51 protein-coding genes and 2 tRNA genes (1 of these 53 cut by a window edge) are annotated in these 56848 nt (G+C 69.7%); 23 read left to right on the top strand and 30 right to left on the bottom strand.

What is annotated here, in order from left to right; genetic code table 11:
• A protein-coding gene (locus A3G1_RS0110355) for a DUF4097 family beta strand repeat-containing protein (protein ID WP_018349404.1) crosses the window boundary here: on the top strand, positions 1-599 show its 3' portion. Its footprint begins 232 nt before the window's first position; the window shows 599 of its 831 coding nt (coding positions 233-831); the start codon falls outside the window, past its left edge; its stop codon occupies positions 597-599.
• A 69-nt stretch (positions 600-668) separates the two neighbouring features.
• Here the strand turns inward: A3G1_RS0110355 and A3G1_RS0110350 are convergent, their stop codons facing one another.
• The 3 genes from A3G1_RS0110350 to A3G1_RS38385 all read right to left on the bottom strand — a co-directional run bounded on the left by A3G1_RS0110350 (position 669) and on the right by A3G1_RS38385 (position 2596).
• On the bottom strand, positions 669-983 hold the full coding sequence (locus tag A3G1_RS0110350) for a hypothetical protein (protein WP_018349403.1): 315 nt from the start codon (positions 981-983) through the stop codon (positions 669-671).
• A 102-nt stretch (positions 984-1085) separates the two neighbouring features.
• Complete coding sequence (locus A3G1_RS0110345; RefSeq protein ID WP_026211999.1) at positions 1086-2084, bottom strand: hypothetical protein; 999 nt, start codon at positions 2082-2084, stop codon at positions 1086-1088.
• A complete protein-coding gene (locus A3G1_RS38385) occupies positions 2081-2596 on the bottom strand; it encodes a sigma-70 family RNA polymerase sigma factor (protein ID WP_157641042.1) in 516 nt (171 codons plus the stop codon). The genes A3G1_RS0110345 and A3G1_RS38385 overlap by 4 nt, the downstream gene beginning before the upstream one ends.
• Positions 2597-2932: 336 nt before the next feature.
• Between A3G1_RS38385 and A3G1_RS38380 the strand changes: the two genes are divergently transcribed.
• A complete protein-coding gene (locus tag A3G1_RS38380) occupies positions 2933-3445 on the top strand; it encodes a hypothetical protein (RefSeq protein ID WP_018349401.1) in 513 nt (170 codons plus the stop codon).
• Between the two features lie 71 nt (positions 3446-3516).
• Here the strand turns inward: A3G1_RS38380 and A3G1_RS0110330 are convergent, their stop codons facing one another.
• From A3G1_RS0110330 to A3G1_RS0110320, 3 genes are all read right to left on the bottom strand, one after another.
• Positions 3517-4458 carry a CU044_5270 family protein gene (locus A3G1_RS0110330; protein WP_018349400.1) on the bottom strand — a complete coding sequence of 314 codons (942 nt, stop codon included), beginning with the start codon at positions 4456-4458 and terminating at the stop codon, positions 3517-3519.
• Complete coding sequence (locus A3G1_RS40465) at positions 4455-4994, bottom strand: RNA polymerase sigma factor (protein WP_018349399.1); 540 nt, start codon at positions 4992-4994, stop codon at positions 4455-4457. Before A3G1_RS40465 ends, A3G1_RS0110330 begins: the two co-directional genes overlap by 4 nt.
• Positions 4995-5137: 143 nt before the next feature.
• Positions 5138-6004 carry an ArsR/SmtB family transcription factor gene (locus tag A3G1_RS0110320; RefSeq protein ID WP_018349398.1) on the bottom strand — a complete coding sequence of 289 codons (867 nt, stop codon included), beginning with the start codon at positions 6002-6004 and terminating at the stop codon, positions 5138-5140.
• 85 nt (positions 6005-6089) lie between these two features.
• Between A3G1_RS0110320 and A3G1_RS0110315 the strand changes: the two genes are divergently transcribed.
• Positions 6090-7352, top strand: a complete 1263-nt coding sequence (locus A3G1_RS0110315) for an MFS transporter (RefSeq protein WP_018349397.1) — start codon at positions 6090-6092, stop codon at positions 7350-7352.
• 92 nt (positions 7353-7444) lie between these two features.
• Complete coding sequence (locus A3G1_RS0110310; protein ID WP_018349396.1) at positions 7445-7864, top strand: hypothetical protein; 420 nt, start codon at positions 7445-7447, stop codon at positions 7862-7864.
• A 203-nt stretch (positions 7865-8067) separates the two neighbouring features.
• Here the strand turns inward: A3G1_RS0110310 and A3G1_RS0110305 are convergent, their stop codons facing one another.
• The 3 genes from A3G1_RS0110305 to A3G1_RS34155 all read right to left on the bottom strand — a co-directional run bounded on the left by A3G1_RS0110305 (position 8068) and on the right by A3G1_RS34155 (position 10353).
• Positions 8068-8445 (bottom strand): VOC family protein, encoded by a 378-nt coding sequence (locus A3G1_RS0110305; protein ID WP_018349395.1) that lies wholly within the window; start codon positions 8443-8445, stop codon positions 8068-8070.
• Positions 8446-8694: 249 nt separating this feature from the next.
• Positions 8695-8931, bottom strand: coding sequence for a hypothetical protein (locus tag A3G1_RS0110300; protein ID WP_018349394.1), 237 nt, complete (start codon positions 8929-8931; stop codon positions 8695-8697).
• Positions 8932-9123: 192 nt separating this feature from the next.
• Entirely contained in the window at positions 9124-10353 is a 1230-nt protein-coding gene (locus A3G1_RS34155; protein ID WP_083936848.1) for a serine/threonine-protein kinase, read from the bottom strand.
• Positions 10354-10573: 220 nt separating this feature from the next.
• On the opposite strand from A3G1_RS34155, the gene A3G1_RS0110290 reads away from it, so the two are divergent.
• Entirely contained in the window at positions 10574-11755 is a 1182-nt protein-coding gene (locus A3G1_RS0110290) for a serine hydrolase domain-containing protein (protein ID WP_157641041.1), read from the top strand.
• Positions 11756-11956: 201 nt separating this feature from the next.
• Here A3G1_RS0110290 and A3G1_RS0110285 read toward each other — a convergent pair whose 3' ends face one another.
• Positions 11957-12691, bottom strand: a complete 735-nt coding sequence (locus tag A3G1_RS0110285) for a hypothetical protein (protein WP_018349392.1) — start codon at positions 12689-12691, stop codon at positions 11957-11959.
• A gap of 445 nt (positions 12692-13136) precedes the next feature.
• Here A3G1_RS0110285 and A3G1_RS0110280 point away from each other — a divergent pair, with 445 nt between their 5' ends.
• The 3 genes from A3G1_RS0110280 to A3G1_RS0110270 all read left to right on the top strand — a co-directional run bounded on the left by A3G1_RS0110280 (position 13137) and on the right by A3G1_RS0110270 (position 15639).
• Positions 13137-14561, top strand: coding sequence for a serine hydrolase domain-containing protein (locus tag A3G1_RS0110280; RefSeq protein WP_157641040.1), 1425 nt, complete (start codon positions 13137-13139; stop codon positions 14559-14561).
• Positions 14562-14591: 30 nt separating this feature from the next.
• Complete coding sequence (locus A3G1_RS34150; protein WP_040478063.1) at positions 14592-15311, top strand: MerR family transcriptional regulator; 720 nt, start codon at positions 14592-14594, stop codon at positions 15309-15311.
• Positions 15312-15459: 148 nt separating this feature from the next.
• Positions 15460-15639: a hypothetical protein gene (locus A3G1_RS0110270; RefSeq protein ID WP_018349389.1), complete on the top strand. Its 180-nt coding sequence runs from the start codon at positions 15460-15462 to the stop codon at positions 15637-15639.
• Here the strand turns inward: A3G1_RS0110270 and A3G1_RS40460 are convergent.
• The 6 genes from A3G1_RS40460 to A3G1_RS0110245 all read right to left on the bottom strand — a co-directional run bounded on the left by A3G1_RS40460 (position 15637) and on the right by A3G1_RS0110245 (position 27132).
• Positions 15637-15728: transfer RNA gene (locus A3G1_RS40460), tRNA-Met, on the bottom strand. The genes A3G1_RS0110270 and A3G1_RS40460 overlap by 3 nt on opposite strands.
• A gap of 569 nt (positions 15729-16297) precedes the next feature.
• A complete protein-coding gene (locus A3G1_RS0110265; protein ID WP_026211997.1) occupies positions 16298-17197 on the bottom strand; it encodes a PfkB family carbohydrate kinase in 900 nt (299 codons plus the stop codon).
• On the bottom strand, positions 17169-18281 hold the full coding sequence (locus tag A3G1_RS38375) for a helix-turn-helix domain-containing protein (RefSeq protein ID WP_018349387.1): 1113 nt from the start codon (positions 18279-18281) through the stop codon (positions 17169-17171). The genes A3G1_RS0110265 and A3G1_RS38375 overlap by 29 nt, the downstream gene beginning before the upstream one ends.
• Before the next feature lie 560 nt (positions 18282-18841).
• Positions 18842-19264 carry an SMI1/KNR4 family protein gene (locus tag A3G1_RS0110255; protein WP_018349386.1) on the bottom strand — a complete coding sequence of 141 codons (423 nt, stop codon included), beginning with the start codon at positions 19262-19264 and terminating at the stop codon, positions 18842-18844.
• 17 nt (positions 19265-19281) lie between these two features.
• Positions 19282-25893: a polymorphic toxin-type HINT domain-containing protein gene (locus tag A3G1_RS34140; RefSeq protein WP_018349385.1), complete on the bottom strand. Its 6612-nt coding sequence runs from the start codon at positions 25891-25893 to the stop codon at positions 19282-19284.
• A gap of 498 nt (positions 25894-26391) precedes the next feature.
• Positions 26392-27132 (bottom strand): MucR family transcriptional regulator, encoded by a 741-nt coding sequence (locus A3G1_RS0110245; RefSeq protein ID WP_245563472.1) that lies wholly within the window; start codon positions 27130-27132, stop codon positions 26392-26394.
• A 125-nt stretch (positions 27133-27257) separates the two neighbouring features.
• Here A3G1_RS0110245 and A3G1_RS0110240 point away from each other — a divergent pair, with 125 nt between their 5' ends.
• Complete coding sequence (locus tag A3G1_RS0110240) at positions 27258-28172, top strand: hypothetical protein (RefSeq protein ID WP_157641039.1); 915 nt, start codon at positions 27258-27260, stop codon at positions 28170-28172.
• A gap of 208 nt (positions 28173-28380) precedes the next feature.
• Here the strand turns inward: A3G1_RS0110240 and A3G1_RS0110235 are convergent.
• The 5 genes from A3G1_RS0110235 to A3G1_RS0110215 all read right to left on the bottom strand — a co-directional run bounded on the left by A3G1_RS0110235 (position 28381) and on the right by A3G1_RS0110215 (position 33283).
• A tRNA-Ile gene (locus A3G1_RS0110235) sits at positions 28381-28457 on the bottom strand.
• Between the two features lie 92 nt (positions 28458-28549).
• The gene (locus A3G1_RS38370; protein WP_018349382.1) at positions 28550-29035 is read right to left on the bottom strand and encodes a hypothetical protein; all 486 of its coding nucleotides are present in this window, start codon (positions 29033-29035) and stop codon (positions 28550-28552) included.
• Positions 29036-29101: 66 nt separating this feature from the next.
• On the bottom strand, positions 29102-32227 hold the full coding sequence (locus A3G1_RS34135) for an AfsR/SARP family transcriptional regulator (RefSeq protein ID WP_018349381.1): 3126 nt from the start codon (positions 32225-32227) through the stop codon (positions 29102-29104).
• 299 nt (positions 32228-32526) lie between these two features.
• Entirely contained in the window at positions 32527-33018 is a 492-nt protein-coding gene (locus A3G1_RS0110220) for an SRPBCC family protein (RefSeq protein ID WP_026211995.1), read from the bottom strand.
• A gap of 40 nt (positions 33019-33058) precedes the next feature.
• Positions 33059-33283: a hypothetical protein gene (locus A3G1_RS0110215; protein WP_245563471.1), complete on the bottom strand. Its 225-nt coding sequence runs from the start codon at positions 33281-33283 to the stop codon at positions 33059-33061.
• 134 nt (positions 33284-33417) lie between these two features.
• Between A3G1_RS0110215 and A3G1_RS34130 the strand changes: the two genes are divergently transcribed.
• On the top strand, positions 33418-33978 hold the full coding sequence (locus tag A3G1_RS34130) for a DJ-1/PfpI family protein (protein WP_018349378.1): 561 nt from the start codon (positions 33418-33420) through the stop codon (positions 33976-33978).
• A 20-nt stretch (positions 33979-33998) separates the two neighbouring features.
• On the opposite strand, the gene A3G1_RS0110205 is transcribed toward A3G1_RS34130, so the two are convergent.
• Positions 33999-35177, bottom strand: a complete 1179-nt coding sequence (locus A3G1_RS0110205; RefSeq protein WP_018349377.1) for an alanine--tRNA ligase-related protein — start codon at positions 35175-35177, stop codon at positions 33999-34001.
• 283 nt (positions 35178-35460) lie between these two features.
• Between A3G1_RS0110205 and A3G1_RS0110200 the strand changes: the two genes are divergently transcribed.
• The 3 genes from A3G1_RS0110200 to A3G1_RS0110190 all read left to right on the top strand — a co-directional run bounded on the left by A3G1_RS0110200 (position 35461) and on the right by A3G1_RS0110190 (position 39944).
• Positions 35461-35973 (top strand): GNAT family N-acetyltransferase, encoded by a 513-nt coding sequence (locus tag A3G1_RS0110200; RefSeq protein ID WP_018349376.1) that lies wholly within the window; start codon positions 35461-35463, stop codon positions 35971-35973.
• 63 nt (positions 35974-36036) lie between these two features.
• Positions 36037-38991, top strand: a complete 2955-nt coding sequence (locus A3G1_RS41715) for a M4 family metallopeptidase (RefSeq protein WP_018349375.1) — start codon at positions 36037-36039, stop codon at positions 38989-38991.
• Between the two features lie 170 nt (positions 38992-39161).
• Entirely contained in the window at positions 39162-39944 is a 783-nt protein-coding gene (locus A3G1_RS0110190; RefSeq protein ID WP_018349374.1) for an inositol monophosphatase family protein, read from the top strand.
• Here the strand turns inward: A3G1_RS0110190 and A3G1_RS0110185 are convergent.
• Entirely contained in the window at positions 39931-40575 is a 645-nt protein-coding gene (locus A3G1_RS0110185) for an alpha/beta hydrolase (RefSeq protein WP_018349373.1), read from the bottom strand. The genes A3G1_RS0110190 and A3G1_RS0110185 overlap by 14 nt on opposite strands.
• Before the next feature lie 156 nt (positions 40576-40731).
• On the opposite strand from A3G1_RS0110185, the gene A3G1_RS0110180 reads away from it, so the two are divergent.
• The 5 genes from A3G1_RS0110180 to A3G1_RS0110160 all read left to right on the top strand — a co-directional run bounded on the left by A3G1_RS0110180 (position 40732) and on the right by A3G1_RS0110160 (position 43972).
• Positions 40732-41034 (top strand): hypothetical protein, encoded by a 303-nt coding sequence (locus A3G1_RS0110180; protein ID WP_157641038.1) that lies wholly within the window; start codon positions 40732-40734, stop codon positions 41032-41034.
• A 174-nt stretch (positions 41035-41208) separates the two neighbouring features.
• Complete coding sequence (locus A3G1_RS0110175) at positions 41209-41667, top strand: RICIN domain-containing protein (protein ID WP_018349371.1); 459 nt, start codon at positions 41209-41211, stop codon at positions 41665-41667.
• A gap of 190 nt (positions 41668-41857) precedes the next feature.
• On the top strand, positions 41858-42712 hold the full coding sequence (locus A3G1_RS34120; RefSeq protein ID WP_018349370.1) for a transglycosylase SLT domain-containing protein: 855 nt from the start codon (positions 41858-41860) through the stop codon (positions 42710-42712).
• Positions 42713-42745: 33 nt separating this feature from the next.
• Complete coding sequence (gene cobF / locus A3G1_RS0110165) at positions 42746-43504, top strand: precorrin-6A synthase (deacetylating) (protein ID WP_018349369.1); 759 nt, start codon at positions 42746-42748, stop codon at positions 43502-43504.
• 54 nt (positions 43505-43558) lie between these two features.
• On the top strand, positions 43559-43972 hold the full coding sequence (locus A3G1_RS0110160) for an SgcJ/EcaC family oxidoreductase (protein ID WP_018349368.1): 414 nt from the start codon (positions 43559-43561) through the stop codon (positions 43970-43972).
• 19 nt (positions 43973-43991) lie between these two features.
• Here A3G1_RS0110160 and A3G1_RS0110155 read toward each other — a convergent pair whose 3' ends face one another.
• Positions 43992-44621 (bottom strand): TetR family transcriptional regulator, encoded by a 630-nt coding sequence (locus A3G1_RS0110155; protein WP_026211993.1) that lies wholly within the window; start codon positions 44619-44621, stop codon positions 43992-43994.
• A gap of 63 nt (positions 44622-44684) precedes the next feature.
• Between A3G1_RS0110155 and A3G1_RS0110150 the strand changes: the two genes are divergently transcribed.
• On the top strand, positions 44685-45641 hold the full coding sequence (locus A3G1_RS0110150; RefSeq protein ID WP_018349366.1) for a hypothetical protein: 957 nt from the start codon (positions 44685-44687) through the stop codon (positions 45639-45641).
• Here A3G1_RS0110150 and A3G1_RS0110145 read toward each other — a convergent pair.
• Positions 45638-46318: a TetR/AcrR family transcriptional regulator gene (locus tag A3G1_RS0110145; RefSeq protein ID WP_018349365.1), complete on the bottom strand. Its 681-nt coding sequence runs from the start codon at positions 46316-46318 to the stop codon at positions 45638-45640. The genes A3G1_RS0110150 and A3G1_RS0110145 overlap by 4 nt on opposite strands.
• 67 nt (positions 46319-46385) lie before the next feature.
• Between A3G1_RS0110145 and A3G1_RS0110140 the strand changes: the two genes are divergently transcribed.
• Both A3G1_RS0110140 and A3G1_RS0110135 read left to right on the top strand, forming a co-directional pair.
• Positions 46386-47315, top strand: coding sequence for an NAD-dependent epimerase/dehydratase family protein (locus A3G1_RS0110140; RefSeq protein WP_018349364.1), 930 nt, complete (start codon positions 46386-46388; stop codon positions 47313-47315).
• A 103-nt stretch (positions 47316-47418) separates the two neighbouring features.
• The gene (locus tag A3G1_RS0110135; protein WP_026211992.1) at positions 47419-49371 is read left to right on the top strand and encodes an elongation factor G; all 1953 of its coding nucleotides are present in this window, start codon (positions 47419-47421) and stop codon (positions 49369-49371) included.
• 87 nt (positions 49372-49458) lie between these two features.
• On the opposite strand, the gene A3G1_RS0110130 is transcribed toward A3G1_RS0110135, so the two are convergent.
• The 3 genes from A3G1_RS0110130 to A3G1_RS0110120 form a co-directional block, all read right to left on the bottom strand.
• Positions 49459-50493 (bottom strand): hypothetical protein, encoded by a 1035-nt coding sequence (locus A3G1_RS0110130; RefSeq protein ID WP_018349362.1) that lies wholly within the window; start codon positions 50491-50493, stop codon positions 49459-49461.
• Between the two features lie 90 nt (positions 50494-50583).
• The gene (locus A3G1_RS0110125) at positions 50584-52995 is read right to left on the bottom strand and encodes an FG-GAP repeat domain-containing protein (RefSeq protein WP_018349361.1); all 2412 of its coding nucleotides are present in this window, start codon (positions 52993-52995) and stop codon (positions 50584-50586) included.
• 99 nt (positions 52996-53094) lie between these two features.
• Entirely contained in the window at positions 53095-54135 is a 1041-nt protein-coding gene (locus A3G1_RS0110120; RefSeq protein ID WP_051110498.1) for a hypothetical protein, read from the bottom strand.
• A 128-nt stretch (positions 54136-54263) separates the two neighbouring features.
• Between A3G1_RS0110120 and A3G1_RS34115 the strand changes: the two genes are divergently transcribed.
• Both A3G1_RS34115 and A3G1_RS0110110 read left to right on the top strand, forming a co-directional pair.
• Positions 54264-55406, top strand: coding sequence for a sensor histidine kinase (locus A3G1_RS34115; protein ID WP_085985691.1), 1143 nt, complete (start codon positions 54264-54266; stop codon positions 55404-55406).
• Entirely contained in the window at positions 55403-56032 is a 630-nt protein-coding gene (locus A3G1_RS0110110) for a response regulator (RefSeq protein WP_018349358.1), read from the top strand. Before A3G1_RS34115 ends, A3G1_RS0110110 begins: the two co-directional genes overlap by 4 nt.
• Here the strand turns inward: A3G1_RS0110110 and A3G1_RS0110105 are convergent.
• The gene (locus tag A3G1_RS0110105) at positions 56029-56556 is read right to left on the bottom strand and encodes a GNAT family N-acetyltransferase (protein WP_018349357.1); all 528 of its coding nucleotides are present in this window, start codon (positions 56554-56556) and stop codon (positions 56029-56031) included. The two genes, A3G1_RS0110110 and A3G1_RS0110105, sit on opposite strands and share 4 nt — an antisense overlap.
• Before the next feature lie 9 nt (positions 56557-56565).
• On the bottom strand, positions 56566-56848 hold a 283-nt coding region (locus A3G1_RS34110), incomplete at its 5' end, for an integrase core domain-containing protein (protein WP_018349356.1).

Here is a 56848-nt window from a genome sequence, read left to right as displayed (position 1 = left end):
CGGTCGAGGTCCTCGTGGAGCTGCCGGCCGGCTCGGACGTGCGGGGCGACACGGCCAAGGGTGACTACGCCGTCGAGGGGCCGGTCGGCTCGTGCCAGCTGAAGACCCCGACCGGGCACATCCGGGTCGAACGGGCCGCCAGCGTGCACCTGCGGACCACCGGCGGCACGATGACCGTCGGCGAGGTGGCCGGCCGCGCCGACATCAGCGGGAACGGCACCATCCAGGTCAGCAGGCTCGGCGGCAACGCCGTCGTCAAGAACATCGGCGGCGAGACCCGGATCGGCGAGGCGTACGGTGACCTGCGCGTGAACTCGGCCAACGGCCCGGTCACCGTCGACGTGGCCCGCGCAGCGCTCAAGGTCAGGACCGGCACCGGCGACCTGCGCCTCGGCCAGCTCGGCGCCGGCCCGGCCGACCTGTACACCCCGGCCGGCGAGGTGGAGATCGGCGTACCCCGGGGCTCGGCCCTCGCGCTCGACGCCCGGACCACGGCCGGGCGGGTACGCAACTTCGCGGAGACAGCCGGCACCGGTACCCGGACCGTCAGCGTCCGTGCCCGCACCCACGGCGGCGACATCGTGGTCCGCCCCGCGTGACGTACCCGGGACACGCGGAAGCGCCACGACCCGCCGGGTGCGGGTCGTGGCGCTCGGGTTTCCGGGGGCTTACCGCACGAGCCGGTGCAGGCCCAGCGCCGCGGTGAGGCCAGCGGTGAGGCCGGCCGGGATACCGGTGAAGAGAGCGAGGTCCGGGCTGAGCGTGCCCAGGGCCGCGATGGCTGTGCCGTGCCCGGTGAGGATGCCGATCGTGACCGCGACGGTGAGGATCGTGGCCGCCCGGGTCGTGAGCAGCTTCCCGTCGGCTGCCCTGCTGCTGGGGTTGCGCCGGCGGGTACCCGGCGTCGTTCTGGGCTGGTTCCGTCTTACCGGGTCCTTGGCGGCCGGGCCTGTGGTTCCGGAGTTCTCGTGACGCGCAGCCATGAGCTGCCCTCCTGTTGTGCCGTTTGTGCGGTTGAGCTGTATGTGGTCCGGGCCGTCCCGGCGGCTGCCGGTAGACCAGGGGTGCTGCCGGGTAGGTGCTGCTCAGGTGGTGTCGCGCTGGTGGGCCGCTGGCCCGGCGATCTGGAGAAGTTCCTGGAGGATCGAGTACGCGGCGGGCGGGGACGTCCGGCTGGCCCCGGCCGCCTGGTCCATCAGGGACCTGATCCGCGCCGGGCCGGCCGGCTCCCCGGCCGGTCGCGCCGGAGCCTGCGGAAGTGCCTGGGTGAACCCGATGCACAGGACGGCGATGGCCGCCACCTCGTGTACCTGGCTGGGCCGGATCAGCTCACGGCAGCTCCGGCTGACGTCCGGCGGCTCGACCATCTCGGCCTTGAGCAGCACGAGCTGCACCTCCCCGTCGGCAGCCGCCTGCTGGCTGGCTGCGTCACCGGCCGCAGCCGGCGGGTACTGCGAGCGCAGCGGCAGATAGTGCCGCCGCTCGGCCGTGCTGTACGCGTTGACGATGACCTCGGCGGCTTCCCGGGCTGCGGCGTCCGCGAGTTCGCGTGCGTCCTGGCGGGCCTGGGCGACGATGGCGATGGCTTCCTCCCTGGCCGCGTCGAGCATGGCCCGTGCGGCCCGCGCGGCCCGCTGGTCAGCGCCGGGCACCGTTTCCGGGCCGGGGTCTGGAGCGGGTGCCGGTGGATCGGTGCGCGGATCCGGTTCGGGGCCGGTGGCCGCCTGCTGGCAGCCGTGGCCCGGGTCGCTGCCGGGCACTGTCATCCCGCCACAGGGCTCCGGCGGCGGGAACGGCTGATCCAGGAGCAGTGGTGCCGCCGTACAGCCCAGGAAGGCCGCCTCGTGCAGCCACTGGCGGGCCTCGGCGATGTGCCCGGCCGCCAGCTGGCGTGCCCCGAGCTCGAAGAACGACCGTCGCGCGAGGACGGTCATCGCCGAATCCTCCAGCTCGCTGAGCTGGGCGGGGTCGGCGGCGAGGGCATCGAAGGACCTCAGCAGCTCGCCGAAGGACGAGGCTGTCTCCTCTGGCGTGACGGGCGGGTGTTGCTGGCCCAGGCGCTTGAGTTCCTCGGGAATGCTCACCGTATACCTCCGGTGGTGACCTGGTAGCCGGCCAGCGATGGCGCTTTCCGCAGAGCGGCACGGGCCGCAGCGAGCCTGCTCTTGAGCGTGGGAAGCGGGATGTCCAGGATCCGGGCGACCTCGCCGGGCGGAAGGTCTGCGTAGTACCGCAGGAGAAGCGCCTCACGCAGGTCCGGCGGCAGGGTCAGGAGTGCCGCCTGGAGATCCCACCGCGCGTCGGACCCGTCCTGGCCTCCTGGTACGGGTGCCAGGCCCGCCGGGGCGAGACCCGCAGGGAGGACCCGGTCCTTCACGGGACGCCGGCACCACTCGGCCACCGCGTCGCTGGCCATGATCCGCAGTACCGCGCGGGGGCTGGTCAGCGGCCTGCGCCTGGAGTAGGCGAGGAACTTCATCCACACGCGCTGCGCCAGGTCCCTCGCCGTTTCCTGGTCGCCGGTGGCGAAGGACAGGTATCTCACCGTCCACGGGTGGTTGTCCACATAGAACACTTGCAGCTCACTGTCACTCATGAGCGCTGCACCCCCGGTCACAGGCCCGCCCTCCCCTGCGCGGTCGCGCGGGAGGAATGTGTCACCTGACGCGTCACGATGCGGCGTCCTCCTCATTGGACGGTCGTTCTCCGCTTTCATCACATAAGCCGTGAACGACAACAAGATTGGATGAATATCTCGGGTAAAAGTTCCGTCAAGGGCCGGTTGGGCCTGGTTCGGCGCACCGGGGCGCCGGCCGCGCGGGCCTGGATGAGTCAGAAACGAGCAGGACCCCAGACCCGGGGCACATCATTCGGATATATCTATGCCTACGGATCGCTGGACGCGTCCAGCCCGCTCGTCACGGGAGGTGTCATGGCACGAATCGCCCGCCTGCTCGCCGCCATCACGCTGGCCATCGGAGTACTCACCGCGCCAGCCCCGGCCCTGGCCTCGCCCGGGCCAGGCCCTGGTGCACACGGAACCGGCGCGCAGCCGGCCACCTGGTACGACCCCGCGGCACCTGCCGCACCGCTCGGCCAGCGCGACCCGGCCGGGCAGTTCCCCTCCGCTTCGGGTGGCGGCTGCGCCAACACCTACGGCGCGGGGACCTGCATCAGCTACTGGGGCAGCAAGCGCCAGCTCAACGGCGACCTCTACGTCAACGCGTGGAGCAACATCGGCTACGGCGGCACCGCGTACGTCTACGTCGCCGTCAACTACACCTACTACTACAAGTACTCCAGCCGGACCTACAGCCTCGGCCGCTACCCGACGGTCACGCACTACGCCCCGGGATCCGGCGTGGCGTGGACGGCCGTGGACTTCTACAACTCCGCCGGGACCTACCTCATGACCGCCTACAGCCCCAACCAGTACTACCCGTGATCCGATAGCCACGGCCAGGGCCGGGCGGACGCCGTCAGGGACAGTGACGGCGTCCGCCCGGTACCCGCCGGTCACGGCAGCGACCCGGCCGTGCCGGTGACCGCGACCCTCATGACCGCGTACCGGCGGAGCATGGCGTTCACCCCGTCCGACTCCGAGCGCATCTGCCAGCCGGAGAACGTGAACCGGACCGGATCGAAGACGAGCTCCTGGCGTACGCCGTCTTCCGCCAGCACGATCGCGATGCCCGGCCGGCCCGCCGCGTCGCTGACCCCGTACGCCACCTCCACGCCGGGGATCAGCGCGGCGGCCTTGAACAGCAGTGCCCGCGACTTCGGCGGCAGGTAGTGATCCTTGAGGATCACGCCGACCTGCTCGAACGCGCCCCGTGCCGTGCCGCCGCCGCGGGTGAAGAGCAGCTTCGCCATCGCCTCGGCTGTCGAGGGCAGACCCGTCACATATCCCGGATCCGGATCGCACCCAACGAGCGTGCCGAGCGGGTGCCCCTGCCTGTCCCGTGGCTCCATCTTCCCGTCACGGCAGCCCGGCAGCACCTCGTCGCCGCGCGCGCCCGGGCCGTCCGGCTGGCGGACGAGGCCGTCGCGCGTACCGTCGGCTGACCGCCACGAGTACACCGTGACGACCGCGCCGTCGGCGCTGTTCGCGGAGCTGGTGGCGGTCGGGTACCACGCCCGGGTCTCGGTGAACACGAACTGCCCCGCGCCCGGTACCAGCTCAGGCTCGCTGCCCGCGACGTTCGCCGCGCGGTTGAGGACGTCGGTGACGTCGGGGTTCAGCCCTGGGCGGGCTGGCTGCTGGGCCAGCACGACCGCCACGATGGCCGCCGCGCTCACCGCCAGCCCGCCGAGGCCCGACAGCAGCAGCGGGCGGCGGCGCCTGCGTGCCCGCACCCGGTCCACCGACCGCATCACGCGGTCCCGCAGGTCGTCCGGCACTGGTTCTCTCATCTCCAGCATGTCGCCGGCGAGTGCCCTGATCTCTTCTGGAGTCATGCCTCCTCCTGTCGTCCGAGACGCTTCGCGATCTTCCTGCATGCTCGGTGGACCCGGGTCTTGACCGTGCCGACTGGCACTCGCTGCATGGCCGCTGCCTCCTCATAGGACCGGCCGTCCCAGTGGACGAGCAGTAGTGCTTCCTTCTCGTCGTGGGGCAGGCGCAGGATCGCTTCCCTGAGCGCCGCTCGCTCCACGTACTCGGCCGCTATGTCCGGGCTCGCCGCCTCCGCAGCGAACTGCCACTGGTCCGCGGTCCCCGCTTTGGCGTCCCGCGCCTCTTCCCTGCCCATCCGCCGCAGGACGGTCCGCAGCTTCCAGTACAGCCACGCCTCCACAGAACCCCGCCCGGGGTCGTAGTCCGGATTCACCGCGACCTTTTCGAACACGCGGCTCAAGGCTTCCGCCGCGCCGCGAGGCCCAACCCTGCGGTGCGCGTACCGGAATATCCACTCGTGATGCTTGGCGTACAGCGACCCAACATCGCTCACATCCTCCGGGTCCCCCTCACCCGGAAACACCAGCTCAGCAACCACGCTACGCTGACTCCAAACTTGATCAGGTGACACTTCCGGCCGCGCCCCGGCAGCCGGTACACCTTGTATTGGCCGTTCGCAGCCAGAAAGTTCGCAGCGGGACCAAGATTCTTTAGTGTCGGTGGTGCCCGGAGTCAGTGCAGCTACGGGTGGAGCAGTGCCGCGCCGAGTTCGGTGGTCGCGTGCAGGACCTCGCGGCGGTAGCGGCGGCTGGTGATCAGGCCGGCCTCGCGGAGGACGGTGAGCTGCTGGGAGGCGGCTGGCAGGCTCAGGCCTGCGCGTTCGGCGACCTGGCTGGTGCTGCTCGGGGTGACGGTGAGGGCGAGCACCTCGGCGCGGCTGCGGCCGAGCAGCTTCGCGAGCCCGGGTGCGACGGGGCCGCTGGTCCACAGCAGACCGGAGCCTCTGGCCGGGTAGATGGCGACGGGTGGCGCGGCGGGTTCGGTGCTGAGCAGGACGGCCTGGGGTGCGAACACGCTGGGGAGCAGCGGAAGGCCCCGGCCGGCGAGGTCCAGGTCGCCGATGCCGCAGTCCTGCGCGACGAGCCGGTCGCCGGCCCATCGGACGGTGGGGTGCAGCCGGTCGAAGAGGAGGCTCAGGCCACCCTCGGCGAGCTGCCGGGTCCGGTAGGCGATGTCGGCTTCCAGCACGGCCCGGATCCGGGACCAGTGCGGCGCGATCGCGGCGGCCCACCAGGCCCTGATCCCGGCGGACAGTTCCGCTGGCAGGCCGGCGAGCTCGGCGTCCAGGTCGGCGAGCGGTTCGGACGGCGGCGGGGTGAGGAAGTCCGGCAGGACCATGCCGGGGCCGATCAGCGCCCGTACCGGCGCCACCAGCCGGCGCAGCTCCGGGTCTGCGGCCAGTGCCCGGGCCTCGCGCAGCCAGGGGCCGTGGCTGGGGTGCCTCCCCGGTTCCGCGAGCGCCCCCAGGCTGGCCACGGTCTCCCACCTCGGCGAGATCGCGAACCTGACCCTGGCGACGTCGCCAGCACCGAACCGCACCTCGCTCATCCCTGCTCCCCCGCTGCGCGCCGACGTTTCCACCGTGATGGAAACAGTGGCGCCCCCAGGATGCCAGGTGCTGGTCTTTGCGACCATGAGGAGCCAGACGAGCCTGTACCGCCATCGCGACTTCCGCCAGCTGTGGGCGGCCGACACCGTCAGCCAGGCAGGGACAGCGGTCACGCTGGTCGCGTTGCCGCTGGTCGCGATCAGTGTGCTGCACGCGACACCGGCGCAGGCCGGGCTGCTCGTGGCCTGCGAGTACCTGGCTTTCCTGCTGCTCGGCCTGCCAGCTGGCGCCTGGGCCGACCGGTACCGGCCCCGCCGGATCATGCTCGCCGGGGACCTGGGCCGGGCCGTGCTGCTCGGCTCGGTACCGGCAGCCGCGGCCTTCGGCGTCCTGAGCCTCCCGCAGCTGTACGCGGTGGCCTTCGGCATGTCGGTCTGCACGGTGTTCTTCGACGTCGCGTACGGCGGCTACCTTCCCCGGCTCGTCCCCGCCGAGCAGCTCACCGACGGCAACGTGAAGCTGGAGGTGACCCGGACCATCGCACAGGTCGGCGGGCCGGGCATCGGCGGCCTGCTGATCAGCGCGCTCACCGCGCCCTTCGCCGTGCTGGTCGACGCGCTCAGCTACCTCGGGTCGGCGGCGCTGCTCGCGAGGATCAGGACGCCCGGCCAGCCGGGTACCCGGGAGCCCGGCGGCAGCCTGCGAGCCGAGATCGGAGCGGGTCTGCGGTTCGTCTTCGGGCACCGGCAGCTCCGGGGGATCACGCTGACGGCCGCGCTGTCGAACCTGTTCGGGACGATCGGCTTCTCGCTGCTGCTGGTACTGCTGGCCGGCGAGCTCAGGCTGCCGCCGGTCCTGTGCGGGCTCGTCTTCACCGCCGAGGCGGCCGGCGGGCTGATCGGCGCGCTGCTGACCAGGCGGATCGTGGCCCGGATCGGCGAGCGCCTGGCGCTGTCGGTACCGGTGGCCGTGAGCGCCGTGCTGTGGCTGCTCGCGGTACCGATGTTCCAGGCGGACTGGCGGCTGGCCGTGGCGTTCGTGCTGCACGGGCTGGGCTGGGTGGTGTTCATGACGTTCAGGATCAGCTCGGTGAGTTACCGGCAGCGGCTGTGCCCGCCGGAGCTGCTGGGCCGGATGACGGCGACCGTCCGGTTCGTGGTGTGGGGCGCGATGCCGGCCGGGGCGGTGATCGGCGGGCTGCTCGGCCAGTGGCTCGGCGTCCGCCCGGCGCTGTGGATCGGCGCGGCCGGCGAGCTGTTCGCGGTGCTGCCCGTGTTCCTCGCGCTCACTGCCGGACGGCGCGGCGCAGATGCGGCGCCGGTCCTGCCCCGATCTGACAATAGTTAACTAGACTTGCCGGAAGGGCGGTGTTTCGTCCCGATGCCCAGCGGGTATCCCGACGGTGTCCACAATGCACACCGAACGAAAGGGAGATCGAGATGCCCACCCGGATCGCACGAGCCCTGGTGACTCTGGTCGCCGCCGCGCTGCTCGGCCTGACCGGGACGGCCGCGGCCAGCCCAGCCCCGGCGGCACCGCCGGCACCGGCCAGCCAGGCCACACTGCACCAGACCGGCGGCTTCGCCGGGGTCGACCGGACCATCGTGGTCCTGCCCTGGATCCACCCGGAGGCTCCCGGCGTGCTGAACCGGGCGGCGAGTCCCGGATTCCGGGCCCTCGCCCCGGCCTACCAGCCGCTGAACCCGTGCTGCGACCTGTTCACCTACGAGGTCACGGTGACCTACGCTGACGGCACGGCCAAGACCGTGACCGTGACGGATGGCGCCCAGGACGTGCCACCGCTGCTCACCGACGTGATCGAGTCCATGCTGCGGATCGGTGACCAGACAGGTCAGTGACCACGCCGGGCTGATCCCGCGATCAGCCTGAGGTAACAGGCCGAACAGGCAGGCGGGCCGGCTGGCTCGCCTGCCGCTTCAGCGGATCGCTGGCAGGTCCCGCAGCTGCCGGCGGGAGGCCAGGTTCAGCTTCCGGGAAAAGTCGACCCGGCCAGCGTCATCATCCCTTGTGGATGATCGGGCCGGGTCCGCTCTGGCTCAGGTCAGTCCTGGTGCAGCTGGATCAGGTTGCCGCACGTGTCGTCGAACACGGCCGTCGTGCCACCCGGGTCCTCGACCACGTTCTGCGTGAACCGCACCCCGGCCCGGGTCAGCCGCTCGTACTCAGCAGCCACGTCCTTGGCGCCGAACACGATCGCCGGGTGCCCCTCCTCGTAACAGGCACGCCGGTAGTTCTCCCCGATCGGGTTGTCACTCGGTTCGAGCAGCAGCCCGACACCGTCAGGATCCTCCGGCGAGCACACCACGTAGAGGTTGCCCTCGGGCATCACGAACAGATCCGTGAAGCCGAGCACCTCGGTGTAGAACCGGTACGCCGCAGCCGGGTCGGTGACATGAATCGAGCACATTTTGATCCGCATGCCCAACACCCTAGGACCAAACCGGCATACAGGACGGCGAAACCAGGCAGCGACCTCGGCACGCTGGCCAGAGCCCAGATGCGCGCGCAACCCGGCACGGAGTGCCCGTAGCGGAGTACCGCGACCCCGGTATCCCGCAGGAACGGGGTACCGCGACAGGTCGTGACCTGCGAAGCGGTACCCCGTTGTGTGCGGTCCACTGCCCGGAGGGTCACTCGTCACCCGGCCAGGCGGAACCCGCACGAACTCTCAGATCTGCCGCTGGTCACGCTGGGGCTGCTCGGCGTTGCGCATGTTCGGCGGTTCACCGGGCTGCTGGCGCTCGGTGCCCGGCTTCTTGCGCTGCGGGTCACCGGGCCTGGACGGCTGGGACGGGTTCTGTTCCTGGCGGGACGGCTGGCCGGGCTGCTTCCCGGTACGGCCTGGTTCCTCACGCTGCGGCTGGCCCGGCTGGCGTTCCTGCTGCGGGTCGGTCTGGCGTGCCATGACGTTCCTCCTCGCGATGGCGATACGGCAAAGCCAGCAACTCTCCAGCGAGTGATGATCGCCGGGCCTGACCCTGCCGCAGTTCACGCTACGCAGAACCCGGCAGCCGTTTCCGCCGTTCAGACATACCTACCCGTACCTCACCCGAACGCCACCGGCAGCCTCGCTGGCACACCCTGACCAGCGCTGTCGTCATTTGCCACCGCGCCGGCCGGCGTGACCGCTGCCGCCTTTCCCATCCTTGCCACTGGCCTTTTTTCCTTGTACCGGGCTCTTCCTGCCGACGCCCTCCTGCTGGCCCTCGGGCGGGACAGTCGCCACCGGCGCTGGCTGCGGTGCGCCCTCCGCAGGGACGTCGGGACGGGCTACCTCGGCTCCGGTCGCGGAAATCCTGGCGTCTGTCGTGTCCAGAGCGGCAACACCCATGCCCGCGAGGAATCCGAGCGCCACAGCTGCGGCGGCGGCCGCACACGCCACCCGGAAGGCCGGGAAGCGGAGAACCGCCACTCGTTCGACGCGCGTTGTCGTACACGCGGCCACGGGTGCTGGAGCCTGCCCAGCCAGGGCAGCACGGATGCTGGCGAGTTCAGCGTGTACCTGCCGGGCGTCGCGCGGCCTGTGCTGCGGCTTCTTGGCAAGCAACCGCGTGACGAGCTCGGCGAGCCGTACCGGGATGTCCGGCCGGTACCCGGCGACGGGAAATGGTTCGTCTGCGACGTGCTGGCGCAGGATGTCGTGGTCCTCACCACCGGTGAACGGCGGGGCGCCGGCCAGCATGGCATAGAGGACGCAGCCGAGCGCGTAAAGGTCGGACCTGCCGTTGAGCGGTAAGCCGAACGCCTGCTCAGGAGACATGTACTTCACACTGCCGACCACCTGGCCGAAGGCCGTCAGCCCCGGTCGCCTGGAGTTCGCGGCCATGCTCGCGATGCCGAAGTCGCAGAGCTTGACGGTACCGTCGCCGGTCAGCAGCAGGTTCTGGGGCTTCACGTCACGGTGCACGATCCCGGCTTCGTGCACCACGGCCAGCGCAGCGGCGATCTGACCTGCGAGGTCCACGACGGTGTCCACCGGCATCGGCCCGGCCGCCAGTACCCGGGCAAGACTGGAACCGTCGACGAACTCCAGGACCTGGAAGGCGTCCGGCCCGTCCGTACCAGCGTCGTAGCCGGTGACGATCCCGGGGTGACACAGTGTCCGGAGCATCTGCGCCTCCCGGTCGAACCGGAGGCGACCGGCCGGATCTGGTACGCCCGCCCGGTGCAGGATCTTGACGGCCACCGTCCGGCCACACTCCAGGTCCCTGCCCTGCCAGACCGAGGCTGTGGCCCCTTGTCCGAGCAGCCTGGTGAGCTGGTACCTGCCCCGGAGCACCCGGCCTTGCCCCAGCCTGCCGTGGAGGGAATCTCGCGCAGCGGTCATGCCCCTGGCGATACCCGCTGGAGGCGCCCTCAAACGCGCCGGCCCGGCAGACGCTTGCGGCACCGGGCGGCGGGTGAGGACCGTTTAATGGCCCGGTAGTCCTTTGGGGACTCTGTGGGGTAGCTGAGCGGACCTCAGGCCACTGTCAGCGTCCACGGCGCATCCTCCACACAGGATGGCGGACCGGTGACCGGCCGCCCCGGGGATCGGAGTGACTGAGATGCGAAGGCTGACAATGACCATCCACCGCCCCCTGGCCGCCGCAGTGGCAGCGGTCGCGGTAGCCGGCGGGGTGCTTGCGACCGGGCCTGCGGCGGGCGCGAACCCGGTGCCCGGCTCCGTCACCCAGAAGCTGCTCCAGCGGGACGTGAACGCGATCGTGGACACAGGAGTGATCGGTGCGCAGGCCGCCGTGCTGGACCACGGGCGCACGGTCAAGGCTGGCGCGGGTGTCGCCGATGTCAGGACGCGGCGCCCGGTGCCGCTGGACGGCCGGTTCCGTCCCGGAAGCATCACCAAGACCTTCGTGGCCACCGTGGTCCTGCAACTGGCTGGCGAAGGCCGGCTGTCGCTGGACGACAAGGTCGGACGCTGGCTGCCCGGGGTGGTGACAGGCAACGGCAACGACGGCCAGAAGGTCACCATCCGCCAGCTCCTCCAGCACACCAGCGGCATACCGTCGTTCAGCTTCGAGGACGTACCGGTGTTCACCGTTGAGGACTACTACCTGCACCGCTTCGACACCTACAGGCCGGAGCAGATGGTCGCGCTGGCGATGAAGCACCCTCCGACGTCGGAGCCCGGTGCCGGCTGGGCCTACTCCAACACCAACTACGTACTCGCAGGCATGATCATCCAGCAGGTCACCGGCAACACCTGGGACCGTGAGGTCAGCGCGCGGCTGGTCCAGCCGCTCGGGCTGCGGGGCACCACCGCCCCGGGCAGGAACCCGGCCATCCCAGGCGTGCACGCGCAGGGCTACGACCACCGCCCGGACGGGTCCGTCCTCAACGTGACCCTGATGAACACCACCTGGGGCGGCGCGGCCGGAGCGCTGATCAGCACCACCGACGACCTCAACCGCTTCGCTGCCGCCCTGCAGGACGGCACGCTGCTCCGCCCGGCCCAGCTCGCCGAGATGCGCAATGTGTACCCGGTCAGCGAAGACGCCGGGTACGGGCTCGGCATCGGCCGGATCAAAGCCAGCTGCGGCATCGAGTACTGGACCCATGACGGCGGCGTACACGGCTACACCAGCCAGTTCGCCGTGACCTCCGACGGCACCCGCAGCGTGACGGCCAGCCTGACCACAACCGGCTTCCTGCCGAGCACCTGGAACGCTGGACCGATGTACCAGGCGCTGGACAAGCTGATCGACAACGCCATCTGCACCGGACGCTGACCGTACCCAGCGGGACCCTCGCACGCGCGCCGTCTGCCCCACCGGAGAAGCACCACAGGCCCGCGAAACGGGCACACTCCCCGCGCGGCAAACAACGCGTTTGTGCAGGTCAAGCCCGGTAGGTCGGGTGGGGCTCGACCCCGGGCCGTGCGCGGTTTACGGATCTCGATAAGCAAACGCCCCGCGATCCGGGCGGTACTTCTACCCGGTGGCTGTTTGCAGGAGCGGGGCCAGGCGGGACGCGAGGTCCGGGGAGGCGAGGTGCAGCTCGGTGATCAGTACACCGATCACTACCCTCAGGGCCCGGTGCAGTTCCCCAGGCGCGAGCGACTGACTGACCGATGCCACCAGGGGCGCTGTCACCTCGACCGGGAGCGAGTCGGGCCGGACGGTGAACCCACCCAGGACACCCAGCCTGCGTGCGATCAGCGCGAAGACCTGCCCCCGGGTCTCGCCGAGCCAGTGCAGGGCCTGCCAGGGCTGGCCACGTTCGATGGCGTGCCAGGCACGGAACGTGTGATGCCAGGCCATCCCCGCGATCTCGTCCAGCCCGGGGACCCGGGCCGCCTCAAGCTGGGCGGCTTCCCCGAACACCTGCCGCCAGGCCGGCCCACGCGGCCCGAACGAAGCACGCGGCGCGAACCCCAGATCAACTTCCAGGCCACTGGCCAGCAGGAACATCCGGTACACGGAAGGCCCGGCTGGCATATCCCAGTGGTGTACCGCACCGAACTCGCTGGCCAGCGTCGCCGTCCACCGGCCGATCACCGCTTCGAGGCCTTCTCCGACGCCGAGTACGAGATCGATGTCAGACCAGCGGTCGCCGCCGTTTCCGGCATACGAGCCAGTGAACGCCGCTCCGGCCACCTCCGAGTCGGCCTGGGCCAGCTCGACGAGGCGGGCACGGACAGCGTCACGTTCCTCCACAGTGAACATGAACGCACGCTACGCCTCAAGCAGCCAGGCCAGTACCTCCAAGCCTTTGCTGAGGCTGTGCCCGCGAGTTCAGCGCCCCAGCCCGATCCGGCATCCTGGCCGCTGTGAGCCCGTGAGCCCGCGCCCTTTTCAGCGCATGGTCGAGCTGGGCGTTGTGAACACCAGCGGCCCGGCGTGCGAGAGCCACCCCGGCCGGTCGGTCCTTCCTCGCCGAGGCGAAGCGAACCCTGCGCCTCCTCGACGAGCGGGCGAGCCAGTCGCCTGGGGCTGGGTGTCAGTCGATGGCCTGGTAGAGGGTGGTCCAGAAGTCGTTGATGAGGAGTGCTGAGTCGGGTGTGGACATTCAGGTCTGGGTGAGCATGATGCCGAGGCCTTGAGCACAACGCACCCCAGCCGAAGACGGGACTTGACCTTGCCCCTGGGGCAGGGTTCGACGATGGTCCACATGACAAACAGCGCACTGCACACCGTCGAAGCCCACCTCCGCGAGCAGGCCTCCGCCTACTGCGAGTCCAACCACGTTCCCGGCTTCGCCGCCGGTGTCTACCACGCCGGCGAGCAGGTCGTCGTCGCCCACGGCGTCGCTAACGTCGCCACCGGCGCGCCGATGCGCGAGGACACCGGATTCCTGTTCGGCTCGGTCACCAAGGTCATGACCACCACCCTCGTCCTGCAGCAGGTCGACCGGGGCGTGCTGGACCTCGACGCGCCGGTCGTGCGCTACCTGCCCGAGTTCGCCCTGTCCGTGCCGGGCGCGGCCGGGAAGATCCTGGTCCGGCACCTGATCGCGCACACCAACGGCATCGACGCCGACCTGTACTTCCCCGACGCGGCCGGCCGCGAGGCCCTCAAGACCTACGTCGACGGCCTGCCGAGCGGCTGCGGCACCTTGTTCGAACCCGGCGAGCAGCTCAGCTACTCCAACGGCGGCATGATCATCGCCGGCCGGCTGCTGGAAGTGGTGACCGGCCTGCCGTTCGGCGACCTGCTAGCCCGCGACATCTACGCGCCCGTCGGCATGACCGACTCCAGTACCTCAGCCGAGCAGGCCATCCTGCGCAGCACCGCGATCGGCCACTTCCCCGACCCGGAGACCATGGCGGCCACCCCCACCGGCATGTTCACCCTGCCCGACACCTGGGGGCCGGCCGGCGGCACACCGATCGGTACCATCGGCGATCTGCTCGCCTTCGGACGCACCCACCTCACCGGCGGCGTCTCCCCGGCCGGAACCCGCGTCCTGTCCGCGGCGTCGACCGCCCTGATGCAGCAGGTCTCCTTCGACATGCACAGCCCCAACGTCCCGCCGATCGGCCTGGGCTGGGTGCTCTATCCGTTCGGCGACACCACCGTCCTGGCCATGTCGGGCGCCTCACCGGGCGGCGTTTCCCTGCTGTGCGTCGTACCCGAACACGACTTGGTCTTCACCGCCTTCGGCAACAGCCCCGGCGCGATCCTCCTCCAGGACCAGCTACTGCAGTGGCTCCTGAGCGAGCACCTCGGCGTCCAGATCCCCACCCTCGTCACCGAACTCGAGCAGGACGTCGACCTCACCCCCTACGTGGGCGTCTACCGCTCCAACCAGCTGCGCGTCGACGTCACCATCGTCGACGGCCAGCTCGAGGAGCGCGTCACCTACGAGCCCGCCGACGACACCCAGGAGCAGATCTTCACCGCGTTCTGCGGCGGCACGACCTCCGGCCCGCCGCAGCGCCTCGTGCCGATCCGACCCGGCCTGTTCGCACCCGCCGGCTACCCCCTGGAAGCTTTCGACGGGTACCTGCGGCTGCTGCTCGTCTCCTACCACGACGTCCGCGACGGGCAGGCGCGGTTCCGCAACGGCGGCGGCCGGCTCACCCGACGCGCCTGACTGGCCCGACCAGGTGGAAGGATGGCCGGCATGATCACCATTGGCAAGCTCGCGGACTACGCCGGGGTGACCATCAAGGCCGTCCGCCACTACCACGAGCGCGGCCTGCTCACCGAGCCCGACCGCGACTCCTCCGGCTACCGGCGCTACACCGCCCGACACGCCATCGACCTCGTCAAGATCCGCACCCTGGCCGACGCGGGCGTGCCCCTCGCCCGGGTCAGGGAACTCCTCGACGCCGACCCCGACACGCTCACTGCGGCCATCGCCGACATCGACCACGACCTCAAGGACCGCATCGCGCGGCTGCGGCGAACCCGCCTACAGCTCGCCCAGCTGCGCGGCGGCGACCAACTGTTCGTCTCCCCGGACGTCGCCACCTACCTCGACGCCCTGCGCGACCTCGGCGTCAGCGAACGCCAGATCCGCCTCGAACGCGACGGCTGGATCCTCATGCAGACCGCCTCACCCGCCGACGCCGCGGTATGGATCGCCGAGAAACGCGAACTCATCACCGACCCCGCCTTCCGCGCCCTCTACCTCGAACACGACGCCGCCTACGACTGGCCGCCCGACGACGCCCGCCTCCCCGCCCTGGCGAAACGGACCCGCGACTGGTTCACCAGCCACCACAGCCACACCGAGACCCGCCCCGTCCACAACCCGACCATCGCCCAGCTGGCCGCACAATCCCAACCCGAAGCCACCTCCCCGGCCTGGGACCGCCTCGCCCAACTCATGCGGGACTAGCCGTCAGAGGACCGTGTCAGGACGCTAGCAGGGCGGTGACAGGTCAGCTGCTGATAGTGGATGCAACAGCGAACAACGCGTCCTCATCGACTGAAGGAGCAACAATGTCCGTCACCCTTTCCGACCAGGACAAGGCCACCCTGCGGACGTGGCCGACATCGCCGACACCGTGCTGCCGAACCTGACCGCGGCCATGAGCCTGCTCAACGAGCGGGCCCCGGACGAGGCCACCAACTTCCTCGGCACGGTGCTCACCGCGATCGAAGCCACCACCCACCTAGATTCCAATCAATGGAATCTAGGTCCTGACCTGCACTTACTTCAGTAGCGGGGACAGGATTTGAACCTGTGCCCTCTGGGTTATGAGCCCAGTACCTGGTTTTATCGCTAAAAGCCCTGCCTCTAGCGGCTAACGCCTTCGATCTGGCGACTCGTGACTTCACCCAAGCTACGGGGCAGGAGAGCCCAACAAGTTTCCTAACAGGTGCTAGACCAACCGTGCCATCGAGGACCCACCCGCGATCCAGCACGCGCAAACCATCACGCCGGGCCACGAACCCCGCCAGCATCACAGGCCACGACCGCCAGGTGACGCATCCCGGCCCCAACGCCAGCCGGGATACAACCCGCAGCGGCTTCGGAAAGTCCAGCCAGCCCTCCCGCATTCCGAGCCAGCCGCCGCACATACGCCCCAGAAACGTGGACCAACCAGCCGCCAGCAGCACCATGCTCAGCCCCACCGGACTAACAGCTGCACAACGGAGGAGCACCCTAGGAGCACCACGGCCCGCAAAACGGGCACGCTCCCGCAGGGAGAAACCGTGTTTACGCAGGTCAACGTGGTAGAGGCTGCGAGACCGGCACCTGTCCACCGGGCGGAGCGTCCAGGACGCGGACGCGAAGATCACGAGGACGGATCTGCCGAACGCGATGATTATCGAGACCACGCGGCGGAATGCTGACCTTGTACTGGGGCCGGTCGAATACTAGGCGGCATACTTTTCGCGCCCCGCCACCATCCATGACCGGGTGCCGAACGATTCGCACGATGACGCCGCCACGATCGAAGCAGCTTCCAAGGCTCGCGGAAAGGGATACCCGGCGGCGAAGTAGTAGCTGAACGCGCCGTGGAAGATGTCCCCAGCCCCGAGAGTGTCAGCAGCCCGGATGACAGGCGGCTTGATCACGCCGGTGTCTCCGGAGGCCGAGGACCAGCGGATCGGTGCTTCACCGCTGGTGATCGCCACATGCTGCACTCCGAGGTCGTGCAGGTAGGCGTGCACGTCACCGCCAGCGTCCGGCGGATCGAACCGGTTCGAGCAGATCGCCACGCTCACGTGACCCAGCAGGTCTTTGTGGCTGGCACGCCACCGTCCTCCGTCGAACACGACCGGTACCCCGGCCGCGCGGGCAGTCTCGGCGAGGGCGGCACAGGGCTCGGTCAGGTGACCGTCGACCAGAACGATCCTGGCACCGCCGAGCAATGCTCGCGGGTCTGCCGGGGCGGGTGCGTGGGTCCGGGTGGCGTCCAGCGACACGATGGTCCGGCTCGCGGTTGCCTCCGCCACGATGATCGACGACGCCGGCGGGGCACCCTCAGTGTCTGGCGTCAGGTCCGTGACCGCCACACCGTGCTGCTCCAGATCCTCGCGCACCACCCGGGTCAGCCAATGCCGCCCCATCGACGTCGCCAGGCACGCCTGGCCACCGAGGAACCCGAACGTCACCGCCGCGTTGGTCGCCGGCCCGCCCGCCGCCGTGAACTGGTCCAGAGCGGTAGCCTTCGTGTCCTCGATCGGATATCCGGCCACCAGGTAGCCCAGATCCACGGTAGCCAGCCCGACGAAAGCCCCTGCGTCACGATGCTCTCCTTGGTCGTCCAGCAACGTAAAGATGCTGGAGCTGAGCGCTCTTCTCCGAGTACCGCCGTACCTTGACCACAGCTGCGAAATCAGCAGCCCCTGCCCGCCGGTGCAGCTCACACCAGTTCATAGCCAGATACCACGCCGCACCCGGCGTACCGAGCGGGCCGAGACCAGAGACCAGGAACCACACCCGGTCCGGCATATCCGGGAACGGCCGGGCCCGCACCACGATCCCAAACTGCTCACCCGCGGTCGAGCGATACTCCGAACCATCGGCGAGCCTCAGGAACTCGCTGCCCAGCCCGTCAGGAACGATGGCAAACAGCGGGGAGTCGGCAGTCTCCAGGTACATGTGAGTGCAATCGTTACTGCTCAAGCCGAACGAGATGATGCTCCGCGCCGGATCGCGCACCGCATCCGTGTCCGTCTGCAACGTCCAGGAAACCCGCAGGTGTACCTGGAAAAGATCCACCGCGTAGACCAGCGCCCTCATGTCGTTGACCGCCGCAGCCACCGGCACATCAATCCGGTGCATCCTGGTGAAAGGCGACTGCTCCTTCTCGTACAGCAGCTGCTCGTTCAGGCCCGCGACAGCTGTGCGCACCTCGTCGGTAAGCCGGAACGTCGGGTACACCAAAGCCGCACCGTACCTTGCGATCTCCGGCCCCACGAACTCCTCAAACTCACCCGGATCAGCGCGGACCCCGGGAAGCGCGGCAACGCCGGAGGACGCTCCTAGCTCGACCATCTCCAGCATCTGCCGGTCATCACAGGCCGCCAGATCCGCGGAGTCGATCAGGCGGTCGACCCCGATCCCACATATCCGCGACAGCATCCGCAACGCATGGGCAGTCGGGCGCCGACCGCCCTCCGGCCAGCGTTCATAGTCGCTAACCCGCTGCGGCGTCATCGGAGCACGGCCCGTTGCCTCCAAACGGTTCCACGCGTCGGCGACCTCCTGCAGAGTCATCCCTGTCGCCCACCGCGCCGCCAACCGGCAGCGAACCCTGCCCCGGGCCTCAAACACCCGCGCGATCTCAGCAACAGTATGCCCACCGGCCACCAGGTCACGGCGGAGCGCTTGCCGCTCAGCCTTCGTCCGCATCGGACGATCGTACGGCTTGCAACCTGAATGCACGCAAGTCCGTTCGGCACAGATGCGCTCGAAGAAGCGATTCCGCAAGGACCCAGCATCCGGAGCCAGGGAGGTTTGATGAAGTAAGAGACCCAGATGCCGTGCCGTTGAGGTGCCCCGGCCGCCGGAGGATTCCTTCCCTCGACATGGGAAGCCCGCTACCAGCTCTATACCAATCCCACGATGGCACCGTCATGAGCCGCGCACCGTGGACATGCCCAGACAGTTGACCCTGGGCACTCAAGGCATGCTCTCAGATCGGCCCAAGCATCCGCCGAAGGGCTGAGTTGCACCTCGGCGTGTCCCGCGAGCGAGCACTGCCTGTCACCCTGGCCACAGGCGTGCGAACCTGGAACGGCGGCTGCACTGCTACGCGCCGAGGACTCTGTGGAAGATGCGGATGTGGCTAGCCCGGAGATATTACTGCCCATCTTTACCCGCATTTATGCTAGAAGTGCGACCTGGCCGCGCCTCCCATATTGCGGGAGGCGCGGCCAGTTTCTCGGCTCTAGCGCCCGATTTCGGTTTGGCTATCGCTGGTACCAGTCTGGCGCCTCGGCCGCGAAGTAGCGTGACAGGAAATCCCGCATCCCGCTGGCGATCCACCAGCGGCCATCCGTTTCATGATCCCAGACAAATACATCGGGCCGGACGGGCTGCCGGACGTATGCGAACCGGCTTCCATCCCCGGCTTCACCGAAGAACATCAGCGAGTCAAATGGCATGTAGAGCTCGCCATAGCTGACATCGGACCGAAATTCGCTGTTTTCTTCCGCAATTCTGTCTGCGGGCCACACGATGTCAGTGCCGTACGCGTCCTGGACCGTCCCTACCTCCCCCAGAAGGGCCGAAAGCTCCTCGGGAACCTGCTGACCGAGCCGGTCCGCAATAGCAGCCAACTCAGCTTCGGTGGCCGGCTCACCGAACGACGCGTCCGAGCTCAGGCTCTCCACTAGTTCTCGCCACATAGCTATCGCCTCCTCGGCTTGAAGAAGTTTCCAAGTGAATCATCCACGTGAGTGGCGAAGTCGAGGACTTCCTTGCGTGACGGATTCGGATGTGAGTCATAGAATCCGTTCCACAATTTCCTGATCTCGCTTAGGTGTGCTCGATTGTTGACAGTACCCTTGGGGATGCCGCGCAGATTCTGTAGTGAATGAATCTCGGCTGGGGAGAATAGCCCTGGGTACCTCCTGAGCACTTGCTGCTCGATCGCGTGGTGGACCACTACATTACCGCGAAGGCCGGGATTCGCCTTGAAGAACGTCTCCTTGTAGTTGTGACTCGCGGCTGATCCGACCGTAGCTGGCTCCCGGGTCGGGATTCCTTTACCCATCGTGGGGACATCCTTGCAGGGGATCCCGTTGACATTGTGCACGAGAACCGGCGTCGCGCCAGCGATCACGTAGTAGGTATGGATCACGGCAACGGTCAGGTCGCGCATCTGCTTGCTGCCGATGTAGCTGCGGACATCTCTGACCGCAACGGTTTCTCCGGCCGGGGTTCGCAGCTGCTCGCCTGGAAGGAGAGTAGCTGCGTGTGCCCATTGGCCGGTGGTGGCGTTCCAGAAGGGATGGTTCTGGGTGGTGTAGAGGGTAGCGGTCGTACCGGCTGGAGTGGCGACGGTGAGGTCGGTGAGTTCCTCGTCTTGATTGATATGAAGTTGCGTTACAGGCTGGCTGGTGGTGTCACCAGTCGCTGGGTCAGTAGCGGTGACCTGGTCACCTTCTCTGATGTCCGCGATCGGCTTTGCCGTACCGTCCGCCATAAGAACCGGGGTAGCCGGGTCAAAGCTGTGGCAGCCGCCCCCGTCGTCCGCAACGTCATCGGCTTTGTCTACGCCGTCCTTCTCGAGCTTCTTGACAGTCTTGGTGATTTTGGGGTCGGTGCGAGGTGTTCTGGTCGTAGTTGTCGTAGTAGTTGAGGTCTTGGGGTCGTTGTTGCCGGTACGGCGGGCGGCTTCGCTGTCGAAGCGCTTCTGCTGGGCACGGGACTGGGTGCCTGCCGTCTCAACCTCCGTCGGGGTCCGTGGGCGGATGGTGGGCGGGTTCGGCTTGGGTTTGGCTGACTTGCTGCCCTTGATCGCCCGCCATTGGCGGCTGATGAAGCCCAGAGCGCCGCCTCCACCCCCACCTCCGCCGCCGCCGACAACGCCGGGTTCGCCTCCAGGCTGGCGGAGCAGCTTCAAGCCGGTGGGGTCGGAGCTGGTGACGGGTGCGTTGTTGGCGTAGGCGTAGCCGTGCCAGGACTGGGGGTCGGTGTCGTCGAAGATGGGGTCGGCGGACAGGAATCGGCCTGTTGCGGGGTCGTACTGGCGTGCTCCGATGTGGATGTAGCCGGTGCCGGGGTCGTTGATGCCTCCGACGAATCCGCGCTGGCTGGGCCAGGCTGGGATCGTCCCGCGTACGTTGCCGTAGGGGTCGGTTCGCTTGCGGGTGACGGCGAGGGTGGTGGCGTTGATGGTGGCCTGGCCGGTGCCGTGGTGGTCTTCGGCCATCCAGGTGAGCCCGCCGGTGGTGGTGCGCACGGCGATGGTTACGCCGGAGCTGTAGGTGCGGGTGGCGGTGGGTGTGGCGTCTAGTGCGGTGGCGTGCAGCTCGGTTGCGCCCAGGTACAGGGTGCGGCCTGTCGCGTCGGTGCGCAGGACGCGGGTTCCGTCGGCGTCGTACACGAAGCCCGAGGTTGCCGCCGGGGACGTGATGGATGCGACGTTGCCGAAGTCGTTCCAGGTGAACGTCTTGTCGTTGTGGGTTTTGGTGTTGCCTGCGGCGTCGTAGGTGAACTGGTCGGTCGTGGAGGACGCGCCTGCCCCGATCTTTGTGTCGATCTTCGTCAGTGAATGCGGTTTCGCCGACAGTGCCGCTGGGGTGGTGTAGGTGCGGACGGTGTCGCCGCTGGCATTGTGCCGCGTCTCTGCCTTGCGGCTGCCGGCTTTGTCGAACGTGTAGGACGTCCAGTACGGCTCGGCTCCGCCGATGATGCCCTGGGAAGGCGTGGCCTGGCAGGAGGCTGAGCTTGTGGACCACGCTTCGGTCATCCGCTGGAGGCCGTCGTATTGGAAGCACTGTGTTCCCGTGACCGACGCGTTTTTCGTTTCGGCAATGCCTGTGACGTTGCCTGCGAGATCGTAGGAGTACTTCTCCTTGTACTCCTCCGCAAAGGAACCCGGCACCTGCTCAATAGACAGGATCGTCCTGTCGAGCCGGAGCGTCGCGTCATCCCGCTCAGCGGTGATTTTGACGCGTTTCGTTCCAGCGCCCAGAGTCCGCTGGTACACGCCGCCATCGTGGTGGTACCAGGTATCCGACACGTAGGTGTCCAGGCCGGTCATCGTGAGCGGGTGCCCGGTGTCGGCGTACGTGTGGGTCAGGGTTTCTGCGGGAAGGCCACCGGCGGCGGGCATGGTCTGCGTGGCAAGAGAACCGTCTGTCTTGTAGGTGGCGCTGACGGTGTAGGTGCCGGCGAGCGTTCCCTGGGAGGCCGGGACGGTGATAGATGAGCCGAGTGGCTGGTAGTCGTCGTTGTAGCCCGTGACCGCGGTGGTCCACGTGTCGGCGCCCTCGTAGCGGGAGGACGAGACGGGCATGCCCTTACCGAGGGTGTCGTACGTCCAGGACGCCAGAAGCTTGACGGTCCCGGAAACGTCCTTCTGGACGCCAGTCTTGCGGCCGAGGTTGTCGTAGTTGTAGCCGAGTTTCACACCGCGCGCGTCGGTCGCCGTGGTGAGCTGCCCGGCCGCGTCGTAGGTCATCGACGTGCTGCCGGTGTCCGGGTCGTTCTTCGCGGTGATCCGCCCGAGCATGTCGTACGTGCTAGTCCAGGTGTTGCCGTCTACGTCCTTGATCGTGGTCCGCTGCCCGAGCCGGTCGTAGCCGAACGTGGAGTCCTGGTAAGTGCCGGTCGGCTGGGAACCGAGGTACTCGCGCAGTGTGGTGGTCCGGCCGCGGGCGTCGCTGATCGCCGTGTTCGCGGTGCCGCCGGCTGGCGGGGTGATGGTGATGCGGTCGCCGCCGTAGGTGGTCTGGGTCTGGGAGATCTGGGTGCCCTTGCTGCGCAGCGTGTCGGTGACTGGGCGGCCGAGGGTGTCGTAGGTGATGAGGTGCTGGACGGGGACTTCGGCGTCGGCGGCGTAGTACAGGGTTCCGGACGGGACCCGATCGGCTTTGTAGGCGTTGGTGAGCCATACCCGGCCGGCGTTGTCGTAGTGCTGGTCAGTCAGGGACGTTTTGCCGTCCTGGGTGATGGCCTGGGTCTGGCGGGGCCGCAGCCGCCCGTCGAAGATCTCGTAGGAGTCGATGATGTTGCCGTTCGGGCCCAGCGCGGACGTCTTCACGTGGGGTGTGTTGCTGCATGTGTAGACGTTGTTGCTGAACGAGCACGACGGCAGGTGGTAGGTGTAGGCGACATCGGGTTTCGCGGGGTCTGACCTGTTGGCGCGCCAGGCTTTGGTGAGCCGGCCGAGCGGGTCGTACTGGGTGGTGGTGACTTTGCCGTTGGGGTCGGTGACCGTCAGCGGCATCCCGTGGGCGGGGTCGATGGTGGTGACGGTGCGGTGCCCGGCGGCGTTATCGACGGTGACTGTTGTGGTCGGGTGGCCGTTCTGCGGGCCGTATGCGGTGGTGGTGGTCCGCCCGATCGGGTCGGTGGCTGTCAGTACGCGGCCGTAGTCGTCGAAGGTGGCGGTGTCCATCTGCCACCACTCGATCGTGCCCGCGGGCCGGTGGAGCAGGTTGGTCTGCGTGGCATTGCCCTTCACGGGTGCCGCGCCGACGAAGTTACTGCCGTCGTACTTCCATTGACTGCCACCGAGATAGTCCGCGTCGGCCGGGCTGGCCGCGCAGTTGGTGGTGAGGGTCTGCGACACGTAATCGATCAGGTGCCGGGCGGTGTCGCGGGCGTAGCTGGTGCTGGTGCAGACGTCATCAGCACTGGTGGTCTCATCGCCCAGGTCTTCGGCCTTGGTGATGAGGTTGTAGGAGTCGTAGGTGTTGCGGGTGATCGTCTTGCGCCACCCGCCCGTGGCGGCGATGTAAGTGTCGGTGTAGGTGGCGTTCGTGCGGATCTGGTAGCCGGAGTGCCCGCCCCAGAACGGCTGCCACGACGTGTTCACACCGACCGTGTCGTACACGGCGTGCGTGCGTGCCTGCGGGGTCGCACCGGAGTTGTCGTAGGCGTATTCCTCACGCACGGTGCCCGCGAGGTACTCGTGATCGGTCCACGTGTAGCCCCAGGAGTCTTTCAGGGTGACGCTGCGTGCGCCGTCGGTGGTGCCGACGCGGTCGCCGTTCATGCCCCGGTAGTAGGTCTTCGTGGAGTACTCCACCGCGCCGCCCTGGCCGTGCCAGGTGAGGACGTTGGTGTAGCCCTGCCACCTGTTCCAGGACCGCTTGTTGTAGTCGAGCTGGGTGTGGTTCTCGTCGTGCCGCCACAACGCGGTACTGGACGAGCCAGTGTTGGTGTAGTTGTAGGTCCACCACTCGTCCGGGCTGCCGCCCGTGACGTCAACCTCCTTCACGGAGGCGACAACATACTTGTGGAACCAGCCCCACCCGGTGCCATTGGGGATGTTCTTCGGGTCGAGCGTGTAGTACTGCGGGAAACACCTGCGATCGTTCTGATCCGCTGATGCGGGTTGTACTGTCACGGAGCAGCCGGCACCAGATGCGGCGTTGGGGTCGAACGTGACAACGGTCTGCGAGCCGGTGGACGGGGTGATACGCCACATCCGGTACTTGTTCATCGTCGGCGCGGCCGCGGCGGTGTTGTAGTCCACCCGGTTGGGCAGGACCTGCCCGTCGAAGTAGATGACAGGCGAGTCGAGGCTGTTACTGGTGTAGCCGCCGGTGTGCTCGATCGACCCCAGCCACAACGACGGCGCGGTCAGGTCACCCGGATCCGGGAACCAGTGCTTCAGACGCCACTGATCGGCCTGCCGGTAGGCCCCCGATTCCGGGTGCCAGTACTGGGTCGTCACCGAGGCGAGGCGCACTGAGGTCCAGAACGTCGGCGACTGGTTGTTCGGGCACGCGGTGCCGGACTGGCACCACAGATCCCACGGCGTATCCGGCCAGCCAGCGCTATTCCCGATGCACACCGCGGCGAAACAACGCTCGGCCGGGGCGAACAGCACCCGGTACGGCGCACCACCACCCTCAGAACCCTGCCGGGTGCCGTACTCGATCCGCGACAGGTACCCGCCGCGATCAACCTGGTAGGAGATGGTGTTGTTGTACGCGCCGTACCAGTTGGACTCCCGCTCATAGAACAACGTCATCGAGTTACCGCGCGCATCGACGACGTAGTCCAGGTTCCACCGCCACGCACGCCGGCAATGCGACGCACTGTAGGTGGCGTTGTAGCAGCGGTGCGACGGATCCGTCGCCCACACCGGCGTCATCCACGCGGACTTGGTGACATCTCCGTTGTCGACACCCCACCGGCCACCCAGCCCGAACCAGTACTGCGTCCCGTCGACCGTGGTGATCTTCCAATGCTCACCGTTGCCGCCCTCACCGTTGGCGGCACCGTTGAGGCGCTCGACTTTCGACCCGTCGTCATTGACCGGCTTGAACTGGCCGGTGCCCTGATCGATGATCAGCTGGGTGGACTTCCCGCCCAGGTTCATCGTGACGTGGTCGGAGGCGTAACACAGATCGCCCGGGTTCGGCTTCCCCGTGCACGAGGTGAACTGCCGTTCGATGAACCCCATCGTCAGGTCCCAGCCTTCGCCGGCCCAGCTGGCCTGGCCCTGGGTGGACAGGGTCCGTGAGTCGGTGGACTGCGAGGAGTACGACAAGGCGACCTTCGGATCCAGGCCACCCGCTGATTCCGGTACGCCCATCGGCACCGAATAATTGAAGTCCCCGGACTGGCTGCCCGCCGCCCACTCCCCCGCCATCGACAGCGGCGTGGACGTGAACGACCCCGGCCCCGTCGTCGCCGCATACGCACCCGAAGGTGCGTCCGCGAACGACGAGAACCCCTGGTCCGCGTAGGCGGTCACCGTGCCCGAGACCCGCTTGTCACCCCACGCGTTCGCCGAATCCGGCAGCGGAGTCTGCGTCTGGCACTGCGCAAGCTCCGGGGTGGTCAGCGCACACCCGGGAAGAGCAACCAGCCGCAGCCGCGACGCGTAGTCCGAACCGAGAGCCTGCGCGAAACCCGCGTAGTCCAGGCCAAGACCGACAGAACCCGGCTTCGCCACACCATCGGAACGCTTCACCGTGAACAGCACACCGGGAACACCGGCCTTCTTCGCCACCGCACGGTCAGCGACGATCACCTTCACACTCGACGGCGGCCCCGCAGCCGCCTCCTTCGCCGTACGCGGCTCAGCCGCAGCAAGCGACGATGTGGACTTGCGGGCCCGGACGGAGAACGCAGAGGATCCGGCCTTCGACCACGAGCCAGCCTCCGAACCCTTGGCCTCCGCGGACGGAGCGGCCAGCTGCCCCGCCTGCAGTTCCGGCGAAGACTGCGGGACAACAGCCTCATACGCACCCGGAATCGGCCAGGACTCCGCCGGAGCCTGCCACGCCGGCATCGGCGGGGCCGGCAGCGTCTTCGGGACGACCGGCTGCACCGGTACAGACTTCTCGTTCAGTGACGGCGCACCAGCCCCTGGCTCAGCCAGAGCAGGAACACCCGGTAACAGCGAAAAGGCAACCGCAGCCACGAAAATGGGCACGGCAAAGCCACGGCGTGCAAGCACGCAGACCCTCCCCGGTCTCGACAGCAACAAGCAGGCGATGACCATACGGAGACCCAGCCACTCCCCGCAATCAATACTTTCCGTCACCAAGCAGCCCGCACTCAAGCCGCAGACAGATCACACTCCGCAGTGTCCATAACAGACCAATAGCATTGGAATGCCCTGGATGGCACCGACATGCTCCAGGCTCGCTCGCGAGCAGGCTGGCGGCAGCCGGCCGATTCGCCACGCCGCCACATCCACGCCATGAGCCCAGATGGCAACACGGCTGGCTCGTGCCCTCCCAGGCACCTTGCTTCCACCAGCCAGGCACGAGTGCCACCCTCTGGCCTAGGCAAGACCCGCCGCCATGATGACGCGCGCTGTGCCCTATCCGGGGTCTGGGTTTGTCATTCTCGGGTCACGGCGGATGCGGTTGGCGGTCTGCACAGACACTCCGAGCAGCTGGGCGATCTCGCGATCGGGCCGTCCTGTATGGAATTGGAGCAGTTCGGTGATACCCGTGAAGCCGGCCCGGGCGGCGCGCTCGTCGTAGGTGCGGCGGGTGGACCTGCGGGTCTGCTGTGCCCTGCGAGCTGCTCCCGTCACCTCCCGGTCCCCGGCGTGCCGGGACCTGAGCGTGCCCGCTGTCGACTCCGACACCTCCAGCAGGCCCGCGATATAGCGGTCCGGGTAGGAGTCGTGCGCCGCGAAGAACGCGGCCAGGCCCGTGTAGCCGAGCGCACGCACCTGGGCTTCGTGGCGTGCGGCCGCTTCCTGTGATTGGCGCAAGGCTCGCCCAGCGGCCTGTTCGCGCAGGAGCCTGCGGGTCCCGGCCCTGGCCGCGCTGTCCCGCATGGCCTGGCGCGCTTTCCGCAGTGACCGTGCGCGGGTCGCCTCATCAGGGCGCAGGACCTCGCGCCGTTCCGGGTAATGCTTGCGGCCATGGGCGGCGAAGGTTTCCCGCAGATCCGCTGATACCAGGGCCATGGTCGCCGGCAGCTCATGACGGTAGCGGTACTCCGCCGCCGTCATCTCGTGCACGCGCAGATGCGCGCCCAGTGCCCGCAGCCATCGCTCGCACTCCAGGCACATCAGCTGCCCATCCGCCTCTGGCTGCACACCCAGCACCACAACACCCCCAGCCATCCCGTTGCCGATCCTGCCCCATCCGCGCAAACCCGCCCCCGCAGCGCCGTCAAGGCCGTGGACTGGGCCGTGGGGGGGTGTGTTCCCGGGGATCTGTACCCTTCCCGGTGCCTGCTCCTGAACAAACCCCGCCCCAGTACTCCGCAGCCAACGCGAAAGCTCTCAGCCTCACCTCCGGAGCCGGGCTCTACCTCGTGATCACCCGGCCGGTTCTTCTCCCGGAACCGCCGGACTGGGCTGAAGCAGGCCGGGTAGCTCTCCTGGCAGCAGCAGCGCACACCGTGTTCCTGATCGCTCAGCTCACGGGTGTCCTCACAGCCAGGCTGCGGCTCGCCAGCATCCACATCGGGGCCGGGCGGTTCGCCAGGACCTGGTTCACAGGCGATGCGGCGATCTGCCTTCACCGGTGGCCGGTGAAGGTGACGCTGGACTGGTGGCTTCCGCTGGACGGCCGCCGCCGTCTCCGCAACAAGCTGCCGGCCGCGTTCCCCGCCGCGGTGTTCGCCACGGCCGCAGCCACCCTGGCCGTTGTTCTTGTCACCGGCCCGGAACCAGACACGGCAGCATGGCTGGCACCAGCGTTCGCCATCGCCGTCCTCACCCTGACCGAGCTCCGCACCCGCCAGGACTTCGCCGGCCTGGCCACCTGCGCGGCGAAACTCGCGGCCGACTACCCCGGCCTCACCTCAGAGCTGGATCTTGATTACGACCGCTGCTACGGCACAGCCGCAGCACTGCTCTGCGGAGACGAGCTCCCGCCCGGCCTCGCAGACAAGGCATCGAACGACTACGCCGAGGTCGCTCCCTGGTACTCCAAAGCCCCAGCCTCCGCCCTCTACGCCCTCTCGCACCTGCCACGCTCACCGCCCAGACTCGCCCAAGCTACGGCGCAGGAGAATCCAGCAGGTTTCCTAGCGAGGGTTAGGCTGACCGTGTCATCGAGGGCCCACTCAGCCGGCAGGAGCGACGACCGCCAGCTGACGCATCCCGGCCTCCGGCGCCAGCCGGGAAAGAACCCGTAGCGGCTTCGGAAAGCCCAGCCAGTTCCCCTGCATTCGAGCCAGCCGCCGCATGTGCTCCCCCAGGAACCGCGGACCAACCAGCCGCCAGCAGCACCATGCTCAGCCCACCGGACTAACAGCTACACAACGGAGGAGCACCCTAGGAGCACCACGGCCCGCAAAACGGGCACGCTCCCGCAGGCAGAAACCGTGTTTACGCAGGTCAACGTGGTAGGGCGGGTGGGGCTCGAACCCACGACCCAAGGATTATGAGTCCTCTGCTCTGACCGGCTGAGCTACCGCCCCCAACCTGGCACAGCCTACCGGGCTTGGCCGGCCCGCCGCCGCCCCAGTCCCCGGATGGCGGCTGGGCGGCCGGTTCCGATGTGGAGTGCTGGTCAGGGGCGGGTGGCCAGGGTGAGGGGGCGGGCCTGGCGGGGTGCGAGGGGGCTGTGCTCCGCCGGGTACACCTTGGGGGTGATGGGTGTGCAGATCATCGGTGCGGGAGTCGCGCTGTGGCCGTGAGCGAGGGCCTGCGTCAGCTGCTCGCCGAACCAGGCTGGCCAGCTCGTGTGGCCGGCGGCCACTTCCATGCCGTGACCGCCGGTGATGAGCCGGACGGCGATCGGGATCCGGCCGGAGGGGTCGGCGGGTGGCAGGGCGAAGGATCGGCCTGCGGCCCATTCCTGCCTGCTCAGCGGCAGGTCGCCGATGCCGGTCATCAGGACGAGCCGTCCGGGCTCCGTCACGAAGCCGGTCGACATCGGCCCGCCGCAGCCGCTCACGGCCTCGATCTCTTCCCAGGTGGGGGCCTCACTGACCAGGACGAACTCCAGCTCGTCCAGCCTCGCCCGCCAGGTGCCCGTCAGCAGAGTATCAAACACCTGTTCGACTCTAGGCTACGCCGGCCCCGGATCTTGCTGGCACGGATGCCATGAGCGAAAGGTCGTTTAAGCCCGCTTTCGGGCCTGGTCGAGGAGGTCGAGGATGGCCAAGCTGCGGGTGAGCCCGAGGGTGTACCCGGCAGGCTGGTGAATCTCCGCCGCCGCCCGCGCCGCGCTCTCCGCCTCCGCGAGCCGCCCGGCCGCCAGTTCGGCGCTGGCGAGGGCGGTGAGCCCGATGCCTTCCCTGAGCCGGTAGCCGCGCTGGCGGGCGAGGCAGACCGCGTCGGCGGCCAGCTCGGCGCCGCGTTCGGGGCTGTTCGCCGACTGTGCGGCCGACAGGCCGACCAGTGCGGAGATCTCGGCGTGGGGCAGGCCGGCTTCCCTGGCCAGTTCGAGTGCTTCGGTGTGGAGGGTGATGGCCGCGCCGACGTGTCCCGTCAGGTACTGGGCGCTGGCCTGGTTGTTGAGCGCGTCGGCCTCGTCGTAGCTGCGCTTGGCCGGCCGGGCCGCCGCGAGGGCCTGCCGGGCGTGGTCGAGGGCCGCCGCGAGGTCGCCCGTGTCGCGGTACAGCTCGGACAGCGCGTTGAGCGGGCCGGCGCGCATCGCCTCGCCCAGCGTCCCGTAGCAGGCCAGCCCGTCGGTGAGGTGCCCGAGCGCCTCGGGGTACCTGCCGAGGAACATCGACACGATGCCCAGGTTGGACACGACCGGAGCGCGGCCGGCGTGCGTACCGCCACGGATCTCCAGGGCGCGGAGCAGGTAGCCGCGGGCCTCGGCCAGGTCACCGAGCTCGAAGTGGACGCCGGCCAGGTTGCCCAGGCTCGCGCCGATCCCTGGCGCGTTGCCGAGTTCCTCGTTGAGGGCGAGCGCGCGGCGCTGACAGGCCGCGGCCCGGCGCAGGTCACCGGACTCCATGAGGGCCAGGCCGAGCAGCATCTCGTCGAGGGCTTCGGCATTGGTCCAGCCGTGCTCCCCGCTCAGGGCCGCCGCCCGCTCGAAGTGCCCGATCGCTTCCGCGTACCGGCTGGCCCGGATGCACGCCAGCCCCAGCGAGGACTCCGCCGTCATCACGCCCATCAGGTCACCGGCGGCCGAGGCCGCACCGAGCGCCGCCCGCCCGACCGTGAACCATTCGCCGAGGTGCGGCCACTGGCCGAAGTAACGGCGCATCACGTGCGCGAGCCGCCACACGAAGCCGGCCTGCCCGGGGCCGGCGGCCGCGCAGATGGCCGCCGTGAGATTGGAGCGTTCCGCGTCGAGCCAGGCCTGTGCCTCCGGCTTGCCGGCGAACAGGGCCTCCGGCTCCGTGGCGAAGACGGTCACGCCCGGCGCCACGAAGCTCTCGCTGGAGAAGAGCTGCATGCCCGCCCGGGCGTAACGCACGTAGTGGCTCTGGAGGCGGCCCACAGCGGCCGCACGCTCCACAGTGGAGTCCTCCGCCGAGCAGATCTCTTTCGCGTACTCGCGCAGCAGGTCATGCATGCCGAACCGCCCCGGCCCCGTCATCTCGACCAGGTGCGCCTCCGCCAGGCCGGCCAGCAGCCTGCCGGCCCCGGCCACCCCGAGGTCACCGAGCGCCGCGGCGCCCTCCGGAGTGAAGTCCGAGCCGGGTACCAGGCCCAGGCGCCGGAACAGCCGCCGCTCGCCCTCCGGCAGCCGGGCGTAGGACTGGCCGAACACGGCCCGCACGGCGGTACCCGGATCACCCGGCACCGCCAGCGCGTCCAGTGCCCCGCCCGCGGCCAGCTCCGCCAGGTGCTCGGCGACCGTCCGGTACGCCAGTGCGGCGAGCTGGGCCGCAGCGATCCGCAGCGCCAGTGGCAGCCGGTCACACGCCTCAGCGAGCGCCCCCACCGCTTCCGGCTCCGCCGTGGCCCTCGCGGATCCGATCATGCCGCTGATCAGGGAGACGGCCTCGGCCGGGCTGAGCGGGCCGAGCGGCAGCCCCCGGGCGCCGTCCCTGGCGACCAGGCCGGTCAGCCGGTCCCGGCTGGTCACCACGACCTGGCAGCCGGGCTCGCCGGGCAGCAGCGGCCTGACCTGCTCTGCCGTGCTCGCGTTGTCGAGCAGGATGAGCATCCGGCGGCCGGCGAGCGCCGAACGGTACCGCTCAGCCGCCTCGTCCTCGTCCAGCGGGATCCGGTTGGGCGGCGTGCCGAGCGCGCGCAGGAACCGGCCCAGTGCCTCTGCCGCCGCCACCGGGCGGGCCTCGTCGTAGCCGCGCAGGTTGACGTAGAGCTGGCCGTCCGGGTACCGCCCGGCGTTCGAGTGTCCCCAGTGGACGGCCAGTGCCGTCTTCCCGACCCCGCCCGGGCCGGACAGGACGACCGGGCCGCTCGCCGGGGCCGTGGTCAGCTCGGTCAGCCCGTCCAGTTCGGCGGCGCGGCCGGTGAACGCCGGTACCGTGGCCGGCAGGCCCTGCACGGCCGCCTGGCGGGGTGGGGCGGCCGGCTTGAGCAGGCTCGCGTCGCGGTTGAGGACGGCGAGGTGCAGGCGGGTGAGTTCGGGGCCCGGTTCGAGGCCGAGCTGGCCGCCGAGTTCCTCCCGGGCCGTGCGGTAGGCGGCGAGTGCCTCCGCCGGGCGGCCCGACCGGTAGCAGGCCAGCATGAGCAGGGCGCAGATGTCCTCGTGGAAGGGGTACTCGCGGGCCAGCTCCGCCAGTTCCACCGCGGCCTCGGTGTGCCTGCCCAGCTCGACCTGCGCCTCCAGCCGCTTGTGCCGGGCGGCGAGCCGGAGCTGTTCGAGCCGTTCGGCGTGCTCGGCGATCTGGCCGCACGCCACGAACTCCTCGAAGGCCTGCCCCCGCCACAGGTCCAGCGCCGCGGTCAGCAGATGGTGGGCCTGGCAGGCGTCCCCGGCGGCCAGCGTGGCCATGCCCTGGTCGGCCAGCGTGCTGAACCGGGCGGCGTCCAGGCGGCCACCTGCCGCCAGCGTGTACCCGGACGGGGTGCTGACCAGATACTCCGGCCCGAGCGCCAGCCGGAGCTGGTGCACGTACTGCTGGAGGTTCCGCCGGGCCGACGACGGGGCGGCACCGTCCCAGACGATCTCGATCAGCCGCTCGGCCGACAGTGGCTGATCAGCCGCTGCGAGCAGCGCGGCCAGCAGCAGGCGCGGTTTGCGGGCCGAGCTGAGGTACACCTCCTCGGTGCCGCGCACGACCCGCAACGGCCCCAACACCTGGAACTCCACCGCCACCGACCCCCCGGACGCATCCCCTCGGGCACCCGGCGGTACGAGTCCGGGGCCCTGAGCTGGCACAGTATGCCTGCCACACCCCGGGGGTCCCGCTGTCGTCACCAAGCCTTAAGCGTGCTGTGACCAGCCAGCGCGCGGGCCGTTACCTGATCTTCCCGGCAGCCGGCCGCCGCTCGCCGCCCCGGCCCGCCCTGGTGACAGCAGAGCGGGGATCCCATAGATGACCATGCCCCGTGGGTGCGACCTCAGCGCCGATTATGGCCCGGGAACCCCGCGGCTGTCAGACCCGGCGGTCAGTCGTGCCCGAGCGTCTCCCTGGCCGCGTCCAGCACCACCGGATCCGCGCAGCCCCGGGCGTAGCCCTGGATCCGGCGGCGGATGTCCCGGCCGAGCAGCCACACCCCGATCCGCTCCGCGACCGGCCGGAGCCAGGCCGGGCGGCACCGGAAGCTGTACCGCCAGACGGCTGTCGCGTGCCCCGGCTCGGCGGCCGGCCCGAACCGCCAGCCGCCGGCGAACACCTCGAAGAACCACGGCCCGCGCACCATCTTCATGCCGACGTTGCTGGGCGGGTTGTACGACACGTACTCGCTGACCATCACGATCCCGTGCCGCGACCGGGTGAACGTGCGCACGCCCTTGCCCGGCCGGGTCGCACCGTCTGCGAAGTGCTGCTCGCGGATGAACGGATCCCAGCGGTACCGGACGGGCGCGGTCGTCTGCGACACGGCGAACGCGAGGGCCGGGGGCACCGGCACGACGACGGAGGCTTCCACAACTGGCACGGGACCATTGTGCTGCCCCGGCGGCGGCCGGTGCCTGAGGTCAGAGCTCAGCAGGTACGAGTACTCGTTCCCACCGGCCCCTGGCCCGTTTGCGGATCTGGGCGGCGAGGGCCAGGGCGTTGGCCTCGGTCAGCAGTTCCTGGAGACGGGAGCCCTCCACGGTCCGGACTTCCACCTCGCAGAGCCCCGCCGGATTACGCCGGACGAAGACAATCATCTGGTCGATACCGGTCAGGCCGTTGTGCCATGCAGCGATTTCCTCCACCCACGGAGTCTCGAACACACGCGCGAATTCCGGCAAGCCACCACGCCGGCCGGAAACATCTCCGCGACCCGCTGACCTGCTCCTGCCGATAATTCCCCCTCAGCGGCGCCGTGAGCCGGATACCGTGCGCGATCATGCACAAGAAGATCCTGCTGTTCGTCTACGACAGCTTCGCCGAGTTCGAGATCGCCGTGCTCGTCACCGCGCTCCAGGGCACCGGGCACACGCTGACCACGGTCGGCCCCACCACCCAGCCGGTGGTCTCCACCGGCCGGCTGACCATCCAGCCGGACCAGGCCGTCGCCGCCATCGACCCGGACGCCTACGACGCGCTGATCATCCCCGGCGGGTTCCCCGCCAGCCTGTTCCAGCACCCCGGCCTCACGAACCTCATCCAGGCCATGCACGCCCGGGGCAAGCTGCTGGCCGCCATCTGCGCCGGGCCGGCCCTGCTCGCCGACAGCGGCGTCCTGGACAACGCCAGCTACACCGCTTCGCTGACCCCGGACGAGGCCGCGTACGCCGCTGTCGACGGCCGGGGCACGATGCTCGCCGAAACCCTGGTCACCGATGCCAACATCGTCACCGCCACCGGGTCGAACTACCTCGCGTTCGCCGAGGAGATCCTGCGCCACCTCGACGGGGAACCTGAGGCCACCCCGCTGACCTACTTCCGCGAGCCGTCACTGCACTGACCAGCCCCCTCACGTGTGAGCTACGTGAGCAGCAGTTCCTCGACCAGGTCGCGGGGCAGGCCGTGGGTGTCGCGGAGGTACTCGAAGTCGCCGCCGGTCAGCTCGCCCCGGCGCCGGAGCCTGGACACGACCGGCCGCCCCCGGTCGAGCAGGCTGCGGAAGCGGCGTTCCTCCCCGACGAGTACTTCACGGATCGGGTACCACTCACGCGGCTGCCCGAAGTGCCCCAGGGTCTCCAGGCCCGGCTCGTCCGGCAGGTCGCCGAGCGTGAGGCCGGGGTCGTGCCGCCACAGCACGGTCAGCAGACGGCGGACCAGCCGCCGGAGGACGTACCCGCGCCCGGTGTTCGACGGCGTGATCCCGTCCCCGCACACGACCACCGAGGAACGCAGGTGGTCGCAGACGACCCGGAAGTCCTCGATCCCGAGCCCCGGCCAGAGCTGGGACACGGTCCGGGTCCACGGTTCGAACACGTCGCACTCGTAGACCGAGGACTTGCCGCCGAGCACCATCATCAGGCGTTCGAGTCCCATGCCGGTGTCCACGTTGGACTGACGGAGCGGGTGCAGGGTGTGGTCCCGCCGGCGTTCGTAGCGCATGGAGACGTGGTTCCACACCTCCACCCACCTGCTGTCGGTGCCAGGTGTGCCGACCGGTGTGCCCTCGCCCGTCCAGACGAAGATCTCGGAGTCGGGGCCGCACGGGCCGGTCGGGCCGTTGGACCACCAGTTGTCCTCACCGGTCAGCTCGACCGGCACGCCCAGCTCCCGCCAGGTGCCGAGTGACCGCGAGTCGGGTTCGAGGAGCCCGAGGCGTTCCTCGCCGCCGAACACGGTCACGTGCAGCCGGCTCTCCGGGATGCCGAAGCCGTCACGGAGCAGCTCGTAACCCCACCGGAGGCTCTGGGGCCCGTCGTAGTCCCCCAGCGACCAGGAGCCGAGCATCTCGAACACCGTCAGGTGGGTGCGGTCACCGACCTCGTCGAGATCGGTCGTGCGCAGGCAGCGCTGGACGTTGACCAGGCGGCGGCCGAGCGGGTGCCGCTGGCCCTCCAGGTACGGGGTCAGCGGGTGCATGCCAGAGGTCGTGAACAGCACCGGGTCGCCCGGCGGCGGGATGAGGGTGCTCCCGGTGATCGGCTGGTGGCCGCGCTCCCGGAAGTACTGGAGGAAAGTGTCGCGGATCTCGGAGGTACGCATGGATCTGTCCTTTTCTGTAAAGACGGAGACCAGCGCACCGGGGCATGCGAAAACCCCGGCGACCGTCTCCGGTCGCCGGGGTGTGAGAACGAGGTCAGGCAGCGGCGGCGGCCGGCGAGCAAGCAGCTCGCGCGGCAGCGCTGAATCCGAACCTGACAGTCATGCCGGCCAGCCTAGCCCCGGGCCCGGCAGCCGTCACACGAATTGCGGCTGGCCAGATCTCGCGGGTATCCGGCGCGATCACCCCTGCCGCACGCAGCCACGCGCACCGGATAGTCGAGCCATGCCAGCCGGTACACATTCCGAGATCCGCGCAGCACGCGCCGGGGACCTGCCAGAACTCGCGCTCATCTGCGCCGAGCACGCCGCGTACGAGCGGGCACCAGCAGTGCCGTCCGACCTCGCGGTACGACTCGGTGAAGCTCTCTTCGGCCAGCGGCCGAGGCTCTTCTGCCTGATCGCCGCAGAGGGGGACCGGCTGATCGGCTATGCCACCTACACGGTCGACTACTCCACGTGGGCCGGGCGGGAGTACACGCATCTGGACTGCCTCTTCGTCCGCGAGGGGCAGCGCGGCAGTGGCCTCGGGCTGCGGCTGCTGCGCGCAGTCGCGGCCGGGGCTCACGACGAACTGCAGTGGCAGACTCCACAGTGGAACGATGGTGCCCAGCGCTTCTACGAGCGGCTCGGCGCGCGGCCGTCGGCCAAGGTCCGCTACACCCTCGCCGCCAGCCAGCTCGGGGAGGAACAGGCGCAAGGGCCGCGCAAGGGTGTCAACTCCCCCAGTAATTATTAGGAAACCTTCCTGTGCGTGCTACAAGGTACTTCGATCAATGTCGATTGATTGGGGAGTGTCCTTGTGAAACAATTCCTCGCCCTCACCCTGGCCGCGGCGGCAGCACCTGCCGTCCTCTGGCCGTCACCAGCAGCCGCGGCGGCACCGGCCACAGCAGACCGTCCCAGCCCGCAGGTCCTCGCCGTGCAGGCCGCTGACCGTGCTGTGGCCAGCGGGCTCGACTCGCTGGCCAGGAGCAGCAGTTCCGAGAAGTACGACCGCAGGATGGTCACTCCCTGGGTGAACAACCTGTTCTCCGTCGCCTACGAGCGCACGTACCGTGGCCTGCCCGTCGTGGGCGGCGACGCCGTGGTGCTCGCGGACGGCACGGGGCGGGTCCGGGAGACCAGCGTGGCCTCGCGGCGGCCGATCGCGGTGTCGACGGTTCCCGGCATCGCGGCCAGTACGGCGGAGGCGACGTCCAGGAGCCGGCTGACCACTGTGGACCGGGTCGACTCGCGCCGGCTGATCGTCTACACGGTCGGCGACACCGCGCCCCGCCTCGCGTGGGAGACCGTGGTCACGGGCACGACGGCCACCGCCCCCAGCCGCCTCCACGTGTACGTGGACGCGAACGACGGTTCCGTCCTCGGGCAGCGCGACGACGTGTTCGCCGGTACCGGCCAGAGCCAGTGGAACGGCCCCAACCCGCTGGCCATCGACACCACCCGCACCGGGTCGGCGTACACCACGGCCGACCCGAACCGGCCCGGCGTCGTCTGCCAGGACTACGCGACCAAGCAGCCGTTCTCGAAGTCCACGGACACCTGGGGCAACGGCCAGGCGACGTCCAAGGAGACCGGCTGCGTCGACGTGCTCTGGTCCACCAAGAACCAGTGGGACATGCTGAAGAACTGGCTGGGCCGCAACGGCATCGACGGCAACGGCCGTGGCGTGCCGATCCAGGTCGGCCTCAACCAGGTCAACGCGTACTGGACCGGCGACCACATCGAGATCGGCCGGAACAACGCCAGCCAGTGGATCGCCGCGATGGACGTGGTGGGCCACGAGCACGGGCACGCCATCGACCAGTACACGCCGGGCGGAGCTGGCCAGGAGGCCGGGCTCGGCGAGGCGACCGGTGACATCTTCGGCGCGCTGACCGAGGCGTACGCCAACGAGCCTGCCGAGTTCGACGAGCCCGACTACCTGGTCGGCGAGGAGGTCAACCTGGTCGGGCGCGGGCCGATCCGCAACATGTACAACCCCTCGCTCGTCAACAGCGACCCGAACTGCTACTCGTCGGCGATCCCGGGCACCGAGACGCACAAGGCCGCCGGCCCGTTCAACCACTGGTTCTACCTGCTCGCCGAGGGTTCCAGCCCCGGCGGCGGCAAGCCGGACAGCCCGACCTGCAACAACACCACGGTGACCGGGGTGGGCATCCAGCTGGCCGGCAAGGTGTTCTACGGCGGCATGCTGCTCAAGACGTCCGGCATGACGTACCGGAAGTACCGGGTGACCACCCTTCAGGCAGCCAAGAACCTCGACAGCACGTGCGCCCTGCACGCGAAGACCAAGGCGGCGTGGGACGCCGTGTCGGTGCCGGCCCAGACCGGCGAGGCGATCTGCGAACCGCCGGCGAACGACTTCACCCTCTCGCTGAACCCGGCGTCCGGCAGCACCCAGCCGGGCGGCTCGCTCTCCAGCACGATCAGCACGACCACGATCAGCGGCGTCTCGCACAACGTGAACCTGACCGTCACCGGCGCGCCCGCCGGCGTCACCGCCACGATCACGCCGCCGTCGGTCATGTCCGGCGGCTCAGCGACGCTCAGCATCTCGACGACGTCCGCGGCCCCGGCCGGTACGCACACGCTGACCGTGACCGGGACGGGCAGCCGGACGCACACGGTGCAGTACAGCCTGACCATCGTCACCGCTCCCAGCGACGACTTCCTGGTCAAGGTGAACCCGAACTCCGGCACCGTCCAGGCCGGCGGCACGCTGACCACGACCGTCCAGACCACGACGGTGTCCGGCAACCCGCAGCAGGTCACGCTGTCGGCGCAGAGCCTGCCGAAGGGCGTGACGGCGACGTTCGACCCGCCCACTGTCACCTCGGGCGGTACGTCGACGCTGACGATCGCGACGGATCCCGAGGCGGCGGCCGGTGAGAGCGTCTTCGCGGTGGCCGGGGTGGCCAACTCGGGTACCAGGACCGACGGCTACACGCTCACCATCACCGGCGGGCCGATCCCGGACGACTTCTCGGTCGCGGTGAATCCGAACTCCGGTACCGTCCAGGCCGGCGGCACGCTGACCACGACCGTCCAGACCACGACGGTGTCCGGCAACCCGCAGACCATCACTCTCCAGGCGATGGAGCTGCCGAGCGGCGTCGTGGCCACCTTCGACCCGCCGCAGGTCACCTCCGGCGGCACGTCGACGCTGACGATCACGACAGCGGCCGAGACGCCACCGGGCACGAGCACGTTCGCGGTCGCCGGCACGGCCAACTCCGGCACGCGGACCGACGGCTACACCCTGACCGTCACGGACACGAACAACGACTTCTCCGTGACGCTCAACCCCACATCCGGCTCCGTCCAGGCTGGACAGTCAGCGTCCTCCGCCGTCTCCACGGCCACGACGTCCGGCAACCCGCAACTGCTGACCTTCTCCGTCACCGGAGCGCCGTCCGGTGCCACGGCGAACGTCGACCCCGGCCAGGTGACCTCGGGCGGCTCGGCGACGCTGAACGTCTCCACCAGTTCCAGCACACCCGCCGGGGTCTATCAGCTCACCGTCACCGCGACCGCAGCCAGCGGCCAGCACTCGGTGGTCTACACCCTGACGGTGACAGCCCCGCCCGGTAACTGCTCCGGCGTGCCGGGCTGGAGTTCCGGCACTTCCTACGTCCCCGGCGACCGCGTCACCCACAACGGTCACCTGTGGAACTCCACCTGGTGGTCCACCGGAGCCGAACCGGGCGCGCCCCAGTCCTGGGCAGTCTGGCAAAACGCCGGCCCCTGCTGACCGTTTGGACCCGGTGAGAGCGAATCTGGACTGCGCATCGCGGTCTCCCACGTACAACACCGGTACGAGGGAGACCGCGATGCTTGCCAGATTCGTTCTCACCGGGCCACTTCAGGTCAGATCAAGATCAGGAGAGCAAAAGCAAAGATTTTTCTGGTACCTGTTGGCAGGTGAACCCTTCATCCCTGCTCCCGATCGCCCTGGAAGCCGTGGCCCTCGGCAGCGCACTGGCCACGAAGGCCCGCCCGGAAACCGTCGTCTACAAGAACGAGAAGGACCCGGTCACGGAGGTGGACGTGGCCGTCGAGCGCACGGTCCGCGACTTCCTCCGTACCCGCACGCCGGACATCGCGTTCCTCGGCGAGGAGGAGGGCCTGACCGGCAGCGGTGACCTGATGTGGGCACTCGACCCGATCGACGGCACCGTGAACTTCGCCCACGGGCTGCCGATGTGCGCCGTCAGCCTCGGCCTGGTCCGCGAGGGCACGACGTCAGTCCTCGGCGTGGTCGACCTCCCGTTCCTCGGCGAGCGCTACTACGCCGCCGAGGGCGCCGGAGCCTTCGACATCGACGGCAACCGGCTCGTCCACCGGCCGCGCCCGCTCGCCGAGTCGCTGGTGGCCATCGGCGACTTTGCGTACGGCGACGGAGCGGACGAGCGCAACGCCTACCGGTTCGGCTTCGTGAGCCGGCTCGTGCCGCACATCCAGCGCGTCCGGATCCTCGGCAGCGCGGTCACCGACCTGGCCTGCCTCGCGGCGGGCAAGGTCGACGCCGTCGTCCTCTACAACAACACGCCCTGGGACATGGCTGCCGGTTCGGTGATCTGCCGGGAGGCCGGCCTGACGGTCGCCGACCACGACGGCACGCCACACACGATGCGCTCGAAGGCCATAGTCGCCGGAGGCGCCGAGACCGTCGCCTCCATAGTGGACCTGCTCAGCGAGCGTTGAGCCAGGCGAGACTCGCCTCGATGATGTCCGCCGGCACGGTGTGCCCGCCCTCGAACTCGTCGTACCTGACCGGGTACCCGGCGTCCTCCAGCGTTCCCGCGAGCTTGCGGCCGCAGCGCTCGATCGGGAGGATGCGGTCGGCGGTGCCGTGGGAGACGTAGAAGTCCGGCCGGCCGGTGGCGCTGGTCGGCGCGGCGAACCCGGGCGAGTAGGCCAGCACGGAGTCGAAGATGTCGCCGTTGATGATGCCGAGCGAGGCAGCGTAGGACGCGCCGTCGGAGAACCCGCCGATCGTCAGCGGCAGCGGCCCCGTGCTGGCGAGGATGCCCCGCAGTTCGGCCTCGATCCTGGCCACGTCCGGCCCGTACCCGCCGCGGATCACGTCCCAGGTCACGCCGCCGGACTTCGGGGCGTAGAGCAGCAGGCCGTGCTTGTCGGCGTGGCCGGCCAGCAGGTCCATGGCGAACTCCGCGTCCTGCGTCGCGCCGTGCAGCAGCAGGACGATCCGGCTGGGTCCGGCTGCGGGTACGTGGAGCAGGCCGCCGGGCGGCACGGCGCTGCGCCCGGCCGGGAGCGCCCGGCCTCCAGAGTGGACTGTCGCGAGGTCGAGGCGGCCGGTCTGGTTCGTCATGGGTGTTCGCGCCTTCAGCTCGGGTGGCCGGGTACACGGAAGGGAAAAGCCCACCGATGATCGCAGAGCCGGCCCCGCCGCGTCGACCACCGGGGTCCGGGGCCCGCGACGGCAACCGGCGGGCCGCAGGGCCCGGCCGCTCGCTAGGCTCAGGGCGTGACTCAGGGGACGCAGGGTTCTGGCGGCGGGGCGGCCGGCGCGGGGGCGCAGCCCGATCCGCGCCTGCTCGCCATTCGTGACGCGGCGGCCCGGATGGCGAGGTCGCTGGCCGACCCCCGGCTGCGCCGCGCGGTCAGGGAGGTGGCCGGCGGGCGGCCAGCCCACCTGATCGTCGCCGGGGCCGACGAGCCGCTCGGCGACGTGTTCCGCCGGGTCCGGCCGGACGCCGGCGTGCACGTTCTCGCGATCGAGGACCCCTCGGACCCGCTCGGCTACCGCCTGATGCGCATCGGCGGCTGACCCGCCCCCTGCATATCGACAGCAGTCGACACCTTTACCCACCCCTGATACTGCCCGGTAACCCCGTATGTATGCTCTGCGGGCCCAGGCGGCGATAGTCCGCCGCAACAGGCAAAACATGGATGACTGTCGAATACCGTCCATGTCGCACAACAAGTACCTGGGGGAAACACCGTGAGGAAGCTCATCACCAAGATCCTGGCGACCGCCGTCATCGTGCCGGCCGTCGTATTCGGCGCGGGCAGCGCGGCGTCCGCCGCCGACGGCGGCACCGTGACCTGGAAGAACAAGGCCACCGGCAAGTGCCTGGCCGGCGTGCGGGGCATCGGCATGAACGTGCTGGCCGGCTCGTGCGGCATCTACCAGTCCAAGTGGACCGAGTACAGCCAGTCGGACGGCACCTGGCTGCTGAAGGCCCAGGCCATGGACATGTGGTGCCTGGACAGCAACGCGAACGGCAGCGTCTACACGCTGAAGTGCAACGGCGGCAACTACCAGAAGTGGTACCAGACCAGCACCTCGACTGGCTGGCAGCTGAAGAACAAGGCGACCGGTCGCTGCCTGGACAGCAACGCGAACGGCGAGGTCTACACGCTGGCCTGCAACGGCGGCAACTACCAGCGCTGGGCGTAACCGCCCACGCGAGGGGGCGCTCCCAGGTTGCGGAGCGCCCCCTCTTTCATGTCACACCCGCTCCGTCGCATTTGCATCTTTTGCCGGGACGACAGCGGCGCACGTTGATGCATATCCTCCCGTGACTAGGTATCCCGACTGAGTACCAGGACGGATACCGCGCCCCTGCCGCCGGACCAGGATCGAGCTCATGGACTCCGCATCCCCTCAGGACAGCCAGCCCGACGTGGAGCTGGAAGCACCAGCCCCCAGCCCGGGCACCCGGCGCTGGCTCCTCGCGGCCCTGGCCGGCACCGTCGCGCTGGCCGTCGCCGTGGGTGGCGGCTGGCTGCTCGTCCGGAACATGTCCGGATCGGACACCAAGGACGCCTCTGCCCGGGTCGAGACCGCGTACACCGCGCCAGCCGAGCCGAGCGCGACGGCCTCACCCTCCCCCTCGGCGAGCCCGGAGCCCAGCCCGGAGCCCACGCCTTCGGCCTCACCCTCGGCCAAGCCCTCGCCGTCGGCTTCGGCGTCCAAGCGGCCGGAGCCGCCGGGCACGCCGTGCAAGCGCCAGGGCGTCCTGGCCAGCGACGCCGAGGTGCGGGCAGCGCTCAACCAGGCCGCCGACCGGATGTACTTCCCGGAGAAGGCGCCGTTCAAGGTCCCGAGGAACCTGGTGTACGCCATCGCGTACATGGAAAGCGGCTGGAACAGCGACGTGATCTCCTGCGACGGCGGCGTCGGCCTGATGCAGCTGATGCCGGACACGGTCAGCCACATGAACGAGCGGATCAACGAGCGCCCGCTGAGCCCCTACAACTACAAGGAGAACGCGACGCTCGGCGTGCAGTACCTCTCGTGGCTCACCAAGTACTTCGTGGAGAACAACCCGGCCGTCTTCCCCAAGTACGACCTCACCGACAAGCGGCTGCTCACCGCCGTGATCGCGGCGTACCAGAGCGGGCAGTCCTCCGTGACCATCAACGGCGGCCAGGTGACCGTCCGCAACCCGCAGTACGTGGAGGCGGTCATGGCCCTGATGACCAGCTGCCCCTGCCTGTGACCCCGGCCGGGCGGCACGGCACACTCACTCCCCGTGAAGACTTTTCTCGTCATCGGGATCGGGGCAGGCGACCCGGAGTACCTGACCGTGCAGGCAGCCAGGGCGATCGGCCGGGCCAGCGCGTTCCTGGTCCTGGACAAGGGCGAGGAGAAGCAGGACCTGGTCGCGCTGCGCCAGCGGATCCTCGCCGAGCACGCGACGCCCGGGCACCGGGTCACCGAGGTGGCCGAGGTGGACCGCGACCGCACCACCCCGGCCTACACCAGGGCCGTCGAGGACTGGCGCGCCCGGCGCGGTGACCTGTACGAGGACTTCATCGCGGGCCTGGCCGACGGCGAGACCGGCGCGCTGCTGGTCTGGGGCGACCCGAGCCTCTACGACAGCACCATCGCCGCGCTGGAGGACGTGCTGGCCCGGGGCAGCGTGACCTTCGAGTACGCGGTGATCCCCGGGGTGAGCGCGATCTCCGCGCTGGCGGCCCGGCACCGCATCCCGCTGAACCGGATCGGGCGGCCGTTCCAGGTGACGACGGGCCGGCGGCTGGCCGAGGGCGTGCCGGCCGGCCTCGATGACGTGATCGTGATGCTCGACGCGCACTGCACCTTCGCCCAGCTCCCCGACGCTGCCGAGTTCGACATCTACTGGGGCGCGTACCTGGGCACGCCGGACGAGATCCTGGTGGCCGGGCGGGTCGACGAGGCCGGCCCGGAGATCCAGCGGGTCCGGGCAGCCGCCCGCGAGCGCAAGGGCTGGATCATGGACACGTACCTGCTCCGGCGGAGAGACGGCTGAGAGACAGCCGACACACTTGATCTCAAGTGGACGTGAGGTAGCACGCTGACTGGCATGAACAACAAGCCAGCAGACACCGAGTCCGAGATCGCCGCCATCCGCGAGGTCGTCGCAGCCGTCGAGCACGCGCAGCGCGACGAGCAGGTCGGTGCCTTCGTCAGCCAGTTCCGTGAGGACGCCATCTGGACCACGGCGCACGGCAAGCTCCTGATCGGCAGGGACGCCATCGCCGAGTTCACCGGCACGGTGCTGCCGGGCGCGATGGCGGGCCTGGTGCCCTCGTACGAGGTCGTGCACGTGCTCTTCATCCGCCCAGACGTCGCGGCAGTGAAGGTCAGGCAGCGGTACTTCTCCCCGGAGGGCGAACTGCTGACGGACATGGGCGAGGGCACGCCGATGTACGTGATGTCCAAAGAGGACGGCCAGTGGCGTCTTACCGCCAACCAGAACACGGCCAGGCGCGACTAGCGACCGCCCAGCGGAGCCGTCAGGCCGGCGGGGGCTGGTGGCTCAGCCCCGAGCCGAGCACCGCGAAGGCTTGTTCCGTCGCGGCCAGCGCGGTGGCGCGGACGGCTGCGGGATCGTCACCAGCCACGATCCCGCGGCGGATCTCGGCGATCACGGCCCGGTGAGCGCCGGCGATCGCACCGGCCAGCACCCGGGGCAGCGCGTCGCGCGGGCCGGCCTGCCACTCGGCGGCCAGCACGTCCGCCAGCGCGGCCTCGGCCCGCTCCCCGATCGCGAGCAGCCGGGCCTGGAGCGCGGTGCTGCCGGCGACGATCCGCCAGAAGGCCGCCGCGCGCTGGTCCAGGCCCAGGGTCTCCTCCCCGCCTCTCAGGGCGCCGAGCAGGTCGTCTCGCACCGCGTCTGTCACCGGGACGCCCGCAGGCCTTGACCTGACGACCTCGGCGAGCCGCCCCTCCACCTCCGCCGCCTGGTCGAAGAACAGGTCCTCCTTGGCCGGGAAGTAGTTGAAGACGGTCGTCACCGCGACGCCGGCCGCGCTGGCGACGTCGGCCACGGTGACCCGGTCGAAGCCACGCTCCGCGAACAACCGCATGGCTGCGCTGGTCAGCGCCTCGCGCGTCCGCTGTTTCTTCTGCTCCCGCAATCCCACACCGGGAATTGTAGTGTCACTGCAAACTTGAAGTCACTATAACTTTCTGGGTACCGTTGCCGCATGGCCTTCACCTTCGGCATCTACCCCGGCGCGCTGCTCGGAGATGACACCGGGGCTGTCACCCCGGTCCGGCCCGACGACCCGGAGCAGATCGTCACCGCCCTCCGCACCCTCCAGGGGCCGGCGCCCCGGCTGCTCGTCCGGGCGTACCGGCCATACGCGCAGACCACCCCGCCCGACACGCCACCGACACCCGCGCGGCCCGGCCGGTACGCGGGCGAGGGCCGGGCACTCGACCTCGTCCTGACCTTCCGCGAGCCGACGGGCACAGTGGACGGCTGGCTGGACTTCGTCCGGGAGACCGTCCGCGGCGAAGGGCACCGGATCGGCACGCTGCAGCTGTGCGAGGAACCCAACGCCGCCCTCCCCGTACTCGACGGCAGCATCCCCGGCGTCCTCACCGCGCTGGTCGAGGGCGTGGTCGCGGCGAAGGCAGAGGCGCGGGTGCTCGGGTACCCGATCGAGGTCGGGTTCAACGCCATCCCGTCGTTCGACCCGGCCGACACGTTCTGGGAACGGCTCGGGGCCGCCGCGACGCCCGAGTTCCACGCCGCTCTCGACTACGCCGGGCTGGACTTCTTCCCTGACGTGTTCCGGCCGATCCCCGCCGGGCAGCTGGGCGCGGCCGTCACCGGCGTACTCACTGCGATGCGGAACGACTGGCTGCCCCGGGCCGGCATCGGAGCCGGCGTCCCGATCCGGATCTGTGAGCACGGCTGGCCGACCGGGCCGGACCGGCCGGAGGAACGGCAGTCCGAAGTGGTCGAGGAGGTCGTACGGACGATCGCCGGGTTGCGGGAAACGCTCGGCGTCTCCGGCTACTCGTTCTTCGCGCTCCGCGACGCCGACAGCACCGGTACCGGCCTGTTCCACCGGTTCGGCCTGCTCCGCGACGACTACACGCCCAAGCCGGCCTTCGAGACCTACGCCAAGCTGATCGCCGAGCTGTCCAGTTAGGACTCAGGTAGGCCGGCGGCCCGGCCCATGTTCGTCATCATGTACTCGAATCCGGCCGCCGTGTCCGTCAGCACGTTCGCGTAGTGCCCGAACACCTCGAAGCTGATCGCGCCGAACAGCTGCGTCCACGCGGCGACGCCCCGCAGTACCGACTCGGCGGGCACGCCCGGCATCACCAGGGCACTCATGGCTTCCGCGTCGGCGAGCAGCGGCGCGGGGGCGACGCCGGCCGGCTGGAGCTGGCCGGTGGCCGAGGCGTCGGACAGGATGCGGCCGAGGACCCGGCCCGTACGGACGGCGGCCCGGACGGTGTCGTCCGGCGCGTGGTAGCCGGGCACCGGCGAGCCGTAGAGCAGCGCGTACTCGTGCGGATGGGCCAGCGCCCACCCCCGCACCGCGTGACACACGTCCAGCCACCGCGCTATGTACCCGCTCCCGGGCCGGTCAGCAGCCTCGGCCGCCTCGCCCATCGCGTCGTACGCGTCGATGATCAACGCCGTGAGAAGCTCGTCCCGGCTGCCGAAGTACCGGTACACGGCGGAGGAGACCATGCCGAGCTCGCGGGCGACGGCGCGCAGGGACAGCCCGCTCGCCCCGTCGACGGCGAGCTGCTCGCGGGCGATCCGCTTGATCTCGGCGGTCAGCTCCGCGCGGAGGCGGCTGCGTGCGGTGGTCACGCGTTGACTTTATACGAGAGCAGTGCTCTCATAACAGAGCACTGCTCTCTCTACCCTGGGAGTCACCATGCACGTCGTCCTCGGAGCCGGCCCGGTCGGCTCGGGTACCGCAGAGCTCCTCACCGCCGCAGGCCACCGCGTCCGGGTCGTCACCCGCTCCGGCACCGCCGTACCGGGCGCGGAGGCCGTGGCGGCCAGCGCCGCCGACCCGGTAGCCCTGCGCCGGGCGACCTTCGGGGCCGAGGTCATCTACAACTGCGTCAACCCCGCCTACCACCGCTGGGCCACCGACTGGCCGCCGATCTCGAAGTCCATCCTGGACAGTGCGGCCGCGTCGGGTTCCGTGCTGGTGACGATGGGCAACCTCTACGGCTACGGGCCGGTGGACGGGCCGATGACCGAGGCGCTGCCGCTGGCCGCCGAGCACGTCAAGGGCCAGGTACGGGCCGCGATGTGGCGGGAGGCGATCGCGGCGCACGACGCGGGCCTGATCCGGTTCGCCGAGGCGCGGGCCTCGGACTTCTTCGGCCCCGGCGCGCTCGCCAACAGCCACCTCGGCCAGCGGGTCATGCCCCGGCTGTTCGGCGGCAGGGCGCTCACGGTGATCGGGTCGGCCGACCAGCCGCACACCTGGTCGTACCTGCCGGACGTGGCCCGCGCGATGGTGGCCCTCGGCACCGACCAGCGCGCGTGGGGCCACGCCTGGCACGTACCGTCAGCGGCCCCCGCGACCCAGCGCGAGATGATCGGCAGGTTCGCGGCAGCGGCCGGCGTACCGGCCCCGAAGGTCTCCGTGCTGCCCAGGCTCGCACTCCGCGCCGCTGGCCTGTTCAACCCGCAGGCCCGCGAGATCGCCGGCATCCTCTACCAGTTCGACCGGCCGTTCGTCATGGACTCCTCGGCCGCGACGCGCGCGCTGGGCCTGACCGCGACCCCGGCGGACGCTGCGGTCACCGGGCACGTCGCGTGGTGGAGAAACCGGTTGCCCGCCGTCTGACGCCACTGTTCTACTGGCCGGAGTACCCACGTTCTGAGGAGCACCATGCGAACTGCAGTCATGTCCAACCAGGTCACCGTTGCCTACGTCAAGGACTTGACTGTTGAACTCTCTGAACTTGGGAATCCTCGCGCACGTCGACGCCGGTAAGACCAGCCTCACCGAGCGGCTGCTGCACGCCGCCGGTGTCATCGGCGAGGTCGGCAGTGTCGACGACGGCAGCACCCAGACCGACTCCCTCGCGCTGGAACGCCAGCGTGGCATCACCATCAAGTCCGCCGTGGTCTCGTTCGCCCTCGGCGGCACCACCGTCAACCTGATCGACACGCCCGGCCACCCCGACTTCATCGCGGAGGTCGAGCGGGTCCTCGGGGTTCTCGACGGCGCGGTGCTGGTGGTGTCCGCTGTGGAGGGCGTCCAGCCGCAGACCCGCATCCTGATGCGCGCGCTGCGGCGGCTGGCCATCCCCACCCTGGTCTTCGTGAACAAAGCCGACCGCCGGGGTGCCGATCCTGACCGCGTCCTGCGCGAGATCAGCACGAAACTCGGCGTGCCTGCCGCGCCCATGACCACAGTGGACGCCCCGGGCACGCCCGGCGCCCAGATCAGCGCCATCCTGCCCGGCGGCCCGCTCACCGAGGTGCTGGCCGAGCAGGACGACGAGATCCTTTCCTGGTACCTGGAGGGCGAGGCTGCCCCGCGACAGCGGCTGCTGGCCGCGCTCCGGGAGCAGACGGCGAAGGGGCTGGTCTGCCCGGTGTACACCGGCTCGGCGATCACCGGAGCCGGCGTGGACCTGCTGACCAGCGCGATCCGCGACCTGCTCCCCCCAGCAGCTGGCGAGGCGGACGGGCCGGTGTCCGGCACGGTGTTCAAGGTGGATCGTGGCGCGGCCGGCGAACGGCTCGCGTACGTGCGGATGTTCGGCGGCACGCTCCGGACCCGTGACCGGCTGCCCCAGGGCCGGGTCACCGGGATCGACCTGTTCAGCGAGGGCAAGGCCGCCCGGGCCACGGCCGTGCGGGCCGGGCAGATCGCGATCGTGCGCGGGCTGGCCGGCATCCGGATCGGCGACACGATCGGCGAGGTACCCGCGCGGGGAGCCGCCCGCCAGTTCGCCGCGCCCAGCCTGGAGACGGTGATCGAGCCCGGGTACCCGGGGGCGCGCGGCGCGATGCTCGCGGCCCTCGCCCAGCTCGCCGAGCAGGACCCGCTGATCAACCTGCGGCAGGACGACGAGCGGCAGGAGGTGCACGTCTCGCTGTACGGCGAGGTGCAGAAGGAGGTCATCGAGGCGACCCTGGCGTCGGAGTACGGCGTGCCGGTCACGTTCCGGGAGAGCACGACGGTGTGCGTGGAACGGGTGGCCGGTACCGGCGAGGACTTCGAGATCATCGCGAAGGGCGACAACCCGTTCCTCGCGACGGTCGGTCTGCGGGTCGAGCCGGGCCCGGAAGGGTCCGGCGTCACGTACCGGCTGGGCGTCGAGCTCGGTTCCATGCCGATGGCGTTCATGACGGCCGTGGAGAGCACCGTGCGCGAGACGCTGGGCCAGGGCCTGCACGGCTGGCAGGTCATCGACTGCGTGGTGACCCTGACCCACTCCGGGTACTTCGCCCGGCAGAGCCACTCGCACGGCACCTTCGACGCGAGCATGTCCAGCACGGCCGGCGACTTCCGCAACCTCACGCCGCTGGTGCTGATGGACGCGCTCCGCCGGGCCGGTACCCGGGTGCACGAGCCGATCCACGAGTTCTGGCTGGAGATCCCGGGCGAGAGCCTCAAGCCGGTGCTCCAGGTGCTCGCCCGGCTGCGCGGCACGCCACGGGTGTGCGAGCCGCGCGGCACCGGGTACCTGCTGGAGGGCGAGATCCCCGCAGCCCGCGTCCACGAACTCCAGCAGCAGCTGCCGACCCTGACCAGCGGCGAAGGCGTCCTGGACTCCGTCTTCTCCCACTACCAGCCGCTCCAGGGCGAGCAGTGGACCCGGCCCCGCACCGACCACAATCCCCTCAACCGCAAGGAGTACCTGCGGGCACTGCGGCAGGGAGCGTGAACACGTTGCCTGGGCGACGGAACACCTGGGCATGTGCTGCGGCCGGGCCTGCGCGTGGCAGGCCCGGCCGTCGTACTGGCTGCGGGATCAGGTGTCCAGGTGGCAGGTGCCGCAGGCGGCGCGGCGGCGGAGGTAGTAGGCGTAGGCCGCCGCGATCAGGCAGAGGCCCCACAGTGGCCAGAGGGCGGCTGGCCCGCTGATCAGCAGGTGCTTCGTGTCGCCCCAGTGCTTGATGATCCCCAGGATCATGGTGTTGCCCGCCGCGATCACCGACAGGCCGACCAGGGTGGCAGGAACGACCGCGAGCGTGATGGGCACGCGCTTGCCGCGCATGCCGAGCATCCACCGGGGGAAGACCTCGCCCCAGCGCTGCACGAGACCGAGCGTGAGGATCGAGCCGCCGACCCCGAAACTGCCGAGCAGCGCGCCAGCCAGCCAGATACCCGGTGCCTCGGCCTCCAGTGACCGAAGTTCCTCGCTGCTGAACCCGTATGGGATGCCAAGGAACCAGGCCCAGCGGGTGAGTGCGTAGAGCACCGGGATGATCGCCGCCGTCCACGCCGCCCACAGGCCCCAGCGGGCCGCGCGGGCCCGGCTGACGAACCCGAGTTCCGTCGCCCGCCCGCAGTCGTCGCACGCCAGCCGCCGGCGCCGGTTGGCCTTGGTCGCGGTGAGCGCGAACAGCAGGCCGCCGAGCAGGCACAGGAACAGGTTCACGACCGGCCAGGGCAGGAAGTCCATGAACGAGATGTGCCGCGCGTACCCGAGCGGCCAGATGACCGGCAGGACCAGGAACCTGCCGAGCGCCACGAGCGGCCGGTAGTCCTGGATGACGACGACGAGCAGAGCCGCGTACCCCCAGGCCACCCCGATGAGTGCCTTCGGTGGCCTGGCCGCCCTGGTCAGTACGAGCGCTGTGACGAGCCCGGCCAGGCCGAGTACGGCGATCAGCGGCCCGCCCACCTCCGCGCCTAGCCGGCCCGGAACCGTCGCGTCCCGCACGGCGACCTCCGGGTCGCCGTACCCGAACGGGAAGCCCGGGCCGCCGAGCGCCCAGATCACGCCGAGGACGGCGTAACAGGCCGCCCACGCTGCTGTCAGGTACCCCTGCACGTTCTTCATACCCACAACACTCGTCGCCCGGAGCCTTGCAGACGATCTGCCAAAAGGCAGAAAGCCAGGCCGGGGACGGGGCGGGGTATGCCGAACGGGTTAGAAGAGCGCGCGGGTCCCGCCGCCCCAGTACGGGGCGTTCCACCGCTGGACCGGCCCGGTGTACCCGCCGCCGGCCTTCGGGGTGAGCGTGAAGAGCGCCTGGTGGCTGCCGCCGTAGTCGTAGAACAGCGCGAGGTCGTCGCGTCCGTCCTTTGCGGTGTACGCCCCCGCCGCCAGGAACTTCGTGCCGCCGCCCCAGACCGGGCCGTCCCACATGGTCTTCAGCGCGCCCTGTGGCGTGAGACTGAAGGCTGCGATGTGCCCGCCGCCGTAGTCGTAGAACAGCGCGAAGTCCGTCTTGCTGTCCCCGTCGAAGTTGCCGGACTGGACGAACTTCGTGCCACGACCCCACTGCGGCGCGTCCCACAGGGTGGACGGCCCTTCGAAGTAGCTGCCGTTGGGACCTGCGGTCAGGGCGAAGGTCGCCACGTGACCGTCACCGTAGTCGTAGAACAGCCCCAGGTCGGTCCGGCCATCGCCGTTGAAGTCACCGGCGGACATCGCACGCGTGCCGGAACCCCAGGTGGACAGGCCCAATCCTGCGTTCCTGACCCCGCCGTCCGGTTGGACCAGCAGGGCGTCGATCTGCACCCAGCTGCTGTCCAGCTGGCGGAAGATGGCGAAGTCGGTGCGGCCGTTCCCGTCGAAGTCACCCGTGCTGGCGAACCTGAGCTGGCCCCAGTAGTCACCTCCCCACCACACCGGCTTCGGTGCGCCGAAGCCCCCGCTGCCGTTCGAGGTCATGGTCAGGAAGGCCAGGCCCTCCACGCCGAAGTCGTAGAGGAAACCGAGATCGGCCTTGCCGTCGCCGTTGAAGTCCCCGGCCGTGACAGACCTGGTTCCCTTGCCCCAGGCCTTGTCCTCCCAGCGCAACGTCACCGGTCCCAGGCCGCCATCGAGGCCGTCCATGCCCCAGAGCGCGACGTGACCGTTGCCGTAGTCGTAGAACATCGCGACGTCGGCGCGCCCGTCGCCGTTGAAGTCAGCCTTGAACTGGCTGGAGCCAGGCAGAAGTGTCCCCTGTGGATGCTCCGGCCCCACGGAGACGCTGTCGCCGCCGGTGTCGGTGGTCGTGCCGTCCGTGGTGGAGATCGAGGCGAAGTACGACCCGGGCTTGGCGTAGGTGTGTGTCCTGTTCGGCAGCTGAGCCGAGGCGGTCTTTCCGTCGACGAGCGGCGGGACGGCGATGTCCAGCGTCTCCTTGGTCCCGTCGCCCCAGTCGTAGGTCACCTTGATCGTGACGGTGCCCCAGCTTGCCGTGTACGAGACGTCCGACCACTCGGCCGTCAGCCCGCCAGCGGACTTCACCGGCCGGACGAAACCCTCGCTGAACTGGTAAGCCGTGTACGAGGCTTCGTACGCGCCCCGGTCGTGATGTCCCACGCCGGTGCCCGTCGCCTCGGGCACGTTGGGGTTGCGGACCCGTGCCCTGCCCGGGAGGTCCGTGCCGAGCTGGCCCGGCGCGAGCGCGTCGGCGGAGTCGATCAGCTCGTGCGGGATCACCGAGGCCGGGAGCCGCGCGATCATGACGTCAGCCTGGCCCTGGCCGGTCGCGGCCTGGAACTCCGCCGCTGTCCGGTAGACGCCTCCGCCCCACGAGTAGACCGGGCTGTCCTGGCGCTCCAGTGCGTTGTACCTGGCCGTGGTCTGCACCGCGCTGCTGGCGTCGACAGTCAGGAACGGAGCCTGGATCGACTCTTCCTCCGTCCGGAAGACGTTGTTCGCCAGGAAGGCCCCGGAGGACGCGCCGGACAGGGTGAGCGCCCCTTGGATCGCGCTGATCGTGTTGCTGGTGATGACGGCCCTGGGGCTGTCCCGGACAACAACGGGAAGCGGTCTGGCGGAGTAACCACGCACGGCGCTGGTCGAGAGAACAGCATCCGCCGCTCCGTCGAACACGATGCTCCGGTGCGAGTATGTCCGCTGCACCCTGACCCGGTCTCCGGTGACCAGCAGCGCCGTGACCAGGTAAGCCCGGTCGACGAACACGTCGTCCCCGGCGATCAGGCTGCTGCCGTTCCCGGTGGACCAGAGGTCGAGGCGCTCGATCCGGATGTGGTTCACCCCGGCCGGGATGGTCAGCCCGCCGTCCTCCAGATAGATCCGTGACCGCTGGGGCGCCTCGATCGTGATGGGTGCCGCCGCGGTGCCGGAGCGCTTGAACGTCAGCGAACCCGCCTTGTGGATGTGCCCCAGGAGCCGGACCGTCTGGCCGGGCTGGGCCGCGTCCACCGCAGGCTGGACCTTGCAGAACGGCCTGAACTGGTCAGTGCCCGGCCCGGTGTCCGAACACGACGAGGATTCGCTGTTCACGTACAGAATGGTGCTGACCGGCTCTGCGTGTGCTGTTGTGGCTGGTAACGCCAGCGCGGCCACAGCCAGTGCTGTCAGGGTGCCCAGTCGTTTCATCTCGCTCCTGCCTGCGTGTGCGACACGCGGATTATTCACGTGCCCGCCGACGGAGTGCCACCCCGGCGAAAGTGGCACTTGCGTCGATGTCCGTCAGGCTCAGACGTTCTGGTGGCAGGTGACGCAGGCGGGCCGGCGGCGGAGGTAGTAGGCGTAGGCAGCGCCGATCAGGGCCAGCCCCCACAGTGGCCAGAGCACCGAGGGGCCGATGATCGCCAGGTGCGCCGGGTCGCCGAGGTGCCGGAAGAAGCTGATGATCATGGTGTTGCCCGCCGCGATGACCGCGAGGCCGACGACGGTCGCCGGGATCACCGCGAGCTTGATCGGTACCCGCTTGCCGCGCAGGCCGGGCATCCACCGGGGGAACACCTCGCCCCAGCGCTGCACGAGACCGAGCGTGAGGATCGAGCCACCGACCCCGAAACTGCCCAGCAGCGCGCCGGCCAGCCAGATACCGGGTGCCTCGGCGCCGATCGCCTTGAGCTCGGCGGCGCTGAAACCGAACGGGATGCCGAGGAACCACGCCCAGCGGGTCAGCGCGTACAGGACCGGGATGACCGCGGCCACCCACACTGCCCACACGCCCCAGCGGGCGGCGCCGGCCCGGGTGGTGAGGCCGTGGTCGTGCCCGCCGGTCCGCCCGCAGCCGGGGCACGCCTGGCGGCGACGGCGGCTGGCCCGGATGGCCGTCGCGACGAAGAGGGTGCCGCCGGCCAGGCACGAGAACAGGTTCAGTACCGGCCAGGGCAGGTAGTCGGTGACGCTGATGCTCTTCGCGTAGCCGAGCGGCCAGAGGATCGGCAGTTCCAGCGCGCGCCCGATCGCGACCAGCGGCCGCATGTCCTGGATCACCGCGATGAGGAGTACCCCGTATGCCCAGCCAGCGCCGATGATCCAGCGGGCCGGCCTGGCCGAGCGGGCCATGACGAGCGCGGCTGCGGCGCCGGTCAGGCCGAGTACCGCGATCACCGGGCCGCCGGCCTCCGCGCCCAGCCGGCCCAGGACGGTGCTGTCGCGCACCCCGGGGTCGGGGTCGCCGTACCCGAACGGGAAGCCCGGGCCGCCGAGCGCCCAGATCACGCCGAGGACGGCGTAACAGGCCGCCCACGCTGCTGTCAGGTACCCCTGCACGTTCTTCATGTCCACTACGCTCGCCGCCCGTGATCTTGCAGACCATATGCCGAATGGCAGAAGAGCCGGGCGTGGCCGGAGGCTGGGTACGCCGATCGGCAGAGCGGGCCCGGGAAGTGGATCTTTAGGCTGGAGGCATGAGACCGAGTGCGAGGCGGTACTGGCTGGCCGGTGGAGTGGCCGGCCTGACCATGCTCGGTGGCCTGGCGCTGGCGCCGCTGGCCGGGGCGCTGACGGCCGTCCCGCTGGCCGTGCCGGTGGCCGCGGTGGTGTGGCTGGCCGTCTCCGGCGACCGGCAGCGCCTGCTGTGGCCGGTCGGTGTGGCCGGGGCGGTGTCGGTGGCCTGCACGGTGCTGTTCCTGCTCGGGAAGCCAGGCGGTGACGAGCGCGGTGCCCTGCTGGGCATGGTGGAGGTGGCCGCGCTGCTGCTGCTCGCGACGGCAGCCATCCGGTGGGCTCCGGCGCGGCTGGTGTCGGCGTGGGCCGGGCTGGCCGGGCTGGCGGAGTCGCTGTGGATCCTGCGTTACATGACGCAGCAGCCCGGCGTCTCGCCACTGGAACTCGTCGCTGGCTGTGCACTGTGGTCGGTGCCACTGGCCGGGGCCGCGATCGCCGGCGGGTATCCGAGGCTGGCCGAGTACCGGCGGGAGCGGGCTGTCACGGAAGCCCGGCAGGAGCAGCGGCTCGCGCTGGCCGCCGACCTCCACGACTACGTGGCCCACGACGTGAGCGGCATGGTCGCCCTGGCCCAGGCGGGCCGGATGGTCGCGGCCACCAACCCGGAAGCACTGGCCGGCCTGCTGGAACGCATCGAGGAGGCCGGCCAGCACGCGCTGACGGCGATGGACCGTGCGGTCGGGACGCTGCGGACCGGCGAGGGGGCCCGCGAGCCGGTACCGGGGCTGGAGGAACTGCCGGGGCTCGTGGAGCGGTTCGCTCAGGAAGGTACCGGGAAGACAGACCTTGATTTTGATCTTGAGGGTGACGTGCCCAGGGACGTGGGCAGCACGGCCTACCGGATCGTCGTCGAGGCGCTGACCAACGTGCGGCGGCACGCTGCGGGAGCGACGGCGGTGCGGGTGAGCGTGAGAAGAGAAGGCGAGATGGTCAGAGTGTCCGTTGCGGACAGTGGTGGCGCGGGGACACCGCGCGCGGAGGGCGGCTCGGGACTGGCCGGGCTCACGGAACGAGTCGGACTGCTCGGCGGCACGCTGGAAGCCGGGCCAGAGGGCAGCGGCTGGCGGGTCAGCGCGGCCCTGCCGGGAAGGACACGGGCATGACCACGCGGATCGTGATCGCCGACGACCAGGAGAACGTCCGGATCGGATTCCGGCTCGTGCTCGACGCTCAGCCGGACATGACCGTCGTCGGCGAGGCAGCCAGCGGCGACGCGGCCCTCGACCTGGTCAGGCACCTCAAGCCGGACGTGCTGCTCGCCGACATCCGCATGCCGGGCCTGGACGGCATCGAGGTCACCCGGCAGCTGGCGGACGATCCGGCCAGGGTCATCGTGGTCACGACCTTCGAGCAGGACGACTACGTGCGGGCCGCGCTGGGCCACGGCGCGAGCGGCTTCCTGCTGAAGCGGTCAGGCCCGGCGCTGCTGGTGGAGGCGGTCAGGGCGGCGATGCAGGGCGACACGCTGATCAGCCCGCAGCTCACTGTCCGCCTGCTCCGCCAGCTCAACCCCTCTCCTGCGGTACCGGAGGAGGCAGCCTCCGTCACGAGCCGCGAGCTGGAGATCATCAGGCTGGTCGCCCAGGGCGCGACCAACACGGAGATCGCGGCGGAACTGTTCATCACGGCGGGCACCGTGAAGACCCACCTGGCGAACATCCAGGCCAAGCTCGGCGCGCGCAACCGGGTCGGCATCGCGGCCTGGGCCTGGTCACACGGCCACGCCTAGAGGTCCTTCGTCAGGGTCTCGAAGCGCAGGCCGGCCACGAGCGGCTCGCCGAACCGCGCCTGCCCGTACGGGAACGGCGTGAACTCGCCCGTGCGGTGGTAACCCCGGCGCTCGTACCAGGCGATCAGCTCCTCCCGGACCGAGATCACCTTCATCTCCATGCGCTGGGCACCCCAGGTCTCCGCCGCGTACCGCTCCGCGGCGGCGAGCACGGCCGCGCCGATCCCGGAGCCCTGAAGCACTGGGCGGACGGAGAACATGCCGAAGTAGGCGGCGTCGCCCTGGTGCTCGAGTTCGCAGCAGGCCAGGACCTCGCTGCCCTCGGACTCGGCGACCAGGACCACTGTGGACGGCTTGGCGAGGAGCGCGGCGACGTCGGCGGCGTCGGTGCGCTGCCCGCCGATCAGGTCGGACTCCGTCGTCCAGCCCTCCCGCCCAGAGTCGCCACGGTAGGCGGAGTTGACCAGGTCAGCGATGGCTGGCGCGTCGGCGGGCGTCGCGGGCCGGAGTTCGGTGTGCGGCACACCCGAACTCTAGATGTTCTGTCCCGTGAGGTTGGGGATGCGGCTGGCTGGTGGGTGGCCGCCGAGTGCGGTGTGTGCTCGGTGGTGATTGTAGGTGTGGAGGAAGCCGGCGAGGGCTGTCCGGCGTTCGGTTTCTGACTGGTAGGGGCGGGCGTAGGCCCATTCGTCGGCCAGGGTGCGGTGGAAGCGTTCGACTTTGCCGTTGGTTTGCGGCCGGTAGGGCCGGGTGCGTTTGTGCTGGATCCCGGCGGTGGCCAGAGCTTCGCGCCAGGACGTGGACCGGTAGGCGGAG

Origin of the sequence: Longispora albida DSM 44784 (genome assembly GCF_000379825.1) — a bacterium.
Taxonomy (GTDB): domain Bacteria; phylum Actinomycetota; class Actinomycetes; order Mycobacteriales; family Micromonosporaceae; genus Longispora; species Longispora albida.
Note: the sequence above shows the minus strand (reverse complement) of the source record. Positions and strands in the feature narration are given on the sequence as shown.

Excerpts from the sequence above, each read along its gene's own strand:
- A3G1_RS0110350 (WP_018349403.1), bottom strand. The coding sequence starts at position 983 with ATGGCTGCGCGTCACGAGAACTCCGGAACCACAGGCCCGGCCGCCAAG.
- A3G1_RS38385 (WP_157641042.1), bottom strand. The coding sequence starts at position 2,596 with ATGAGTGACAGTGAGCTGCAAGTGTTCTATGTGGACAACCACCCGTGG.
- A3G1_RS38380 (WP_018349401.1), top strand. The coding sequence starts at position 2,933 with ATGGCACGAATCGCCCGCCTGCTCGCCGCCATCACGCTGGCCATCGGA.
- A3G1_RS0110330 (WP_018349400.1), bottom strand. The coding sequence starts at position 4,458 with ATGACTCCAGAAGAGATCAGGGCACTCGCCGGCGACATGCTGGAGATG.
- A3G1_RS0110320 (WP_018349398.1), bottom strand. The coding sequence starts at position 6,004 with ATGAGCGAGGTGCGGTTCGGTGCTGGCGACGTCGCCAGGGTCAGGTTC.
- A3G1_RS0110315 (WP_018349397.1), top strand. The coding sequence starts at position 6,090 with ATGAGGAGCCAGACGAGCCTGTACCGCCATCGCGACTTCCGCCAGCTG.
- A3G1_RS0110310 (WP_018349396.1), top strand. The coding sequence starts at position 7,445 with ATGCCCACCCGGATCGCACGAGCCCTGGTGACTCTGGTCGCCGCCGCG.
- A3G1_RS0110305 (WP_018349395.1), bottom strand. The coding sequence starts at position 8,445 with ATGCGGATCAAAATGTGCTCGATTCATGTCACCGACCCGGCTGCGGCG.
- A3G1_RS0110300 (WP_018349394.1), bottom strand. The coding sequence starts at position 8,931 with ATGGCACGCCAGACCGACCCGCAGCAGGAACGCCAGCCGGGCCAGCCG.
- A3G1_RS34155 (WP_083936848.1), bottom strand. The coding sequence starts at position 10,353 with ATGACCGCTGCGCGAGATTCCCTCCACGGCAGGCTGGGGCAAGGCCGG.
- A3G1_RS0110290 (WP_157641041.1), top strand. The coding sequence starts at position 10,574 with ATGCGAAGGCTGACAATGACCATCCACCGCCCCCTGGCCGCCGCAGTG.
- A3G1_RS0110285 (WP_018349392.1), bottom strand. The coding sequence starts at position 12,691 with ATGTTCACTGTGGAGGAACGTGACGCTGTCCGTGCCCGCCTCGTCGAG.
- A3G1_RS0110280 (WP_157641040.1), top strand. The coding sequence starts at position 13,137 with ATGACAAACAGCGCACTGCACACCGTCGAAGCCCACCTCCGCGAGCAG.
- A3G1_RS34150 (WP_040478063.1), top strand. The coding sequence starts at position 14,592 with ATGATCACCATTGGCAAGCTCGCGGACTACGCCGGGGTGACCATCAAG.
- A3G1_RS38375 (WP_018349387.1), bottom strand. The coding sequence starts at position 18,281 with ATGCGGACGAAGGCTGAGCGGCAAGCGCTCCGCCGTGACCTGGTGGCC.
- A3G1_RS34130 (WP_018349378.1), top strand. The coding sequence starts at position 33,418 with ATGCACAAGAAGATCCTGCTGTTCGTCTACGACAGCTTCGCCGAGTTC.
- A3G1_RS0110205 (WP_018349377.1), bottom strand. The coding sequence starts at position 35,177 with ATGCGTACCTCCGAGATCCGCGACACTTTCCTCCAGTACTTCCGGGAG.
- A3G1_RS0110200 (WP_018349376.1), top strand. The coding sequence starts at position 35,461 with ATGCCAGCCGGTACACATTCCGAGATCCGCGCAGCACGCGCCGGGGAC.
- A3G1_RS0110185 (WP_018349373.1), bottom strand. The coding sequence starts at position 40,575 with ATGACGAACCAGACCGGCCGCCTCGACCTCGCGACAGTCCACTCTGGA.
- A3G1_RS34120 (WP_018349370.1), top strand. The coding sequence starts at position 41,858 with ATGGACTCCGCATCCCCTCAGGACAGCCAGCCCGACGTGGAGCTGGAA.
- A3G1_RS0110160 (WP_018349368.1), top strand. The coding sequence starts at position 43,559 with ATGAACAACAAGCCAGCAGACACCGAGTCCGAGATCGCCGCCATCCGC.
- A3G1_RS0110150 (WP_018349366.1), top strand. The coding sequence starts at position 44,685 with ATGGCCTTCACCTTCGGCATCTACCCCGGCGCGCTGCTCGGAGATGAC.
- A3G1_RS0110140 (WP_018349364.1), top strand. The coding sequence starts at position 46,386 with ATGCACGTCGTCCTCGGAGCCGGCCCGGTCGGCTCGGGTACCGCAGAG.
- A3G1_RS0110130 (WP_018349362.1), bottom strand. The coding sequence starts at position 50,493 with ATGAAGAACGTGCAGGGGTACCTGACAGCAGCGTGGGCGGCCTGTTAC.
- A3G1_RS0110125 (WP_018349361.1), bottom strand. The coding sequence starts at position 52,995 with ATGAAACGACTGGGCACCCTGACAGCACTGGCTGTGGCCGCGCTGGCG.
- A3G1_RS0110120 (WP_051110498.1), bottom strand. The coding sequence starts at position 54,135 with ATGAAGAACGTGCAGGGGTACCTGACAGCAGCGTGGGCGGCCTGTTAC.
- A3G1_RS34115 (WP_085985691.1), top strand. The coding sequence starts at position 54,264 with ATGAGACCGAGTGCGAGGCGGTACTGGCTGGCCGGTGGAGTGGCCGGC.
- A3G1_RS0110110 (WP_018349358.1), top strand. The coding sequence starts at position 55,403 with ATGACCACGCGGATCGTGATCGCCGACGACCAGGAGAACGTCCGGATC.